The 57671-nt window shown below is 72.3% G+C and carries 48 protein-coding genes (1 of these 48 running past the window's edge); 19 read left to right on the top strand and 29 right to left on the bottom strand.

The window, feature by feature from the left end:
- From ACFY6U_RS16670 to ACFY6U_RS16630, 9 genes are all read right to left on the bottom strand, one after another.
- Positions 1-216 carry the beginning of a DUF2238 domain-containing protein gene (locus ACFY6U_RS16670; protein WP_390038759.1) on the bottom strand. The gene continues 453 nt to the left of window position 1, outside the view, so 216 of the gene's 669 nt are visible here — the first part of the coding sequence; the start codon lies at positions 214-216; the stop codon falls past the left edge of the window.
- Between the two features lie 68 nt (positions 217-284).
- Positions 285-710, bottom strand: a complete 426-nt coding sequence (locus ACFY6U_RS16665; protein WP_351501154.1) for an SsgA family sporulation/cell division regulator — start codon at positions 708-710, stop codon at positions 285-287.
- A 102-nt stretch (positions 711-812) separates the two neighbouring features.
- Positions 813-1868, bottom strand: coding sequence for a hypothetical protein (locus ACFY6U_RS16660; protein ID WP_390038758.1), 1056 nt, complete (start codon positions 1866-1868; stop codon positions 813-815).
- Positions 1869-1959: 91 nt separating this feature from the next.
- Positions 1960-2931: an LLM class F420-dependent oxidoreductase gene (locus tag ACFY6U_RS16655; RefSeq protein ID WP_390038756.1), complete on the bottom strand. Its 972-nt coding sequence runs from the start codon at positions 2929-2931 to the stop codon at positions 1960-1962.
- A 47-nt stretch (positions 2932-2978) separates the two neighbouring features.
- Complete coding sequence (locus ACFY6U_RS16650; protein ID WP_390038754.1) at positions 2979-4616, bottom strand: serine/threonine protein kinase; 1638 nt, start codon at positions 4614-4616, stop codon at positions 2979-2981.
- 200 nt (positions 4617-4816) lie between these two features.
- Complete coding sequence (locus tag ACFY6U_RS16645) at positions 4817-5779, bottom strand: threonine/serine dehydratase (protein WP_390039708.1); 963 nt, start codon at positions 5777-5779, stop codon at positions 4817-4819.
- Between the two features lie 132 nt (positions 5780-5911).
- Complete coding sequence (locus ACFY6U_RS16640) at positions 5912-6589, bottom strand: AIM24 family protein (protein ID WP_390038752.1); 678 nt, start codon at positions 6587-6589, stop codon at positions 5912-5914.
- Positions 6590-6645: 56 nt separating this feature from the next.
- Positions 6646-7989, bottom strand: a complete 1344-nt coding sequence (locus tag ACFY6U_RS16635) for a CAP domain-containing protein (RefSeq protein WP_390038750.1) — start codon at positions 7987-7989, stop codon at positions 6646-6648.
- 103 nt (positions 7990-8092) lie between these two features.
- Positions 8093-9304, bottom strand: coding sequence for a serine hydrolase domain-containing protein (locus tag ACFY6U_RS16630; protein ID WP_390039706.1), 1212 nt, complete (start codon positions 9302-9304; stop codon positions 8093-8095).
- Between the two features lie 323 nt (positions 9305-9627).
- On the opposite strand from ACFY6U_RS16630, the gene ACFY6U_RS16625 reads away from it, so the two are divergent.
- The 5 genes from ACFY6U_RS16625 (at position 9628) to ACFY6U_RS16605 (ending at position 18378) form a co-directional block, all read left to right on the top strand.
- A complete protein-coding gene (locus ACFY6U_RS16625; protein ID WP_390038748.1) occupies positions 9628-11412 on the top strand; it encodes a M4 family metallopeptidase in 1785 nt (594 codons plus the stop codon).
- Between the two features lie 193 nt (positions 11413-11605).
- The gene (locus tag ACFY6U_RS16620; protein WP_390038746.1) at positions 11606-12796 is read left to right on the top strand and encodes an ROK family protein; all 1191 of its coding nucleotides are present in this window, start codon (positions 11606-11608) and stop codon (positions 12794-12796) included.
- 31 nt (positions 12797-12827) lie between these two features.
- Positions 12828-14624, top strand: a complete 1797-nt coding sequence (locus ACFY6U_RS16615) for an alpha-galactosidase D (protein WP_390038744.1) — start codon at positions 12828-12830, stop codon at positions 14622-14624.
- A 110-nt stretch (positions 14625-14734) separates the two neighbouring features.
- Positions 14735-17080, top strand: a complete 2346-nt coding sequence (locus ACFY6U_RS16610) for a glycoside hydrolase N-terminal domain-containing protein (RefSeq protein WP_390038742.1) — start codon at positions 14735-14737, stop codon at positions 17078-17080.
- Positions 17077-18378 carry an SGNH/GDSL hydrolase family protein gene (locus ACFY6U_RS16605; protein WP_390038740.1) on the top strand — a complete coding sequence of 434 codons (1302 nt, stop codon included), beginning with the start codon at positions 17077-17079 and terminating at the stop codon, positions 18376-18378. Before ACFY6U_RS16610 ends, ACFY6U_RS16605 begins: the two co-directional genes overlap by 4 nt.
- A gap of 22 nt (positions 18379-18400) precedes the next feature.
- Here the strand turns inward: ACFY6U_RS16605 and ACFY6U_RS16600 are convergent, their stop codons facing one another.
- From ACFY6U_RS16600 to ACFY6U_RS16585, 4 genes are all read right to left on the bottom strand, one after another.
- The gene (locus ACFY6U_RS16600; RefSeq protein ID WP_390038738.1) at positions 18401-21277 is read right to left on the bottom strand and encodes an AAA family ATPase; all 2877 of its coding nucleotides are present in this window, start codon (positions 21275-21277) and stop codon (positions 18401-18403) included.
- A gap of 147 nt (positions 21278-21424) precedes the next feature.
- Positions 21425-21778, bottom strand: coding sequence for a UBP-type zinc finger domain-containing protein (locus ACFY6U_RS16595; protein WP_390038736.1), 354 nt, complete (start codon positions 21776-21778; stop codon positions 21425-21427).
- Positions 21775-23253, bottom strand: a complete 1479-nt coding sequence (locus tag ACFY6U_RS16590; RefSeq protein WP_390038734.1) for an ATP-binding protein — start codon at positions 23251-23253, stop codon at positions 21775-21777. The genes ACFY6U_RS16595 and ACFY6U_RS16590 overlap by 4 nt, the downstream gene beginning before the upstream one ends.
- Positions 23250-24926 carry an FAD-dependent oxidoreductase gene (locus ACFY6U_RS16585; RefSeq protein ID WP_390038732.1) on the bottom strand — a complete coding sequence of 559 codons (1677 nt, stop codon included), beginning with the start codon at positions 24924-24926 and terminating at the stop codon, positions 23250-23252. The genes ACFY6U_RS16590 and ACFY6U_RS16585 overlap by 4 nt, the downstream gene beginning before the upstream one ends.
- A 187-nt stretch (positions 24927-25113) precedes the next feature.
- On the opposite strand from ACFY6U_RS16585, the gene ACFY6U_RS16580 reads away from it, so the two are divergent.
- Positions 25114-25983: a universal stress protein gene (locus ACFY6U_RS16580; protein WP_390038730.1), complete on the top strand. Its 870-nt coding sequence runs from the start codon at positions 25114-25116 to the stop codon at positions 25981-25983.
- Positions 25984-26007: 24 nt separating this feature from the next.
- On the opposite strand, the gene ACFY6U_RS16575 is transcribed toward ACFY6U_RS16580, so the two are convergent.
- The 3 genes from ACFY6U_RS16575 to ACFY6U_RS16565 all read right to left on the bottom strand — a co-directional run bounded on the left by ACFY6U_RS16575 (position 26008) and on the right by ACFY6U_RS16565 (position 28725).
- Positions 26008-27243 carry a DUF4032 domain-containing protein gene (locus tag ACFY6U_RS16575; protein WP_390038728.1) on the bottom strand — a complete coding sequence of 412 codons (1236 nt, stop codon included), beginning with the start codon at positions 27241-27243 and terminating at the stop codon, positions 26008-26010.
- 24 nt (positions 27244-27267) lie between these two features.
- Entirely contained in the window at positions 27268-28017 is a 750-nt protein-coding gene (locus ACFY6U_RS16570; protein ID WP_390038726.1) for an MBL fold metallo-hydrolase, read from the bottom strand.
- 81 nt (positions 28018-28098) lie between these two features.
- Positions 28099-28725, bottom strand: a complete 627-nt coding sequence (locus ACFY6U_RS16565; RefSeq protein WP_390038724.1) for an alpha-ketoglutarate-dependent dioxygenase AlkB — start codon at positions 28723-28725, stop codon at positions 28099-28101.
- A 120-nt stretch (positions 28726-28845) separates the two neighbouring features.
- Here ACFY6U_RS16565 and ACFY6U_RS16560 point away from each other — a divergent pair, with 120 nt between their 5' ends.
- Together ACFY6U_RS16560 and ACFY6U_RS16555 are read left to right on the top strand one after the other, a co-directional pair.
- Positions 28846-29475 carry a TetR/AcrR family transcriptional regulator gene (locus ACFY6U_RS16560; protein ID WP_390038722.1) on the top strand — a complete coding sequence of 210 codons (630 nt, stop codon included), beginning with the start codon at positions 28846-28848 and terminating at the stop codon, positions 29473-29475.
- A gap of 13 nt (positions 29476-29488) precedes the next feature.
- Positions 29489-31162, top strand: a complete 1674-nt coding sequence (locus ACFY6U_RS16555) for an FAD-binding dehydrogenase (RefSeq protein ID WP_390038721.1) — start codon at positions 29489-29491, stop codon at positions 31160-31162.
- Positions 31163-31290: 128 nt separating this feature from the next.
- Here the strand turns inward: ACFY6U_RS16555 and ACFY6U_RS16550 are convergent, their stop codons facing one another.
- The gene (locus ACFY6U_RS16550) at positions 31291-31638 is read right to left on the bottom strand and encodes a DUF488 domain-containing protein (protein WP_390038719.1); all 348 of its coding nucleotides are present in this window, start codon (positions 31636-31638) and stop codon (positions 31291-31293) included.
- 167 nt (positions 31639-31805) lie between these two features.
- On the opposite strand from ACFY6U_RS16550, the gene ACFY6U_RS16545 reads away from it, so the two are divergent.
- The 4 genes from ACFY6U_RS16545 (at position 31806) to ACFY6U_RS16530 (ending at position 36648) form a co-directional block, all read left to right on the top strand.
- The gene (locus tag ACFY6U_RS16545; protein ID WP_390038717.1) at positions 31806-33209 is read left to right on the top strand and encodes a M1 family metallopeptidase; all 1404 of its coding nucleotides are present in this window, start codon (positions 31806-31808) and stop codon (positions 33207-33209) included.
- A 106-nt stretch (positions 33210-33315) separates the two neighbouring features.
- Positions 33316-34059 (top strand): hypothetical protein, encoded by a 744-nt coding sequence (locus tag ACFY6U_RS16540; protein ID WP_390038715.1) that lies wholly within the window; start codon positions 33316-33318, stop codon positions 34057-34059.
- A gap of 31 nt (positions 34060-34090) precedes the next feature.
- Entirely contained in the window at positions 34091-34792 is a 702-nt protein-coding gene (locus tag ACFY6U_RS16535) for a response regulator transcription factor (RefSeq protein ID WP_388917212.1), read from the top strand.
- Complete coding sequence (locus ACFY6U_RS16530) at positions 34789-36648, top strand: ATP-binding protein (RefSeq protein ID WP_390038713.1); 1860 nt, start codon at positions 34789-34791, stop codon at positions 36646-36648. Before ACFY6U_RS16535 ends, ACFY6U_RS16530 begins: the two co-directional genes overlap by 4 nt.
- On the opposite strand, the gene ACFY6U_RS16525 is transcribed toward ACFY6U_RS16530, so the two are convergent.
- Positions 36641-36895 carry a WhiB family transcriptional regulator gene (locus tag ACFY6U_RS16525; RefSeq protein WP_390038711.1) on the bottom strand — a complete coding sequence of 85 codons (255 nt, stop codon included), beginning with the start codon at positions 36893-36895 and terminating at the stop codon, positions 36641-36643. The two genes, ACFY6U_RS16530 and ACFY6U_RS16525, sit on opposite strands and share 8 nt — an antisense overlap.
- A 114-nt stretch (positions 36896-37009) precedes the next feature.
- A complete protein-coding gene (locus ACFY6U_RS16520) occupies positions 37010-38266 on the bottom strand; it encodes a saccharopine dehydrogenase C-terminal domain-containing protein (protein WP_390038709.1) in 1257 nt (418 codons plus the stop codon).
- Between the two features lie 134 nt (positions 38267-38400).
- On the opposite strand from ACFY6U_RS16520, the gene ACFY6U_RS16515 reads away from it, so the two are divergent.
- Positions 38401-39144 (top strand): TetR/AcrR family transcriptional regulator, encoded by a 744-nt coding sequence (locus ACFY6U_RS16515; protein WP_390038708.1) that lies wholly within the window; start codon positions 38401-38403, stop codon positions 39142-39144.
- 4 nt (positions 39145-39148) lie between these two features.
- Here the strand turns inward: ACFY6U_RS16515 and ACFY6U_RS16510 are convergent, their stop codons facing one another.
- Positions 39149-40033 (bottom strand): LysR family transcriptional regulator ArgP, encoded by an 885-nt coding sequence (locus ACFY6U_RS16510; RefSeq protein WP_390038706.1) that lies wholly within the window; start codon positions 40031-40033, stop codon positions 39149-39151.
- A gap of 101 nt (positions 40034-40134) precedes the next feature.
- Between ACFY6U_RS16510 and ACFY6U_RS16505 the strand changes: the two genes are divergently transcribed.
- Together ACFY6U_RS16505 and ACFY6U_RS16500 are read left to right on the top strand one after the other, a co-directional pair.
- Positions 40135-40752, top strand: a complete 618-nt coding sequence (locus ACFY6U_RS16505; protein WP_390038704.1) for a LysE/ArgO family amino acid transporter — start codon at positions 40135-40137, stop codon at positions 40750-40752.
- Positions 40753-40881: 129 nt separating this feature from the next.
- Positions 40882-42186: an MFS transporter gene (locus ACFY6U_RS16500; protein ID WP_390038702.1), complete on the top strand. Its 1305-nt coding sequence runs from the start codon at positions 40882-40884 to the stop codon at positions 42184-42186.
- Between the two features lie 5 nt (positions 42187-42191).
- On the opposite strand, the gene ACFY6U_RS16495 is transcribed toward ACFY6U_RS16500, so the two are convergent.
- Positions 42192-42641, bottom strand: a complete 450-nt coding sequence (locus tag ACFY6U_RS16495; RefSeq protein WP_351497895.1) for a cyclic nucleotide-binding domain-containing protein — start codon at positions 42639-42641, stop codon at positions 42192-42194.
- A gap of 397 nt (positions 42642-43038) precedes the next feature.
- Between ACFY6U_RS16495 and ACFY6U_RS16490 the strand changes: the two genes are divergently transcribed.
- The 3 genes from ACFY6U_RS16490 to ACFY6U_RS16480 all read left to right on the top strand — a co-directional run bounded on the left by ACFY6U_RS16490 (position 43039) and on the right by ACFY6U_RS16480 (position 44934).
- Positions 43039-43458 carry an ATP-binding protein gene (locus tag ACFY6U_RS16490; RefSeq protein ID WP_390038700.1) on the top strand — a complete coding sequence of 140 codons (420 nt, stop codon included), beginning with the start codon at positions 43039-43041 and terminating at the stop codon, positions 43456-43458.
- 236 nt (positions 43459-43694) lie between these two features.
- Positions 43695-44528, top strand: coding sequence for a SigB/SigF/SigG family RNA polymerase sigma factor (locus ACFY6U_RS16485; RefSeq protein WP_351497890.1), 834 nt, complete (start codon positions 43695-43697; stop codon positions 44526-44528).
- Between the two features lie 55 nt (positions 44529-44583).
- Complete coding sequence (locus ACFY6U_RS16480; RefSeq protein WP_390039704.1) at positions 44584-44934, top strand: DUF5133 domain-containing protein; 351 nt, start codon at positions 44584-44586, stop codon at positions 44932-44934.
- 7 nt (positions 44935-44941) lie between these two features.
- On the opposite strand, the gene ACFY6U_RS16475 is transcribed toward ACFY6U_RS16480, so the two are convergent.
- Both ACFY6U_RS16475 and ACFY6U_RS16470 read right to left on the bottom strand, forming a co-directional pair.
- Positions 44942-47176, bottom strand: a complete 2235-nt coding sequence (locus ACFY6U_RS16475) for an FUSC family protein (RefSeq protein ID WP_390038698.1) — start codon at positions 47174-47176, stop codon at positions 44942-44944.
- A gap of 37 nt (positions 47177-47213) precedes the next feature.
- The gene (locus ACFY6U_RS16470) at positions 47214-48590 is read right to left on the bottom strand and encodes an NAD(P)/FAD-dependent oxidoreductase (RefSeq protein WP_390038696.1); all 1377 of its coding nucleotides are present in this window, start codon (positions 48588-48590) and stop codon (positions 47214-47216) included.
- A 257-nt stretch (positions 48591-48847) separates the two neighbouring features.
- On the opposite strand from ACFY6U_RS16470, the gene ACFY6U_RS16465 reads away from it, so the two are divergent.
- Entirely contained in the window at positions 48848-49657 is an 810-nt protein-coding gene (locus ACFY6U_RS16465) for a methyltransferase domain-containing protein (protein ID WP_390038694.1), read from the top strand.
- Between the two features lie 51 nt (positions 49658-49708).
- Here ACFY6U_RS16465 and ACFY6U_RS16460 read toward each other — a convergent pair whose 3' ends face one another.
- The 6 genes from ACFY6U_RS16460 to ACFY6U_RS16435 all read right to left on the bottom strand — a co-directional run.
- Positions 49709-50143, bottom strand: coding sequence for an ATP-binding protein (locus ACFY6U_RS16460; RefSeq protein ID WP_390038693.1), 435 nt, complete (start codon positions 50141-50143; stop codon positions 49709-49711).
- 94 nt (positions 50144-50237) lie between these two features.
- Positions 50238-52142, bottom strand: coding sequence for an AMP-dependent synthetase/ligase (locus ACFY6U_RS16455; protein ID WP_390038691.1), 1905 nt, complete (start codon positions 52140-52142; stop codon positions 50238-50240).
- Between the two features lie 141 nt (positions 52143-52283).
- Positions 52284-53372, bottom strand: a complete 1089-nt coding sequence (locus ACFY6U_RS16450) for a glutamate--cysteine ligase (RefSeq protein WP_390039702.1) — start codon at positions 53370-53372, stop codon at positions 52284-52286.
- 106 nt (positions 53373-53478) lie between these two features.
- Positions 53479-55701 carry a 1,4-alpha-glucan branching enzyme gene (gene glgB / locus ACFY6U_RS16445; protein ID WP_390038689.1) on the bottom strand — a complete coding sequence of 741 codons (2223 nt, stop codon included), beginning with the start codon at positions 55699-55701 and terminating at the stop codon, positions 53479-53481.
- 4 nt (positions 55702-55705) lie between these two features.
- Positions 55706-57061, bottom strand: a complete 1356-nt coding sequence (locus ACFY6U_RS16440) for a maltokinase (RefSeq protein ID WP_390038688.1) — start codon at positions 57059-57061, stop codon at positions 55706-55708.
- 31 nt (positions 57062-57092) lie between these two features.
- Positions 57093-57671: alpha-glucosidase C-terminal domain-containing protein (locus ACFY6U_RS16435; RefSeq protein WP_390038686.1), on the bottom strand; the 579-nt coding region annotated here is incomplete at its 5' end.

Below are 57671 nucleotides of genomic sequence, written 5' to 3'. Positions count from 1 at the left end.
CAGCAGCCCGGTCAGCGGGAAGCGCCGCCAGGTCAGCACCACCAGCGGCAGCCCGACCAGCACCCACACCGTCTCCAGGAACCAGGTCGTACGGTCCCGTGCGCCCCACGCCGAAAGGGCCATGCCGGCCACCACCACCCCGGCGAGCAGCGCCGGCGGAACCCGGCGGGGCACGCGGTGCGGAACGGGGCGCGGGGCGGGGTGCACTGCGGTCATCGCGGACTCCTTCTCGTGGGAGCCCCATCGTGGCCGCGGCGTCCGGGCGCCTGCATGAGTACGGCTACTCAGCCGGTGGCGAGGATCTCCGCGAGTACGTCGTCCACCGGGACCTCTTCGCGGCCGGGCGGCACGGCCATGTAGGTGTCGCTCAGGAAGGAGGCCAGCGCGGGCGCCCACGCGAACACCACCGCGTGGTGGCGGCTGCCGCCGGGCAGCGGGTCGCCGAGGAAATCCATGCGCACTTCCCTCCAGCGCCCCTGCCGTACGGGACGCAGCCGGACGTCCCCGACCCCGACCGGTTCTCTCAGCCCGTCGTTCAGCATCTCGCGGTCCAGCCGCCACCGGGCGAGCACCCGGCCGTCCAGGGTGAACACCGCGGTGACGGCGAACGGGTCACCGGGGTCGTACGACAGATGGGCGAGGACGGGACAGCGGCCCGTCCCGTCCGTCCGGAGCTGTACGACCAGGGTCCTGTGCACGATGGGGTTCACGCGAGTGGCCTCCGAGAACGATCGGCTTGGTGCCTTCTAGTACCCCTCTCGCGGGAAAAACGCTCAATCCTGAGCGGAATTGCCCTGCGAGTCCTACGAGTCCTACGCGTCCGCGGTGTTCTCGTCGCTCTCGGTGCCCTTCGTGCCGCGCAGCGCGGCCAGGCAGGAGCCGATGGCCTGCTGGAGGTCCTCCAGGCGCTGGACCATGTCGTCCTCGTAGAAGTCCTGGGCGTCGTCGAAGGTCAGCTCCTCGAACGCCTTGGTCGCCTTCTGCAGGCTGTTGTAGAACTTGGTGCGCTTCTCCTGGACCCGCAGTTCGGGGTCGGCCTCCACCGCCTCCACGACCAGGTTCTTCATGGTGTCGTAGGCCTCGGTCGCCCACTCGCCGGTGTCCTCGTCCTCGTCCAGCTCGTCGAGGAGCGACAGATGGCGCTCGGCCTCCTGGCGCAGCTCCGACGGCGCGTCGACGGTCTGCCCGGCCGGGGTCTTGATCTGGCCGGACTCGGCGATCTGCCGGACGTAGCCGATCCGGTCGGCCGAGCGGCTCTCGGTGGCGACGGCCTTCTTCAGGTCGGCGGTGCGGACCACGTCCCGGGCCAGCACGGTCTGCAGGTCCGGGTCCTCCTTGATGCGGTCGAGAAGGGCCGAGCGGGCGGCGCGGGCGGTGGACGGGTCGGCGAGGATCGCGGCGCGCAGCGCGGTGGGGTTCTCGGCGACCTCGAGGGCCTTGGTGGGCCGGATGCCCTCGGCCTCGGCGGCCTCCGCGATGGCCGTGCCGCGCTCGGAGCCGGCACTGCTGCGGGAGACGTAGTAGTCCAGCCAGACGTCGGAGTCCGGGAGTTCCACCTCCTGGCCCGGGGCGAGGGCCTCGAAGTGCGGGACCAGACCGTCGTCGGCGGCCTTGTCCCAGGCCTTGTAGTAGCGCATGACACGCTCCGCGGAGCAGCCGGCCAGCTCGGCGAACTCCTTCGCCGACACCTTCGGCGTCTCGTCCGCCCCCTGACCTCCCGGCCGCACGCTGCGGGCCACCATCAGCCCGAACGTCCAGCCTCCGGTCCGCACATAGGCGCCGAACTCGCGGGCGTCCCGCGCCACCAGGTCGGAGAGGGGAGCCGGGGACGCGCTGGACGTCTCGGACGGGTCGATCGCTAGGGTCACGGAGGACACTCCTGAAGGCTGCCGAACTGCATACGTACCGACGGGCAGCCTATATCGACCCATTGGCCGGGGTTTGCCGGACCGGCGAAGATCAGCCGAGGGCGTCGCGCAGTGCCGGCAACAGCGTCTTGCGGGACCAGTCCAGGTACTCCGGCTGTGACTCGCCGCCGATCTGCACCAGGGCGATCTCCCCGAACCCGGCCTCGGCGTACGGCCGTACGGCCTCGACGAAGTCGTCCGGGTCGTCCCCGCACGGGATGGACGCGGCCACGTCGTCCTGGGTGACGAACTGGGTCGCGGCCTCGAAGGCGTCCGGGTGCGGAAGTTCGGAGTTGACCTTCCAGCCGCCGCCGAACCAGCGGAACTGGGCGTGCGCGCGCTTCACCGCCGTGTCCCGGTCGGGGTCCCAGCACACCGGCAGCTGCCCGACCCGGGGCTTGCCCGAACCGCCGTGCCGGTCGAAGGCGTCGAGGAGGGACGCCTTCGGCTCGGTGGCGATGACCAGGTCGGCGAGGTGCCCGGCGAGCGTGCAGGACTGTTCGCCGGAGACCGCGATGCCGATCGGCGGCGGGTCGTCCGGCAGGTCCCACAGGCGGGCGGACTCCACGTCGAAGTGGGTGCCCCGGTGGTTCACATGGCCGCCCGCGAACAGCGCCCTGATGATCTCCACCGCCTCTTCCAGCATCTCGTGCCGTACGTCCACCGACGGCCAGCCGCCGCCCACCACGTGCTCGTTGAGATTCTCTCCCGCGCCGAGGCCGAGCCGGAACCGGCCCCCGGACAGCACCTGCACGGTCGCCGCCTTCTGGGCCACCACCGCCGGGTGGTAACGGAACGTCGGGCAGGTCACGTAGGTCATCAGCGGGATCCGCTCGGTGGCCTGGGCGGCCGCACCGAGCACGCTCCACACGTACGGCGAGTGCCCCTGTGAACGCAACCACGGAAAGTAGTGGTCCGAGGCCACCGAGAAGTCGAAACCCGCTTCCTCGGCCCCCACCAGATGGTCCACGAGATCACGTGGACCGGCCTGCTCGGTCATCATCGTGTATCCGATTTGCACCATAGGCGCCGAGTCCCCCGGTCGGGCGGCCGGAAAACGGATCAGCTCGCTCAGGTGCGGAACGTCTCCAGGAAGGTCTTCATGGCGAGCTTGTCCGCGGCGTCGTCCCAGTCGGCGGCGGGTGCCGTGATGCGCAGCGAGAAGCTGCGGCCGCCGCCGAGCAGGAAGCCGCGGCCGAAGGTGTGCACCCGGTCGGCCCCCGTGCCGGACAGCCACTCCATGTCCGCGGCCTTGTGGCCCTGGTAGGTGGTCGCTGTGATCTCGCCGATCCGTTGGTAGCCGTCCAGTTTCTCCAGCCCCGGCTCCACGTCGTCCCGCCAGATCGCGACCGGGTCCGGGCCCGCCTGGGTGCTGTAGGTGACCGCCAGGGTGCGAAGGTCGTCGCCGCCCGGGCCGAAGGTGACACGGTAGGCGACGTCGTCCCGGGCGGTGTCGAGGCGCTTCCAGCCCTTCGGGAGCGCCACGGAGAACCCCTCCGGGGCTGTGTAACGGCGGAAACCGGCCGGCAGGGCACCCGCCGAGGCCGAGGCCGAGGCAGAGGCCGAAGCGGAGACGGAGGCGGAGACGGAGACGGAGGCGGAGGCCGACGGGGTGGGGGAGGAGGACGCCCTGTGCGACGGGGAGGGACTGGGGCCGTTGCCGTCCGTGCGGTTGCCCGCTGCGCCGGCCGTGGCCGAGGCGCTCGGCGCCGAGCCGGCCGTGGCGGCACCCGGCAGGCCCTGGGTCGCGGCCAGCACCGCGACGGACACGGTCACCACGGCCAGCGCGGTCCCGCCGATCATGGTGGTCCTGCTCCACCCGGAGGCCCGGGCGGCCACATAGGCGCCGCGCAGCCGGGAGACGGGGGCGGGCTGCTCGGCCGTCTCCGGGTCCTCCTCCAGGACACGTGTCAGTGCCTGACGCACCACGGCCCGGCCGAGCCGCTCCCGAGAGCTCTTCCGCAGCAGCCCCTGCATCACCTGGGTCAGCGGCCCGGCCCGCAGCGGGGTGCGCAGCGGCAGCCGGTCCACGCCCTTGAGGGTGGCGTCGGCCCTGCCCCGGTCCCGGAACGGCGGCCGTCCCTCGACCATCGTGTACAGGATCGCGCCGAGCGCCCACAGGTCGGCGGCGGGGCCGATCCGCTCGTCGCGGGCCTGCTCCGGCGAGGCGTACGACGGCGCGGTGACCCGGGGCGCCAGCGTCGCGCCGGCCAGACCGAACCCGGTGACGACCACCGGGCCCCGGTCGCGGACGAAGATCTGGCCGGGGCTCAGCTCGCCGTGCGTGTAGCCGTCGGCGTGCGCGGCCTCCAGCACGTCGAGCACTTCCAGACCGATGCGTGCGGCCTGTACATAGTTGAACGTGGACTGCTGGGCGAGCAGTTCACTGAGCGGCGTGCCGTCGATCAGCTCCGTCACCGTCCACAGCACGCCCGCCTCCTCGAAGGCGTCGATCACCATGGCGACCCGGCCCGGCCGCAGCGCGCTCATCACCTCCGAGGAACGCAGAATGCGGGCCGTGGCCCGGCGCACGGTGTCCTCGGTGGGCGACTCGGGAAACGCGATCTCGGTCACCAGACGCGGTCGCTCGGCCTGCACGTCCTCCGCGTACCAGCTGACGCGGTTCGGCTCGCGGTCGGCGACCTCGAGGAGCCGGTACCTTCCGGCGACCAACTCTTGTGCGGAGACATGCGCCTTGACCATCGTCATCCCTCGCTGAAACCCCTGCCTCGTCATTGACCAGAGGTACGCGGGACATACCTGGGTTTGTTCAAAGAATCTGCAACTCGGGGACCGTTCTTGCCTTTTATTCAAGTGGCCGCACCGGCCCGGCACTTGAGGAAAACAACCTATGGCCGGGCTTCGACCTGCGGGTAACCGACGGTAAAAGCCCGGCTGCGATCCGCTGGTCAGGCCGGCCCGAAGCGCGCGGTCCACTCCGAGATCTCCTGGTGTGTCACATTGCCTCCGCACACCACGAGCCCGATGCGGGCCCCGGTGCCGACCCGCTCGAGCACCTGCCGGGCCGCGGGCAGCAGACAGCCGGCGGCGGGCTCGGCCCACACCTTCGCGTGCTCGGCGAACTCCAGACTGCCCCGCACCGCCTCCCGGTCCGGCACCACCAGCACCTCCTCCACCAGCGCCGCCGCATGGTCGTACGTCAGCCGGGACACGGACGGCGCGCTGAGCGTCGTCACGATCGACGACACCGCGACCGGCAGCGGACCGCCCGCCGCGAGCGCCTCGGACATGGCCTGCGCGCCCGCCGTCTCCACGCCCCACACCCGCACCTCGGGGCGGCGGGCCCGCACTGCCGCCGCGACGCCCGCGATCAGGCCCCCGCCGCCGATGCTGACGATCACGTCGGTGACGTCGTCGTCCGCGTCCTCGGCGAGTTCCAGGCCCACCGTGCCCTGTCCGGCGATCACGACCGGGTCGTCGAAGGGGTGGACCAGGGTGAGCCCCTCGTCCCGCAGCCGCGGCACCAGCGCGAACGCCGAGTCCATGCCGTCGGTGAGCCGCACCGACGCCCCGGCCGCCTCGACCAGCGCGATCGACCGCGCGGGCGCCGTCCGCGGCATCACCACCGTCGCCTTCACATCGAGGGCCGCGGCCATCACCGCGAGGGCGATGCCGTGGTTGCCGCCGCTGACCGCCACCACGCCGGCGGCCCGCTCGGCCTCGCTCAGGGAGAGCAGCTTCGCCGTGGCACCGCGTGCCTTGAAGGAGCCGGTGCGCTGGAGGAGTTCGAGCTTGGCGGTGACCGGGACGCCGAGCAGCTCCGACAGGCCGGGACTGGGCACGGTGGGGGTGCGTACGACGTGTCCTTCGATCAGCCTGGCCGCGGCTTCGATGTCCGAGATGCCGATGATGCCGTTCAAGGCGGTTCACCCTTCCGGCGCGGGGCGACGGTCCGCGCCGCTCGCACCCTCACCCGGCCGGACCGCCCTGGTCAACCCGGACCGGCCGCGGCGGCCGGACCACGCGGACCAGGGCGCCGGGTGTCAGTGCTGCTGCGCCTTCTGCGGGGTCGCCTCGCTCGGCCGGACCACGACATGGCCCTCGCCCTGGAGCATCAGCTGGACCGTTTCGCCGGAACCGCCGCGCAGCATCGAGCCGATGGACTGCGAACGGTGCAGCGAGGTCTGCAGGTGCGCGGTCCAGCCCACCACCGCGTCCGTGTCGACGTACACCGGTGCCTGCGGCGAGACCGGGATCACCAGCGGGTTGCCGTCACAGATCAGGCCGAGCCTGCCGTATCCGGAGAACACGCTGTTGAACAGGCCGCCGCCCGCGATGCCGGACCCCTTCACCGTCCGGATCTCGTACGACAGCGTGGCGTCGAAGCACAGCACGTTGCGGCCGTTCACGGTGAACTGGTCGCCCGGCTCTATCTCCACGATGAAACAGTTCTGCGCCTCGTGCGCGAACCAGGCCTCGCCCTGGCCCTGCACGGACATCAACGGCAGCCCCTCGCCGGTCACCGCGCGCTTGAGCATCCCGCCCACGCCCTGGCCCTTGCGCTCGAACTTCAGACTGCCGCGGTGCGCGATCATCGCGCCCTGGCGGGCGTACATCTCGCCGCTGACCGCGTACCTGAGGCACTTCGCGTTCTCGACCGTCATGCCCGGCTCGACCGCCGGCGCCACCATGTGCTGACTTGAAAAGAGATCACCCTTCATGCCGGGCATGGTGTCCCGGACGGACCCGTTCCGCCAAGATCACGGACGGTACCGGCTCAGGCACCGAACAGCTGGGTCCAGTAGGTGCCGGCCCGCCCGCCCCCGGCGAAGCCGGTGCCTATGTGGGTGAAGTCCGGTTCGAGGATGTTGGCCCGGTGACCCGGGCTGTTCATCCAGCCCTCCACCACCTCGGCCGCGGAACGCTGGCCGCAGGCGATGTTCTCGCCGATGGTGCGCCGGCGGGAGCCCGCGGCGGCGGCCCGGTCCCAGGGCTGGGTGCCCTCGGGGGAGGTGTGCGAGTAGAAGTCGCGGGTCGCCATGTCCGTGCTGTAGGCCTGGGCGGCCGCCGCCAGCTGCGGATCCGCCGCGAGCGGCCGCAGGCCGGCCCGGGTGCGCTCCTGGTTGGTGAGGTCGACGACCTCGGCGCGGGTGCGGGTCAGTTCGGCCTGGGTGAGGGGTCTGGCCCACAGGGCGGTCCAGTAGGTGTCCCCGTCCCGCGGGCCGCGGGCGTGCGCCAGGCCGGCGTGGGTGAAGGCCGGGTCGAGCAGGGTGCGCCGGGCGTCCTCGGTGCGCAGGCAGTAGTCGACGAACTCGGCCGGGGTGCGCGGGCCCGAGACGAGGTGTTCGCCCACCGTGACATAGGCGAATCCGGTGGCGCTGATCCGCTGGTGGACGGAGACGCCGTCGCGGCTCTCGCCGGACAGCCGGCCGGCCTCGGCCATCGCGGTGGCGTGGGCGAGGGCGGCGGAGGTGAGCCGGGTGTCCGGGGCCACCGGCGGGCGGCCGGCCCCGGCGCGGGCGGAGTTGACCAGGCCCAGCAGCCCGTCCGGATCGGGGAGCGAGGCCACTGAGGGGCGGGCCGGCGAGGCCGCCGTGCGCTGGCTCGGGATCGTGGCGCGGAAACCGGGGGACGGCTGCCGGTCCTCGACCACGTCGACACCGAAGTCCCGGGCGAGGCCGGCCAGTCCGTCCGCGTACCCCTGGCCGATCGCGCGCAGCTTCCAGCCGGTGCCCCGGCGGTATATCTCGGAGAGCAGCAGCAGGGTCTCCGTCTGCGGGCGCGGCGGGGCGAAGCGGGCCACCGTACGGCCGAGGCGGTCGGCCACGTGCAGGGTGGCGGCGGGCAGCCGGCCGAGCGGGGTGCCGGGCTCGGCGGCGGTGACCGTGAGGGTGACGCGCTGGGCGCCGGTCCGCAGCAGGCCCGGCTCGACGGTCAGCGTGTCACCGCGCAGCCGGACGCCGGGTGCGTCCGGCTGGTTGTAGAAGACGAAGTCGGCGTCCCCGCCGACCTTGCCGCTCTCGTCGGTGATCAGCGCCGACACGTCGAAGGGGCCGGGCACCCGCAGCGTCAGCGCGCCGCCCGGAAGGGGCAGATTGCCCCCGGGGACCAGCTCGCTCATCTCGCCGCCTCTGCGAGGTCGGGGGCCGAAGGTCGCGCCCGGTGGGGGAGTCGCCGGTTGAACGTCCGGCCCGGGCGCGGGGTTCCCTCCGAGAACCGGGGCGCTACTGCTCCCGCGGCGCGGCCGGTGCCACGTCCTCGCGCTCCAGCGGCACGGCCGCGGTCCGCGGGGACTTCTGCTTGCCGCAGAACACCGGCTCCAGCGTGGCCGCCAGGGTGTTCAGCACGTCGGAGCTGTTGGAGGCGTTGGCGAGCGCGGTGAGGCTGCGCCTGCCGTCCTTGCTGGTGAAGGAGTACGTGTAGTAGCCCTGGACGGCGCCCGTGTGGCCGTAGACGGAGATCCCGCAGGACAGGTCGCGGCGGCGCAGCCCGAGGCCGTAGGAGGTGTTGGCGTTGACGCGGGTGAAGCGCTCCATCTCCGCGAGGCGCGCGGTCGACGTCAGCTTTCCGCGCACCAGCGCCGAGTAGAACGTGTCGAGGTCGCGTGCGCTGGAGATGATGGCGCCCGCGCTCTGTGCCCAGGAGACCGTCTGGTCCGTGGCGTCGACGGGCGCGGCGCCCGCCCGGTCCGCGGTGAGGTAGCCGTTGGCGTGCCGCCCCGGGATCTTCGTGTCGGGGTGGACGTAGAAGGTGTCGTCGAGCTTCAGCGGCTTGAAGATGCGGTTCTCGTACTCCGTGCGCACGCTGTGCCCGGTCAGCTTCTCGATCAGCATGCCGGCGACCACGAAGTTGGTGTTGGAGTACGAGTAGGCGGCGCCCGGCGCGTTGGTGCGCGCCTTCTTCAGGGACATGTCCACCAGCTGGCGGTAGGTGAAGACCTTGTTGCGCACGGCCTCGAAGCCGGTCACGCTGCTGGCGAACATGTCGTTGGTGTAGTCGTAGAGACCGCTGCGGTGGCTCAGCACGTGCCGCACGGTGATGCGGTCGTCCGGCAGCAGACCCGGCAGGTAGCGGTTGACGGGCGCGTCCAGGGCGAGTTTGTGCTCGTCCACCAGTTGCAGCAGGACCACCGCCGAGAACGTCTTGGTGACGCTGCCCACCCGGAAGCGGTCGGTGGTGGTGAGGGCCCGCCGGGTCGTCCGGTCGGCGACGCCCTGTGCGGACCGGTAGACCTGCGTGCCGTCGTCGATGCGGGCCATCGCGCCGGGCGCGCCCTTCGCCACGACCGAGCGCAGCACCGCGGCCAGTCCCGTGGTGTCGGGCGCCGGGAGGGCGGTGGCCGCCCGCGGCCCGGCCGCCGTCTTCAGGGGCGCCGCCTGGGCCGGGACCGCGAACAGTGACAGCGTCACCGCCCCGAGCACCGCGCTTCTGCACATCATTGCCGAGACCATTCGGACCTGTTCCTCTCCGTGCTGTCTTCGATGCGAGATGAGTCACATACGGCTCGGGGAACCCTCTCGCATCCCGTCACATCTCCACAGTCGACGCACAGTTGGTCACTCCTTGATCACTGTGCGGTGCGGGTTCGCCAAGTAATGCCACGAAAGGCAAGAAACGTAACGAATTGCGCTTTACATGTACATGATTCGTCCGGAAGGGTTGCGGCTCGGGGCCCGACCAGCCCTCTCGGCGCCCGACGGCGCCCTGCCGCAAGGCGGTTGGTGACCCCGGCCGTCTTCGAACGAAGGAACCCTGATCAGTGCGTAGCGCGCACATACGCAGCGTGGCGGTCGCCGTCGCCGTGACGACGGCCGCCACGGGCCTGGCCGGCACCGCCTTCGCCGGCCCCGCGACGGGGGAACGACAGCCGGCCGTGGCGGCCTCCGCCACGACGGCCGCGCAGGTGGTGGCGGCGGCCCGGACCGCGGCCTTCGCCCATGCCGCGGCGACCGGAGTCGGCGCGGGCGACGAGCTCCAGCCGCAGGACGTGATGATCGACCCCGAAGGGGCGCGCCATGTCCGCTTCGTCCGCACCCACCGGGGGATGCCGGTGCTCGGCGGCGACCTCGTCGTCCATCTTTCCCGCCGGTTGGCCTACAGCGGCGTCACCCGGGCGGCCGACCACACCGTCAGGCCCGCCGCCACCGAGGCGAAGCTGACCGTCCGGCAGGCCGAGGAGAAGGCCGCCGCGGCCGCCGACGGCGACGCCGGCACCGCCCGGCTCGTGGTGGACGCACGCGACGGCGCCGCCGCCCTCGCCTACCAGGTGGCGGTCGACGGTGCGGACGGCTCCAGCACGGTCGTCGTAGACGCCCTCACCGGGAAGGTGCGCAGCAACACGCCGGACAGCGACGAGTTCCTCTCGCCCAGGCTGCTGGACACCCTCCGCAGCCACGGCGAGACCCTCGACCCGGCCACCGGCACCGGCGCACAGGCCCAGGCCCTGGCCGGCGCGTCCGTCTCCGCCGCCGCCCACTACCCGGTGACCGCCCACGGCTCCGGCAGGTCCCTCTTCGTCGGCAAGGTCCCGCTCACCACCACGCAGACCGCCCGCAAGAGCTTCCTGCTCAAGGACCCCACCCGCTACGGCACCGAGACCCGGGACGCCAAGGGCAGGGAGACCGAGAGCTTCGGCCAGGGCACCAAGTTCACCAGCGCCACCGACAGCTGGGGCAACGGCACCACAACCAGCCGGGGCAGCGCGGCCGCCGACGCCCAGTACGGCATCACCGAGACCCTGGACTTCTACAAGAAGACCTTCGGCCGCAAGGGCATAGCCAACAACTCCAAGCCCGCCCGCGCCATGGTCCACTGGGGCGACAAGGTCGGCAACGCCTTCTGGGACTCCGCCTGCGGCTGCATGCTGTACGGCGACGGCGACGGCGACGAGATCAAGAAGCCGCTGGTCGTCCTCGACGTCACCGGCCACGAGCTGACCCACGGCGTGGTGGACGCCACCGCCAAGCTCGAACCGACGCGCGTCGACAACGACGGCAACCAGTTCGGCGAACCGGGCGCGCTGAACGAGTCGCTGGCCGACATCTTCGGCTCCGGCGTGGAGTTCTTCGCCAACAACCCGAAGAACCCGCCGAACTACCTGCTGGGCGAGAAGCTGGGCCTGCGCCAGAAGTTCCTGCGCCGCCTCGACCACCCCTCGCTCGACCGCCTCGAAGGGACGGTCGACTACTGGTCGCCCGAGGTGGCGGACGCCGAGGTGCACGCCGGCTCCGGCGTCTCGTCGCATGCCTTCTACCTGCTCGCCGAGGGCAGCGGCCGCAAGACGATCGGCGCCACCACCTACGACTCGCCCACCTACGACGGGTCCACGGTCACGGGTATCGGCCGCGCCAAGGCCACGGCGATCTTCTACCGTGCCCTGACCCGGTACATGGTCTCCTCGACCGACTTCCACGACGCGCGGATCGCGACGCTGAGGGCGGCCAAGGACCTCTACGGCGCGAACGGCGCCGAGTACCGCACGGTCGACCAGGCCTGGGCCGCGGTCAACGTCACCGAGGCCGACACGCCGGCCGCCCGCCGCTGACGGGCGCGCCCCACCGCTGATCCGGGTGCCCCGTCGGGGGGCTGGGCACCCGGATCGGTCGCGCTTGCGGAACGTGAGCCAACGCCCCCGCCCCACCCGTCATTTGAAGGCCACGGGAGCCTCACAGTCAACCATCAGGTGATTCCTGTTTCTTTTATTGACAGCGGAAAATAAGCCACCTAAGTTCCCGGCCATGCGCTCCACCTCCCGAGCCGAGACGTTCCCGGCCCACACGCCGGCCGTCTCGCAGATCTTCACCACGGTCCTGTGCCACGGCCCCCTCACCCGCCTGGAGGCGGCCCGCCGGGCCGGCCTGTCACCGGCGGCCGTGACCAAGGCCGTCCGGCCGCTCCTCGCGGCCGGGTACCTGGCGGAGGACGCCGACGGCGAGGCCCGGCCCGCCCTCGGGCGCCCCGCCAACCTGGTGCGGGTGGACGGCGGACGCGCTCTGTTCATCGGGGTCAAGGTGACCGGCGACGAGGTCATCGCGGTCCTCACCGACCTGTGCTGCCGGATCCTGCTGGCCCGCCGGCTGCCGGTCACGGACCGCGCGGCCAGGGCCGTCCTGACCTCCGTCGCCGAACTCACCCACGAACTGCGCACCGAGGCCGAGGACTTCGGCGCCCCCGTGCTCGGGCTCGGCATCGCCGTCTCCGGCGACGTGGACCGGGCCGAAGGGGCCGTGCGGTACTCACCCTTCCTCGACTGGCGGGACGTGCCCCTCGCCGAACTCGCCGCGATGACCACCGGACTGCCGGTCGTCGTCGACCACGACGTCCGCGCCCTGACCGTCGCCGAGCAGTGGTTCGGCGCCGGTGTCGGGCTCTCCGACTTCGCCGTCGTCACCGTCGGCGCCGGCATCGGCTGCGGACTGGTGGTCCACGGCCAGGTGGTGTCCGGTGCGCACGGCGTGGCGGGGGAGATCGGGCACGTGGCCATCGACCCGGCCGGGCCCCACTGCCACTGCGGCAACCGCGGCTGCGTGGAGGCGATCGCCGGGGACGCGGCGATCGTCGCCCGCATGCGGGAGGTGACCGGCCGTCAGGTCGCCGACTCCGCGGCGGCGGTGGCCCTCGCCCACGAAGGCGTGCCCGGAGCGCGCGAGGTGTACGCCCGCGCCGGTGAGGCCATCGGCCGGGGCATCGCCACGGTGGCCAACCTCTTCGGCCCCGAACGCGTGATCATCTCCGGCGAGGGACTCGCCGCCCACGACCTCTTCGCCGAGCAGATCCTCGACTCGTTCACCGCGGCCGCCTTCGGCTCCGCCGCGCGGTGCGACGTACAGACCCGCCCGCTCCCCTTCGAGGAGTGGGCACGCGGGGCCGCGGCCGCCGCGATCCAGTCCTTCATCACCTCTTCTCCCACACCGACGGGCAAGGGCTGAGCCGCCCAAGACCCCGAACCCTGGAGGGCCCATGCGGTCACCTTCGACATCCGCCCTGCCCGTACGCGGGCTGAGAACCGTCCTCGTGCTGGCACTCACGGCAGCCTTCGCGGCCACCGTGCCCGCCGCGCAGGCCGACACCCCCGCCCCGATCGCCGCCAAGCCCTACATGGGCTGGTCGAGCTGGAGCATGCAGTCGTCCAAGTACCCGGGCCTGAACGACAAGGGCGACTACAGCTACCTGACCGAGGCGAACGTCCTCAAGCAGACCGACGCCCTGGCGAGCAAACTGAAGAAGTACGGCTACGACTACGTCAACATCGACGCCGGCTGGTGGATGGACTGGAACTGGAAGCAGGGGTACGACCAGTACGGCCGTCAGAAGGCCGACCCCGCCCGCTTCCCCAGCGGCATGAAGGCCGTCGCCGACCACATCCACGCCAAGGGCCTCAAGGCCGGCATCTACCTCCCGGTGGGCCTGGAGAAGGGCGCGTACGGCGACGGCAAGACGCCGATCTGGAACGCCGAGGGCTGCACCACCGCTGACGTCGTCTACGACGACCTGCGCACCACCAACGGCTGGGACAGCTCGTACAAGCTCGACTTCGACAAGCCGTGCGCGCAGAAGTACATAGACTCGCAGGCCCAGTTGCTCGCCGGCTGGGGCTACGACTTCCTCAAGCTCGACGGCGTCGGCCCCGGCTCCGGCAAGAGCGGCGACCAGTACGACAACGTCGCCGACGTGGCCGCCTGGCACCGGGCGATCGCCGCCACCGGCCATGCGATCCACCTGGAAGCCTCCTGGTCCCTGGACTTCGGGCACGCCGCCGACTGGCAGAAGTACACCAATGGCTGGCGCATCGACACCGACGTCGAGTGCTACTGCAACACCCTCGTCAGCTGGGAGAACTCCGTCGACGACCGCTGGGACGACACCCCGGCCTGGACCGGCAAGGCGGGCCCCGGCGGCTGGAACGACCTCGACTCCCTCGACGTCGGCAACGGCGCGATGGACGGCCTCACCAAGGCCGAACGGCAGAGCTACGCCACGCTGTGGGCCATCGCCAAGTCGCCCCTGTTCACCGGTGACGACATCACCAAGCTGGACGACTACGGCGTCTCCCTGCTGACCAACCGCGACGTCATCGCGATCGACCAGAGCGACAACCCGCCGGCCCGGCCGATCACCCCGTCCGACCCGCAGCAGGTCTGGGCCGCGAAGAACGCCGACGGCACCTACACCGTCGCCCTGTTCAACCTCGCGGACTCGCCCTCGGCGGTCACCGCCGACTGGACGGCGCTGGGATTCACCGGCATGGCGTCGGTGCGGGACCTGTGGAACCACGAGAACCTGGGCAGCTTCCAGAACAAGATCACGGAAGCGCTGCCGGCCCACGGCTCACGCCTGTTCACCGTGACGCCGAAGGGCAGCGCGCTGGCCTCCACCGGGTACGAGGCCGAGGCGAGCGGCAACACGCTGAGCGGAAACGCCTCTGTCGCCGGGTGCGACGCGTGCTCCGGCCGGCAGAAGGTCGGAAACCTGTACCAGGGCGGCAAGCTGACCTTCAACGACGTGGTGGTCGACAAGGCCGGTACGTATCTGGTGAAGGTGGCCTACATCAGCGGTGACTCCCGGCCGGCCACCGTCGCGGCCAACTCCGGGGCAGGGACCGGCCACAAGTTCCCGTCCACCGGGGACTGGGGGACCGTGGCGACGGTGAGTGTGCCGGTGGTGCTGAAGGCCGGTGCGAACACGATCAGCTTCGACAGCGGGTCGGGGTACGCGCCGGACGTCGACCGGATCGACGTTCCCAAGTCGCCCCGTTAGTGGCCTCGGTAAGCGCGTAGTTCGGGAGCTGCCGGCCGGTGGGGGCCGGTCGCGCAGTTCCCCGCGCCCCCGAGGGGGCGCCCTTCTCACGGACGTCGGATTGGAACTCCATGGACAACCAACCCAGTAGACGCAGCTTCCTGGCCCTCGCGGCAGCCACCGGAGCCCTGGCCGGGCTGCCCTCCTTCACCGCATCCGCCGCGCCGGTGCGGTCCTCCGAACCGCTCGCCACCCCTCGCCATCAACTCTGGTGGCAGGCGCCTGCCGACGACGGGTCGATGATCACGCAGGGGCTGCCCGTCGGCAACGGCCGGCTCGGCGCCCTCGCCGGCAACGACTCCGGCCGTGAGCTCCTCCTGGTCACCGACGCCACCCTGTGGACCGGCGGTCTCAACGACACCCTCGACTCCGACGGCCAGTTCCCCTACGGCCGGGCGGACTTCGGCTCGCTCACCCTCCTCGCCCGGCTCACCGTCGAGATACCCGACCACGACCTGGGCGCCGTCTCCGACTACCGCCGCACCCTCGACCTCGACAACGGCGTGGTGACGGCGTCCTACGTCCGCTCCGGCGTGACGTACCGGCGGCAGGTGTTCGCCAGCCGTCCCGACGACGTGATCGTGCTGCACTTCGGCCAGGACGGCGGCGGGCGCTACACCGGCACCATCACCCTGGAGGGCACCCACGGGGAGACCGGCGGCACCGCCGAGTCGTTCGCCGGGTCCTTCGCCAACGGACTGAGGTACGGGGCCGCCGTCAAGGCGTACGGCAGCGGCGGCAGCGTGCGGGTGAGCGGGTCGCACATCAGCTTCGCCGACTGCCGCGAGCTCACCGTCGTACTCAGCGGCGGCACCGACTACGCACCGGACGCCGCCGCCGGCTACCGGGACACCTCCGTCGACCCGGTGGCGCTGGCCCGTACCAAGGTGAAGGCCGCCGCCCGGCACTCCGCGGACTCCCTGCTGCGCACCCACGCGGCGGACCACCGGGCGCTGTTCGGCCAGTTCGACCTCTCCCTCGGTACGTCGACGGCGGACCAGCGCGAACTGGACACCTGGGCGCGTCTCCAGGCCCGCGCCGACACCGGCGATCCCGATCCCGAACTCGAGGCCGCCTACGCCCAGTTCGGCCGCTACCTGATGATCGCCGGATCACGCGACAGCCTGCCGACGGGCCTCCAGGGCCTCTGGCTGGACGGCAACGACCCGGACTGGATGGGCGACTACCACACCGACATCAACATCCAGATGAACTACTGGATGTCCGACCGGCTGGGCCTGTCCCAGTGCTTCGACGCGTTCACCGACTACTGCCTCGCCCAGCTCCCGTCCTGGACGGACCTCACGCAGCGGCTCTTCCAGGACTCCCGCAACCGCTACCGCAACTCCAACGGCGAGGTCGCCGGCTGGACCGTCGCCATCTCCACCAACCCCTTCGGCGGAGGCGGCTGGTGGTGGCACCCGGCGGGCAACGCCTGGCTGTGCCAGAGCCTCTGGGAGCACTACGAGTTCACCCAATCCCGCGCCCACCTGGAGAAGATCTACCCTCTCCTCAAGGGCGCCTGCGAGTTCTGGGCGGCGCGGCTGCTCACCACCACCCTGGAGGACGGGAAGGAAGTGCTGATCGCGGACAGCGACTGGTCGCCGGAGCAGGGACCGCTGGACGCCAAGGGCATCACCTACGCGCAGGAACAGGTCTGGATCCTGTTCGGGAACTTCCGTACTGCAGCCGCCGAGCTGAAGAGAGATGCTGGATACGCCGCCACCATCGGCGGCCTGCGCGAACGCCTCTACCTGCCGGTGGTGAGCCCCAAGACCGGCTGGCTGGAGGAGTGGATGTCCCCGGACAACCTCGGCGAGACCACCCACCGCCACCTCTCGCCGCTGATCAACCTCTTCCCCGGCGACCGGATCCGCCCCGACGGCTCCACCCCCGCCGACATCGTCAAGGGCGCCACCGCCCTGCTCACCGCCCGCGGCATGGACAGCTTCGGCTGGGCCAACGCCTGGCGCTCGCTGTGCTGGGCCCGGCTCAAGGACGCCGACAAGGCCTACCAGCTCGTCGTGCGCAACCTCCGCCCCTCGAGCAACGGCAGCAACGGCACCTCGCCCAACCTCTTCGACATCTACGAGGTCGAGCAGGGCCGGGGCATCTTCCAGATCGACGCCAACTTCGGCACCCCGGCCGCCATCCTGGAGATGCTGCTGTACTCCCGCCCTGGCCACCTGGAACTCCTGCCCGCCCTCCCCGACGCCTGGGCCGCCTCCGGCAAGGTCACCGGAGCGGGCGCGCGCGGCGGCTTCGTCGTGGACCTGAGCTGGCGGGACGGCCGGCCGACGGAGGCCCGGATCCGCAGCGTGGGCGGCCGTACGACCACGGTCGCCTACGGCGGGAAGACCCGGACGATCACGCTGAAGCCCGGCACGTCCGTCACGCTGAAGGACCTGGCGCGGTGACCGGCCGGTTCGCGCGGCTCGTCGGCGTCGCCGCCGTCTTGCTGGCCACGGTCGCCTGCCAGACCGGGCCCGCCGGGGCGACACCCGTGCGGGAGTCCTCCGCGTCGCCGTCGGCACAGTCCCCGCAGTCCTCGCAGTCCCCCCAACCCGCCCGGCCCGCTCCGTCCTCCTCCCGGTCCGCCGCCTCAGCCCGGCACGACGTCGTCACCTGGGGGGCCGGCGCCGACCAGCTGGGACAGGGCACCGCCGACCGCGGCTACCGGCTGGTCGTGCACACCAGCACGGCCGGCAGCGACCTGCGGGTGCGGCTGTCCAACGCCTTCGGCGACCGGCCGCTGAACCTGGACAGCGTCTACGCCGGTCTGCAGAGCGCGGGCGCCGCCCTCAAGCCGGGCAGCAACAGGCGGCTGACCTTCGACGGCGCCCGCACGGTCGCCGTGCCGGCCGGCGCCACCGTGTGGAGCGACCCGCTGCCCGGCACCCTGCCCGCCGGCAGCAACCTGGTCGTCAGCCTGCACAGCCCGGACGCGGCCGGCCCCGCCACCGGCCACGGGATGGCCATGCAGACCTCCTACCTCACCCAGGGCGACCACACCGCCGAGGAGAGCGCCGCCAACTGGACCGGCACCACAGGATCCTGGTGGTACCTCGACTCGGTCTCCGTACGGCCGAAGGACCCGGACACCGGGGCGGTGGTGGCGCTCGGCGACTCCATCACCGACGGCTGGGCCTCCACCAGCGACCAGAACCGGCGCTGGCCCGACTACCTCGCCCGCCGGCTCCAGAAGGCCGGCACCGAGGTCAAGGGCGTGGCCGACGAGGGGATCTCCGGCAACAAGGTCCTCGCCGACGGCGCCGGGCAGGCGGCCCTCAACCGGCTGGACCGCGACGTCCTCAGCCAGCCGGGCGTCCGTACCGTCTTCCTCTTCGAGGGGGTCAACGACATCAAGGCCCACACCGGGGTCACCGCGGCCGACCTGATCGCCGGATACCAGCAGGTCGTCCGGCGGGCGCACGCGGCCGGGAAGTGCGTGGTCGCCTCGACCGTCGGGCCGTTCGAGGGCTGGCCGGAGTGGGACCAGGCGGGCGAGGCGGTACGCCGGCAGGTCAACCAGTACATCCGCACCAGCGGGGAGTTCGACGGGATCGCCGACTTCGACCGGATCCTGCGCAGCCCCTACGACCAGGCGCGGATGCTGCCGTTCCTGGACGGCGGCGACCACATCCACCCCAACGACAAGGGAATGCAGGCCATGGCCGACTCCGTCGACCTGGCGGGCCTCGACTGCGACCGCTGAACCACCTGGACCCCCGGTCCGATCACCCCTGGGCCGTCGGCTCGGGGGTGATCAGACGTTCCCGGTAGGCGATCGCCACCGCCTCCGTACGGCTCGCCGCGCCCAGCTTGGCGAGGATGTTGGAGACATGCACGCTCGCCGTCTTGCCGGTGATGAACAGCTCCTCGCCGATCTGCCGGTTGCTGCGGCCCAGCGCCAGCAGCCGCATCACGTCCTGCTCGCGTGCCGTCAGCGGCGGGACCGGGTTCTCCACCGGCGCCGACCGGCGCAGCAACGCGTCCGAGCGCGCCAGCAACGGCGCGGCCCCCAGCGCCACCGCGGTCTCCCGGACCGCCCGTGCCTGCTCCGCGGCCTCCGCAGGCCGCCCGTCGGCCGCCAGGGCCTCGGCGTAGCGCAGCCGCACCCGCGCCGCCTCGTACACATCGCCGTACGCGAACGCGGCCACCGCCTTCTCCCAGGCCGCCACCGCCGGCCCGGACACGGCCCGGGCCCACTCCGCCTCGGCCCGCGCCAGCCAGGCCTGCCCCTCCGGACCCTGCGGCCCGGCCGCCGATCGGGCCAGCTCCACCAGTTCACCGGCGGCGCCGGTCCAGTGGTCCTCGCTCCCGTCGCCGCGCCGTTGCGCCGCCGCCCGGTCCGGGACCGCCGCCAGCGCGAGCGCGGCGAGCCGGACCGTCACGTGCGGCGCCCGCCCCAACCCGTCGGAGAGCACCGCGACCGTCTCCCGCGCCCGGGCCACGGCCTCCTCCGGATCACCCCGCAGCGCGGCCGCGTCCGTCAGCACGATTCCCCCGACGAACGTGCCCATCCAGTCGAACGGCTCCCCGAGCAGCGCCCTTGCCCGCGCCACGACATCCGGCTCGCCCCGGGCCAGTGCTACGTACAGGACGGGCCCTTCGGCGAAACCGGGTGCCGGATCCTCGCGGGCCACCCGCACACACTCGTCCCACCGCCCCAGCGTGAAGAGCACCAGCAGCCGCAGGTACCGCATCTCCAGCGCGTACGGCGAGGACAGCAGCCCCGACCGCCGGGCCCGGTCGAGCCCCTCGGTGATCCACGGCAGGGACTCGCGCAGCTCACCCGACTCGAAGCAGCTGATGGCCAGGCTGAACAACGCCCGTATCTCCACCGGCGTGTCCCCGGCTTCCCGGGCCAGCTCCCGCGCCTCCCGGAGCCGCTCCCGGCCCTCCCCGGTGTGGCGCCCGCCGCCTTCCAGCCGGGCCAGGGAGATCAGCAGGTCGGCCCGGGCGGCGGTGGCACCGATCCGCTCGGCGACCTCCAGGGCCTGCCGCGCGACCCGCAGCGCGGTCGCGTCGTCACCGACCTGACGGGCCGCCATGACATGCGTGGCCGCCGCCCACACCCAGGTCCGGGACGGCGGCTCGGCGGGGATCATCGCCAGCGCCTCGCTGCTGTAGGCGAACGCGGCGGCGAGGTTGTCGACGGTGATCAGGTTCCCCGCGAGGGTGTAGCGCACCCGGGCGGCGAGTTCGGGATCCGCGTCCTGGCCGGCGCCCGCCAGCGCGGCCCGGGTCAGCGACACGGCCCGGTGCGCGTCCCCGGAGTGCGCGGCCGCCGCCGACGCCCGCAGCGTCAGACTCACCGGGTCCAGCCCCTCGCCGGCGGGCCGCGCCTCGCACGGCACGGCCGGCCACAGGTCCAGGGCCGTCTCCAGGTGCCGCAGCTCCTCCGCCGGGGCACCCATCCGCCGGGCGTGACCGGCGGCCTCCAGGGAGGCGGCCAGCGCCTCGGGCAGATCGTGACTCTCCCGGTAGTGGTGCGCCCGCTCGGCGGCCGTCGCCGCCCCGCTCCCGCGGGCGGCGAGCAGCCCGGCGTACGTGCCGTGCAGCCGCGCCCGCTGCCCGGGCAGCAGATCGCCGTACACCGCCTCGCGCGCGAGGGCGTGCCGGAAGGCGTACGTGTCCCCGTCCCCGGCGACGAGCAACTGCCGCCCCACCGCCTCCCGCAGGGCGGCCTCCAGCTCCTCGTCCGGAAGGCCGACCGCGTCCCGCAGCAGATCGTGCCCGACCCGGCGCCCGGCCACCGCGGCCGTCCGCAGCACCTGCTGGGCCGTCTCCGACAACTGCTCGACCCGGATCAGCAGCAGATCGGCGAGTCCGGTCGGCATGCCGTCCGCGCCGGCGGCGGCCACCAGCTCCTCGGTGTAGAAGGCGTTGCCCTCGGCCCGCTCGACGATGTCCCGTACGGTCGCCTCCGCCAGCGGCCGCTCCTCCAGCGCCCGCACCAGCCGCGCCACCTCGCCGTCGGCCAGCGGCCGCACGTCCAGCCGCTCCACCCCGGGCAGCCGCACCAGCTCGGCGAGCAACGGCCGCAGCGGATGCCGCCGGTGCAGGTCGTCGGCACGGTAGGAGGCCAGCACGGCGAGCCGCCGGGGCAGCACCCCGCGGCTGAGCAGGAACCGCAGCAGATCCCGGGACGACTGGTCGGCCCAGTGCAGATCCTCCAGGATCAGCAGCAGCGGAGCGCTCGCCGCGAGATCCGCGAACAACCCGGCCACACCCTCGAAGAGCCGCAGCCGTGCGTCGGCGTCGCGGGAGGAGTCCGAGGCGGCACCGAGCAGGCGCTCCACGACGGGATGCGCGGCAAGCACCCCACCGAACCGCTCATCACCCGCCAGCACCCCGAGAATCTCGGTGAACGGCAGATACGGCAGTCCCACATCCCCGAGATCGACACAGTGCCCGACGACGACGGTCGTTCCGTCCGCGGCCGCCCTGGCCGCCACCTCGTCCAGCAGCCGGGTCTTGCCGACCCCCGCGTCCCCGGCGACCAGCAGGGCCTGCCCACTGCCGTTCCGTGCCCGCTCCAGCACCGAGGCAAGGCGGCCCAGTTCGTTGTCCCGCCCGATCAGAGGGCTGCCAAAAGATCTCTGCGACACGCCCTCATCCTGACAAGGGACCACTCAAGAAGCCAGGGGCGCTGGGGGTACCCCCAGCCGAAGGCTGGGGGAGGAACTGCGCGACCAGCCACGACGCACCTGCAGCCGCCGTCACCACAGAACCCCCCACCCCCGTAGGCACGCGGCTCAGCCCCTCAGAACCCGCGCCCAGTCCGCCGGCACCCGCTCCGCAGGACCCGGCACCGACTGCTCCGCGGGATGACTCACCGGCGGCGCCAACTCCGGCCCGGCCTCGTAGAGTTCCTCCGTCTCGAAGTTCCAGAACCAGCCCTCGCCCGGCTCGTAGCTACGGATCACCGGATGCCCGGTGGAATGGAAGTGCGCCGTCGCGTGCTTCGCGGGCGAGTCGTCGCAGCACCCGATGTGCCCGCACTGCGCACACCGCCGCAGATGGAACCACCAGCCCCCCGCCGCGTCGCACTCCACACACCCGGCGCCGCTCGGCGGAACGTTCGGGTCTATCGCGGTGTCGCCGCTCATACTGCCTCCACAGGTGTCTCGGATTCCTCGGGCGCCTCGGCGGTCAGCGGGAGCAGCACCTGGAACCGGGTGTCCCCGGGCTCCGACTCCACCCGCATGGTGCCGTGATGCTTGTTCACCACGATCCGCCACGAGATGTCCAGACCGAGCCCCGTGCCCTGCCCCACGGGCTTGGTCGTGAAGAAGGGGTCGAAGATCCGGTCCTTGATCTCCGGCGCGATCCCGGTCCCGGTGTCCCGGAACTCGACCAGCAGCTGCTCGTGGTCGAGCGCGGTCCGCACGGTCAGCGTGCCGTGTCCGCCGCCCGCGCCGTCGCCGTCCTTCATCGCGCAGACCGCGTTGTCGATGAGGTTGGTCCACACCTGGTTCAGCTCGGCGGGGTAGGCGGGGACCGGCGGGACCGAACGGTCGTACTCCTTGACCACCCGGATGTCCTGCCCGATCTTCGCGGACAGCATCAGCAGGGTGCTGTCGAGGAGTTCGTGCACGTCCACCACCCGGTACGGCGCCCGGTCCAGCTGGCTGTACTGCTTGGCCGCGTCGACGAGGTTCGAGATGCGGGTGGTCGAGTCCTCGATCTCGTTCATCAACAGCTCTGTCTCGATGGTGTAGTTGAGCCAGCCGATCGAGTTCGGCAGGATCTCCTCGTCCACGGCCACCGCGACCTGGTCCAGCCAGTCGACGTCGAGACCGGCCTGTACGAAGGTCGGCGCGATCTGCCAGGCGTTGTCGCAGCCGTGGTCCTCCAGCCAGTCGGTGAGCGTGTCCTCGCGGTCGGCGGCCTCCAGCGGACTGAGCGCCGGCGCCTTGGCGACCAGCTCGGCGGTGCGCTCCTGGATCTCGATCAACCCTGCCAGCTGCTCCCGGGAGAAGGGACTCTCGGCGATGATCGCGAGCTTGTGCCGCATCTTCGCCACCCGCTCGCGCAGCGTGGACGTGGCCCGCACGGCCGCCGCGGCCGGGTTGTTGAGCTCGTGGGTGAGCCCGGCGGACAACGAGCCGAGCGCCAGCAGCCGTTCGCGCTGTCCGATCGCCGCCTGGGTGTTCTTCGAACCGAAGAACAGGCCCTCCAGCAGGTGCACGGCCATCGGGAACCAGTCCTGCATGATCTCCGCGAACGTGTCGGCCGGCAGCACGAAGAACCGGGTCGGCTCGGTCACCCGCATCGAGTTGTTGTACGCCTGCCGCACCCGGTCCCCGAGGTACGCCTGCATGGCGCCCGCGTACACGCCGGACTGCGAGGTCCGGGTGACCTCGACGTCGTCCCCGCCGACCTGCCGGGAGAGCACCACCGTGCCCTCGACCATCACGTAGAAGCAGGTGGCCGGTTCACCCTCGGTGTAGACCGGACCCGGCTGGAACAGCTCCACCCGGCCCGCCGCGCACAGCCGCCCGAGCTGCTCCGGCTCCAGCTTCTCGAACAGGAACAGCGCGCCGATCTCCTTCGGGCTGCACGGCATCGGCTGCCCGCTCATGACTGCTCCAGATACCGGTGGACGAGCATCACTGCCATGGCTCCTTCTCCGACGGCGGACGCGACACGCTTGGCGGACTCGGCGCGTGCGTCGCCCGCCACGAACACGCCGGGAATGCTGGTCTCCAGGTGGTACGGCGGCCGGTCCAGCTCCCAGCCCGCCGGCGGCCGTCCGTCGACGGTCAGGTCGGGCCCGGCCAGGATGAACCCGCGTCCGTCCCGCAGCACCGTGTCGCCGAGCCAGTCGGTGAGCGGTGCCGCCCCGATGAAGACAAACATCCACTGGGCGTCGACCTGTTCCCGGTCCCCGCTGCGGACATGGCGCAGGGTGAGCTGCTCCAGGCGCTCGACGCCGTGCGCGGCGTCCACCACGGTGTGGCTGCGCACGGAGATGTTGGGAGCTTCGTTGATCTGCTGGATCAGGTAGTACGACATCGACGCCGACAGGTCGGCGCCGCGGACGAGCAGGGTCACCGACTTGGCGAACCGGGACAGGTACATCGCCGCCTGGCCGGCCGAGTTGGCGCCGCCGACGATGTACACGTCCTGGCCCTGGCAGGAGGTCGCCTCGGTGAGCGCGGAGCCGTAGAACACCCCGCAGCCGGTCAGGTCGAGACAGCCCGCGGCCTCCAGCTGTCGGTACTGCACACCGGTCGCCAGGATCACGCTGTGCGCCGCGACCGCCGAACCGTCCGCGAACCGCACCACCCGTGCGGCCCCGTTGACCTCAAGGGCCGTGACCTCGCGCGCGGTCAGGATCTCCGCGCCGAACTTGGCGGCCTGCCGCCGGGCCCGGTCGGTGAGCTGGGCGCCCGAGACACCGTCCGGGAAGCCCAGGTAGTTCTCGATCCGGGAGCTCTGTCCGGCCTGGCCGCCGGTCGCCGACCGCTCCACGAGCACGGTCCGCAGCCCCTCCGACGCCCCGTACACGGCCGCGCCGAGCCCGGCCGGGCCGCCGCCGATCACCACCAGGTCGTAGAAGTCCGCCGTCGGGGTCGTCGCCAGGCCCACGTGCGCGGCCAGCTCCGGCGCCTCCGGCTCCACCAGGGGGGTGCCGTCCGGCGTGATCACCAGCGGCAGCCGGTCCCCGTCGGCCTCGGCCGCGGCCAGCAGCCGCCGGCCCTCCGGCTCCTCCACCGAGTACCAGCGGTACGGCACCTGGTTGCGGGCCAGGAACTCCCGCACGTCCGAGGAGCGCGCCGACCAGCGGTGCCCGACGACCTTGGTGGCCGGCACCGGCTTGTAGTCGCTGGCCCGCCAGGCGTCCAGCAGGTCGTCGAGGACCGGGTAGAGCTTCTCCTCCGGGGGATCCCAGGGCTTGAGCAGATAGTGGTCCAGATCGACCACGTTGATCGCGTCGATCGCCGCGTTGGTGTCCGCGTACGCGGTCAGCAGCACCCGCCGCGCGCCCGGGTACACGTCCAGGGCCTGTTCCAGGAACTCGATGCCGTTCATCTGCGGCATCCGGTAGTCGGCCAGGATCACGGCCACCAGGTCGCCGCGCAGCTTCAGCTCCCGCAGCGCGTCCAGCGCCGACTCCCCGGACTCCGCGCGCACGATCCGGTACGACGCGCCGTAGCGGCGCCGCAGGTCCCGGGCGACTGCACGGGAGACCCCCGGGTCGTCGTCCACGGTCATGATGACGGTCCGTGCTGCGTCGGCAGCCTGTGCCATACGTCTCCCACCCCGAGCCGTTGGTTCCACGGCACGGCAGCCCCTGGAGGGGCGCGGACACCGTACCGGTTCCCGCCCATCGTATGTTCGATCGCCCGCCTGCGCTCTGGTACGAGGGTGCACAGTGGGCACCCGTCAGTGCGGAAGACTGATCACGCAGACGCGGAACCGACGAGGAGGCCGGTGCATGACACGCCCGATCACGGCAGGGGTCGACGGTACGGAGGAGAGCCTCGCCGCTCTCGACTGGGCGGCCCGGGAAGCGGTGCGCCGGGGGCTGCCGCTGCGGGTGGTGCACGCCTGGCGGTACGAGCGGCACGAGGCGCTCGGCGGTGACCGGGAGGCCCAGCGCGGGTGGGTGTCCGACGGGGTGGCCGAGTCGGTGCGGACCGTCACCGGGCGGTATCCGGAGCTCGCGGTGAGCGTCGACGTGCGGGAGGGCGGCCCGGTCGAGGTGCTGGCCGACGCGGCGGCCGGGGCCGAGCTGCTGGCGCTGGGGTCGCGCGGGCACGGCCGGGTCGTCGGGTTCCTGCTGGGCTCCGTCGGACAGCAGGTGATCGCCGGGGCCGCACGTCCGGTGGTACTGGTGCGCGCCGGTGACCGGCCCACTGCGGAGGCCGCCGGACGGGAGGTGGTCGTGGGTCAGCAGGGCGGCCCGGAGGACAGCGCGGCAGCACTGGAGTTCGCGTTCGGCACGGCGGCTGCCCGGGGCGCGACGGTCCGGGTGGTGCGGGCCTGGACCCTGCCGCCGGTCTTCGCCTACAGCCCGGGCTCGCTCAAGCTCCTCGACGAGTCCGGAGGCATGGAGCCCTACGAGAAGAAGGCGCTCTCCGAGGCGGTACGGCCGCTGCGCGAGCGGTTCCCGGACGTGCCGGTCGCCGAGCACGTGGAGATGGGCAGCGCGGGGCAGGTGCTGCTCTCGGTGGCCGCGCGGGCGCAGCTGATGGTCGTCGGCCGGCGCGCCCACCGCACGGCGGTCGGCGCCCGCATCGGCTCGGTCGCGCACGGGGTGCTGCACCACGCCGACTGCCCTGTGGCCGTCGTCCCTCACGAGTGACTCGGCCCGGGGTCGCTCCGGGGCTCACTCGGGGGTGACCGGCTCCAGGGTCTCCCGCGCCTTGGGCAGCACGTTCTCGATGTAGTCCTCGACCGCGTTCTCCAGGCCTATGTCGTGCTGCGCCCGCTCGGAGAGGTACCAGCGGTGTTCGAGCAGCTCGTGGTAGATCTCGGCCGGGTCCATCGAGCCGCGCAGCTCCAGCGGCACGGCCCGCACGGTGGGGCGGAAGACGTCCCGCACCCACCGGTGGGCCAGTACCTCGGGGCGGGCGGCGAGAGGGTCGCCGGGGGCGTAGTCGTCCTGGGTGGCCATCCAGCTCTCCAGGTCGTTGAGCAGCCGGCGCGCCTGGTTCTCCTCGGCGTCCAGGCCGGTCAGCCGCAGCAGCTGGCGCTGGTGGTGGCCGGCGTCGACCACCTTCGGCACGAAGGTGACCGAGTCACCGTTGGAGGAGTGCTCGATCTGCATCTCGGCCACGTCGAAACCGAGGTCGTTGAGCCGCCGGATGCGGCGCTCGATGTACTGGTACTTGCCCGCCGGATACACCGAGGTCCGGGTCAGCTCCTTCCACAGCTCGCCGTACCGGGTGCAGATCTCGAACCCGAACTCGATCGGGTCCAGCGAGGGATGCAGCGCCCCCGAGGCCTCCAGGTCGAGCAGTTCCCCGCTGATGTTCACCCGGGCCAGGTCGAGGTCGTACTCCCGCTGCCCGTTGCTCAGCTGCGGGTGCAGGTCGCCGGTCTCGGCGTCCACCAGGTACGCCGCGTAGGCGCCCGCGTCCCGCCGGAACAGGGTGTTGGACAGCGAGCAGTCGCCCCACGCGAACCCGGCCAGGTGCAGGCGGACCAGCAGCACCGCCAGGGCGTCCATGAGGCGGTGCATGGTGGCCGGGCGCATGGTCGTCTCGAACATCGAGCGGTACGGCATGGAGCCGCCGAGGTGCCGGGTGACCAGCACCGACTCCAGCGGTTCGCCGTCCGCGTCGAGGCGGCCGGTGATCACGGCGAGCGGGTCGACGGCCGGGATGCCGAGCCGGTCCAGGTCGCGCAGCAGCTCGTACTCACGCAGCGCCGGGCGCTCCGCCAGCTCCTTCACCGCGATGACCTCGCTGCCGGCCCGGGCGTAGCGCACCACGTGCCGGGAGATGCCGCGGGGAAGCGGCACGAGGTACTCCTCGGGCCACTCCTCCAGCGGGACGTCCCAGGGGAGCTCGAGCAGGAGCGCGGGGTGCTCCGGGTTGGTGGCGTTGATCTGCAAGGCCATGGGAGGAACCTTAAGGCCGGTGGGTCACGAGACAAGCTCCCGGGCCCGCTCGGCGGCCGCCCGCACCGGACCGCGGTGCAGCGGGCCGTGTCCCGGCAGCAGGGCGTCGCCGTCGAGGGCGCCGATCAGGTCCAGCGAGGCGACGGCCCGGGCCCGCTCGTGGTGGAACATGTCGGGCAGCAGCTGCGGGCCCTGGATCCGCGAGGTGCGGTGGCCGCTGACCAGCGCGTCCCCGGAGATCACCAGCCCGGCCTCGGGCAGGTGGTAGACGGTGTGCCCGTCGGTGTGGCCGGGGGTGTGCACCGGGACCGGGCGGCCCGGCAGGTCGAGCGGGCCGTCGGCGACCGGGAACGCCTCGGGCGCCTTGACCGGGTGCTGCTCGGTGCCGCCGACGCGCAGCACGTGCACCAGCCAGGGCACGACCCCCGGCCGCCAGGCGTTCTTCACCACCTCGCCCACGGACACCTGCTGGAGGAACTCCCGCCGGGCGTGCGGTACTTCGGCCTCGTGGAGATAGACCGGCGTGCCGTGGGCGTCGCGCAGGTACTCGGCCGAGCCGAGGTGGTCGTTGTGCGCGTGCGTGATCAGCACGGCTGCGACCGCCTCCGGCGCGCTGCCCACCTCCGCTAGGGAGCCGAGCAGCCCCTGCCGGTCCCCGGGGTAGCCGGTGTCCACCAGCGTGACGGCGTCACCGTCCTTGAGGATCACCCAGTTGGTGTGCTGGCCGTGCACCAGATAGGCGCCCTTGCCGACTTCGTGTACCTCTGCCCGCATGATCACTCCGGCCCGTTCGTGCAGATCGAAACGGAGGACAGCCAACCACATGCCGTGTGCCGCCCGTTGCCGAGGCCCGGGTCAGCGCACCCCGTGCGGCCGGAACTGGATGCTGATCCGCGGCCCGGCGGCCCGGGCCGTCTTCGGCACGCAGTGCTCCCAGGTCCGCTGGCAGGAGCCGCCCATCACGATCAGGTCGCCGTGGCCGAGCGGGCGCCGGACCGAGGGGCCGCCGCGCAGCGGCCGCAGCAGCAGATCGCGGGGCGCGCCCACCGAGAGGATCGCGACCATGGTGTCCTCCCGCGCACCCCGGCCGATCCGGTCGCCGTGCCAGGCCACGCTGTCCCGGCCGTCGCGGTAGTAGCAGAGCCCGGCCGTGGCGAACGGCTCGCCCAGCTCCTCGGCGTAGTGCCGGGTGAGCGCCTCGCGGGCCTCGGTGAGGACGGGGTGGGGGAGCGGGTCGGCGGCGCCGTAGAAGGCGAGCAGGCGCGGTACGTCCACGACGTTGTCGTACATCTGCCGGCGCTCGGCGTGCCAGGGGACGTCCGCCGCCAGCTGTTCGAACAGCGCGTCGGCGCCGCTCAGCCAGCCGGGCAGCACGTCGATCCAGGCGCCGGAGCCCAGCGCCGTCCGGCCGATGCCGTCGAGGGTGCCGAGCCGCAGCTCGTCGGTCTGGTCGAACAGGGAGCCCTGGAGGTGCGTGGCCATGAGCCAAGCGTACTCCGTAATCGAAAATCTGTTCTCATTTGATCTCCGGCGGGTCCGTGGCGGCCTCTTTCGATACACCGATGTATTCGATACATTCGCGTATTGAACGGAGGTCGGCCCATGACGGTGGACGGCGGTGCGCAACGGCGCGTGACCCGGCGGCGGGTGCAGACCCGCGCCCGGCTGCTCGACGCCGCGTTCACCGTGTTCGCCGCCAAGGGCTTCGGGCGGGTCTCCATCGAGGAGGTCTGCGAGGCCGCCGGGTTCAGCCGGGGCGCCTTCTACTCCAACTTCGCCACCCTCGACGAGCTGTTCTTCGCCCTCTACCGGGAACGCGCCGACCTCATCGCCCGGCAGGTCGCCGACGCGCTCGCCGGCGACGGACCCGGCCTGGACGTACCGGCCTCCGTGGACCGGGTCACGGACGTACTGCTCCTCGACGTGGACTGGCTGCTGGTGAAGACCGACTTCCTGGTGCACGCCGCCCGGGACCCGGCCGTCGCCGGGCTCCTCCTCGACCACCGCACCCGGCTCCGCGAGGCCGTCGCCGACCGGCTCCTGCGGGCCCGCGGCCACACCCCGGTCCCCGCCGTGCTCGGCGACGTCGAGAGCGCGGCCCATGCGGTGGTCGCCGCCTACGACGGGGTCACCGTCCAGCTGCTGCTGGACAAGGACGTGGACCGGGCCCGTGCCTGGCTCAAACAACTGCTCACCGCGCTGCTGACCGACGGCAGCACCCGATTCGGATAAGAAAGGCGTCGCCATGGACGCGGACGTCATCGTCGTCGGAGCCGGCCTCGCCGGCCTGGTCGCGGCGCACGAACTCACCAGCAGGGGCAGGCGCGTCGCCCTGGTCGACCAGGAGAACGCCGCCAACCTCGGCGGCCAGGCGTTCTGGTCCTTCGGCGGGCTCTTCCTCGTCGACTCGCCCGAACAGCGCCGCCTCGGCATCAAGGACTCCCTCGACCTGGCGTGGAGCGACTGGCAGGGCAGCGCGCAGTTCGACCGCAAGGACGACGAGGACTCCTGGGCGGTGCGCTGGGCGCGCGCGTACGTCGAGTTCGCGGCCGGGGAGAAGCGGCCCTGGCTGCAGAGCCACGGCATCAGCCTGCTGCCGACCGTCGGCTGGGCCGAGCGCGGCGACCTGCGGGCCGACGGGCACGGCAACTCCGTCCCGCGCTTCCATGTCACCTGGGGCACCGGCACCGGCGTGGTCGAGCCCTTCGCCCGGTACGCCAAGCAGGCCGCCCGCGACGGACTGCTCACCTTCCACCACCGCCACCAGGTCGACGAACTCGTGATCGAGGACGGCGAGGCGCGCGGCGTCCGCGGCACGGTCCTCGCCCCCGACGACTCACCGCGCGGCGTCGCCTCCAACCGCGACCGCATCGGCGACTTCGAACTCACCGCCCAGGCCGTCGTGGTCACCACCGGCGGCATCGGCGCCAACCACGACATCGTCCGCCGCTACTGGCCCGCACGCCTCGGCACGCCCCCCGCGGAGATGGTCACCGGCGTCCCCGCCTACGTGGACGGCCGGATGCTCGACATCAGCGCCGAGGCGGGCGTCCGCCTGGTCAACCGCGACCGCATGTGGCACTACACCGAGGGCATCCAGAACTGGAACTCCGTCTGGCCCGGCCACGGCATCCGCATCCTGCCCGGCCCCTCCTCGATCTGGCTCGACGCCCTCGGCCGCCGCCTGCCCGACCCCTGCCTGCCGGGCTACGACACCCTCAGCACTCTCAGGCACCTGCGCACCACCGAGGACATCGCCGGGTACGACCACTCCTGGTTCGTCCTCACCCGCAAAATCGTCGAGAAGGAGTTCGCGCTCTCCGGCTCCGAGCAGAACCCCGACATCACCGCCAAGGACCGCAAGGCCGTGCTGCGCGACCGGCTCCTCGGCAAGGGCGCGCCCGGACCGGTGCAGGCCTTCCTCGACCACGGCGCGGACTTCGTGACCGCGACCTCCCTGGACCAGCTCGTCGAGAAGATGAACGGGCTCACGGACAAGGCGCTGCTCGACGCGGCCGAGGTGCGCCGCCAGATCGTCGCCCGCGACCTGCAGATCAACAACTCCTACAGCAAGGACTCCCAGGTCCAGGGCATCCACAACGCGCGCCGCTACATCGGCGACCGCCTGGGCCGGGTCGCCACCCCGCACCGCATCCTCGACCCGGCCGCCGGACCGCTGATCGGCGTCAAGCTGCACGTCCTCACCCGCAAGACCCTCGGCGGCATCCAGACCGACCTGGACTCCCGCGCCCTCGGTGCCGACGGGCAGCCGATCGGCGGGCTCTACGCGGCCGGCGAGGTGGCCGGCTTCGGCGGCGGCGGCGTGCACGGCTACAACGCGCTGGAGGGTACGTTCCTCGGCGGCTGCCTGTTCTCGGGCCGGGCCGCGGGACGCGCGGCGGCGAAGCAGACTGCGTGAGCGTCGCGCCGGGGGTGCCGCGAGGTGCGGTCGCCGTCTGCGGCGCCGTCGTGGCTGGTCGCGCAGTTCCTCCCCCAGCCTTCGGCCGGGGGGTACCCCCTGCGCCCCTTACGGGGCGCTCAGCTGACTCAGTCGGTCAGGAGCCGCGCCAGTACCGTGGCGTGGCTCTCGTCCGGGGTCTTGGACGAGGTGAGCAGGGTCACCGGCCCCTTCCGGGCCGACTCCCGCAGGCCGTCGAGGAGTTCGGCGGCCTCGGGAGCGGCCAGCTCCGCCTCGTAACGTCGGGTGAACTCCTCGTACGACCCGCCGTCGTGGAACCAGCGGCGCAGCTCGTTCGACGGCGTCAGCCCCTTCGGCCACTCGTCCACGTGCGCGTCCTCCTTGGACACCCCGCGCGGCCAGAGCCGGTCCACCAGGACGCGCACCCCGTCCTCCGGCTCGGGCGACTCGTAGATCCTGCGGACGCGCACGCTCACGGTCGATGCACCTCTCGGCTCGCTGACGGTGCCGCGAGCGTAAGCGGCGAACCCGCCCCACGGGCTGCCGACGCGGCGCAGCTTGACCAGAATGAGGGGGAAACGCGGAGACCCGCGCGCCTAGTCTGTGGGCCATTGATCATCGGCCACCCCCCAAGGGAGTTCATGTGCAGGGCGCAAGCAGACGTACCGCAGTCCTCCGCCGCGAGGCCGTCCTCGGCACCGTCCCGGTCGCCGTGGCGGCCCTGCTCGCCGCCGCCGGAACGGCCTCGGCGAGCACCATCGGCGCCGCGGGCGCGGGCGACCCCTACTTCCCGCTCAGCGGCAACGGCGGCTACCACGTCAGCCACTACGACCTGTCGCTCCGCTACGACACCTCCTCCCGGCACCTCGACGGCAAGGCGGTCCTCACCGCCCGTGCCACCGAGAAGCTGACCCGCTTCGACCTCGACCTCAGCGGACTGAAGGTCACCCGGGTGACCGTCGACGGCCGGACGGCCCGTTTCAGCCGCAGCGGACAGGAACTCGTCGTCACGCCGTCTCGGGCGCTGGCGAAGGGCCAAGACTTCCGGGTCACCGTGGCGTACAACGGCACACCCAAGCAGGTCACCGACCCCGACGGCTCGGCCGACGGCTGGATCCGCACCGACGACGGCGCGTTCGTCGCCGGGGAGCCGCAGGGTGCGATGACCTGGTTCCCGGCCGACAGCCATCCCAAGGACAAGTCGTCGTACGACTTCACGATCACCGTCCCCAAGGGCCGCACCGCCGTCGCCAACGGCGTCCTCCTCGGGCAGCACACCTCCGGCGGCCGTACGACCTTCCGGTGGCGGCAGACCGAGCCGATGGCCGCGTACCTCGCGACCGCCACGGTCGGCACGTTCAAGGTGCAGCAGTACACCACCCGGGACGGGATCGAGGTGTACAACGCGGTCGACCCGCGCGAGGCGAGCGGGTCGGCGGCCGTGCTGAAGAAGCTGCCGTCGGTGCTGGAGTGGGAGAGCAAGCTGTTCGGGCCGTACCCGTTCCGGTCCGCCGGGTCGATAGTCGACCACGCGCCGAGCGTCGGGTACGCGCTGGAGACGCAGGGCCGGCCGATCTACGACTCGGCGCCGGATCTGAGCACGCTGGTGCACGAGAACGCCCACCAGTGGTTCGGCGACTCCGTCTCCCTCACCGCCTGGAAGGACATCTGGCTCAACGAGGGCTTCGCCACGTATGCCGAGTGGCTGTACAGCGAGCAGCACGGCGGCGACAGCGCGCAGAAGAACTTCGACGCGCTGTACGCGAAGCCGGCGAGCGACGAGTTGTGGGCGTATCCGCCGGGGGATCCGGGGAGCGGGAAGAACATCTTCGGTGAACCGGTGTACGCGCGGGGCGCGATGGCCCTGCACGAACTGCGGAAGGCGGTCGGGGATCCGGTGTTCTTCCGGATTCTGCGGGCGTGGGCCTCGGAGCACCGGTACGGCCACGGGACTACGGCGGAGTTTGTGAAGCTGGCCGAGGGGGAGTCGGGGAAGGACCTCGGTTCCTTGTTCCAGACGTGGTTGTACAAGAAGGGCAAGCCGTAGCGGTTCGGATGCGGGCCGGTGGGGATTGCTCGCGCAGTTCCCCGTGCCCCTGAAGGGGCGCTGAAAGCTGACGACTTTCTTACATTCGTCGGCCAAGGTCGGTCTCATGATCCATCGCAGAGCTGCTGTCGCCCTCCTCTCCGCCTCCCCCCTCCTGCTGTCCGGGTGCGGGGGTGGCGCCGAGGCTGCGCCGAGCCGGTCGGGCGACGACCGGCCGGCGGAGGCGACGGCTTCCCCCACACCCGAGAGCAGCAGCCCGCAGCCGAGCGGCATACCCGGGCTCGGGCCCAGGACGACGGCCGCGATACCCGGGCGGGCGGAGCAGGTCGTCGTCGCCACCGGCCGGGGCAAGGACTCGCCGATCTCCACCGTCGTCCTCTACGAACGCGACGACGACGTCTGGCAGTCCGGCGCCAGTTGGCCCGCGCACAACGGCAGGGACGGCTGGAGCGAGCACCACATGGCCGGGGACCTGCGCTCGCCCGTCGGCGTGTACGGGCTGACCGACGCCGGCGGCCTGCTCGCCGACCCGGGGAGCAGGCTGCCGTACCACCAGTCCTACGGCTTCACCTCGCCCGGTACCGGGTTCGAGGGCGAGCCGCTGGAAGGTTCCTTCGACTACGTCGTCGCCATCAACTACAACCGCCAGACGGGCACTTCCCCGCTCGACTGGACCCGGCCGATGGGCGCGAACCGGGGCGGCGGCGTGTGGCTGCACGTCGACCACGGCGGGCCCACGCACGCCTGCGTCAGTGTCGCCAAGGCGCACATGAAGGAGTTGCTGCGCACCCTCGACCCGGACCGGCATCCGGTGATCGCCATGGGCTTCGCCGGCTGGCTCGCCCGCTAGGCCGCCGGAACTCCGCTTAGGATCCGAACCTGTGTGCGCACATGTGCTGGTGGCCGAGGACGACGAGATGCAGGCCGAGCTGATCCGGAGGTCGCTGCTCGCCGAGGGGCACAGCGCGACCGTGGTCCATGACGGGGCCGCCGCGCTGGACGCGGCCCGGCGGCTCGGTCCCGACCTGGTCGTCCTCGACCTGATGCTGCCGGTGATCGACGGCTTCGGCGTCTGCCGGGTGCTGCGCGGCGGCGACCCGGAGATCCCGGTGCTGATGCTCACGGCCCGCTCCGACGAGGACGACGTGCTGCTCGGCCTTGAGCTGGGCGCCGACGACTACATGACCAAGCCGTACAGCCCGCGCGAGCTGATGGCCCGGATCCGGACGATCCTGCGGCGCAGCGGGCGGGCCGCGCCCGTCCGGGAGGAGGAACCCGCCGTGACCGCCGCCGGGATCAGCGTCGATCCCGTGCGGCACCAGGTGCGCTGCGACGGGGAGCCGGTGGAGGTGACCCCGGCCGAGTTCCAGATCCTGCTCGCCATGGCCGGGGAGCCCGACCGGGTCTTCACCCGGCGGCAGTTGCTGCAGTGCACACGGGGCTTCGACCGTTCCTCCACCGAACGGGCCGTCGACGTCCATGTGATGAACCTGCGCCGGAAGATCGAGGCCGATCCCCGGCGGCCGGTGCGGCTGGTGACCGTGTTCGGTGTCGGCTACAAGCTGAGCGGCGGCCGGCCGTGAAGCCCCGGATACCCTGGCGCAAGCGGCTGCTGGTCCGGCTGCTGTTCACCTCGGTACTGATCGCCGTCTGCTCGGTGGCCGCCACCGCCTGGCTCGCCGTGACGACCACCACCAGCGCGCTGGAGGAGGAACAGGGGCAGGACCTGGCCGCCGACAACAAGATCCTCGCCGAGCTCAGCGGGTACGCGGCGGACCACCCCGACTGGAGCGAGGTCCAGCACACCCTCCGGGCCCTGGCGGCCAAGACCGGCCGCAGGATCGCGCTGACCACCGCCGACCGCACGCTGATCGCCGACTCGGCAGCCCACGACACCCCGCTGCCACCGCGCCCGGCGGCCGCCGTGGACCCCCTGCACACCGACACCTACACGGAGTCCGGCGCGCAGCTCAGCGGCATCGATCCGCGCGCGGTCGGTCCGTTCCGGCTCACCGCGCCGGAGCGCGGGAAACTGGACGCGGTCGCCGAGAAGCAGCAGGAGTGCTTCGACCGCTTCGGCGTCCGGACCAGCGTCCAGCACATCCCGAGCGGACGGCCGCACGTCGTCTTCGACGACGCCAGAGACGCTCCTCTGCAACTCAAGGTCGGGTGCGGCAACGTCCTCGGCGAGTCGACCGGCGGGATCAACGACGCGCTCGACTTCCCGACCGCCACCGAGACCAAGGCCCTCGACGCGCTGACGGACCTGGCCCGTCCCTGCCTCAAGGCCCAGGACAGGGACATCGGCGGCTCGCTGTACCTGACCTACGACACGACAGGGCGCGACCCCGTCTCGGGCGGGTTCCTCGTCACCAAGAAGGGGATCGAGCGGAAGACGGACCGGCCGGCGAAGAACTGCATCGCCAACGCCCGGCGCACCCAGCTCGAACCGTACGTCGCCCCGGCCGCCGAGCTCTTCCTCGGCATCGGCGACCAGACCGCACCCCGCTTCGACATGTCCCGGGCCAACAAGACGAAGATCGTCGGCGCGGCCGGCCTGGTCCTCGCCGTCACGGTCGCCGTCACCGCCGTCGTCGCCATGCGTCTGGTGCGGCCGCTGCGTGCCCTCACGGCCGCTGCGCAGCAGCCGCCCGAGCTGCACGTCCGGGCACGCGTGCGCACCCGGGACGAGACCGGGCTGCTGGCCGAGGCGTTCAACGACCTCACCGAGCGCCGGGAACGCCTCGAAGAGCAGCGCAAGGCGATGGTCAGCGACATCGCCCACGAACTGCGCAGCCCCCTCACCAACATCCGCGGCTGGCTGGAGGTCACCCGGGACGGTCTGGTCGACCCCGACCCGGCCCTGCTGGGCTCCCTGCACGAGGAGGCGCTGGTCCTGCAGCGGATCATCGACGACCTCCAGGACCTGGCCGCCGCCGATGCCGGCACCCTGCGCGTGCACCGCGAACCGGTGCGCGCCGCCGACCTGACCGACCAGGTCGCCGCCGCCCACCGCGTCGCCGCCGACGCGGCCGGGGTCACCCTGCTGACCGACACCGACGGCACCGCCTGGCTCGACGCCGACCCGGTCCGGATGCGGCAGGCCCTCGGCAACCTGGTCTCCAACGCCCTCCGGCACACCCCCGCCGACGGCACGGTCACCCTGTCCGCCCGCCGTGTCGGTGACGACGTCGTCCTCACCGTCACCGACACCGGTCCGGGCATCGCCGCCGACGATCTCCCGCACGTCTTCGAGCGGTTCTGGCGCGCGGAGAAGTCCCGCAGCCGCCGTACCGGAGGCAGCGGCCTCGGCCTGCCGATCGTGCGCCATCTGCTCGCCGCCCACGACGGCACCGCCGAGGCGCGCAGCGAACCCGGCAAGGGCGCCGAGTTCATCCTGCGGCTGCCGGCCGCACCGGCCCCGGCCGACGTCAGCTGAGCCGGCGCTCCGCCCGCTGCCGGCGCCGGGCCAGCAGCCGGCGCTCCGCCTCGGTCGTACCGCCCCAGACGCCGACGGTCTGCCCGGTCGCCATCGCCCAGCGCAGGCAGGGGTCCTGCACCGGACACCGCTCGCACACGGCCTTCGCGCGCCGCGTCTGATGCAGCGACGGGCCGGTGGTCCCGATCGGGAAGAAGAGGTCGGGGTCCTCGTAGCGGCACTCGGCGTGGTCTCGCCAGTCGTCCATCGAAGTCACCTGCGATCCAAGTCGATTCAGCCGTTTCCTGTGCGCGTTGCTCGGCTCCGGGTCACCGGTCCGGGCGCGGCTGAAACGGCCAAGTCCCGCGGGATTCGCGGGCGGTCACTGCTCGCGCAGACCCCAGGGGGAGCCGTATTCGGTCAGCAGGTCGAGGAACGGGCGGGCCGGGAACGCCTCCGGGCCGAGGACGCCCGAGCCCGACCACGCGCCGGTGGCCAGGAGTTCGAGGGCGACGACCGGATTGAGGGCCGTCTGCCACACCACGGCCTGACAACCGTACTCCGCCATGGACCACTGGTTGTCGACAACGTGGTAGAGATACACCTCCCGCGGCTGTCCGTCCTTCACCCCGCGCACCCAGGTGCCCGCGCAGGTCTTGCCGCGCATGCGCTCGCCCAGTGTCGCCGGGTCGGGCAGCGACGCGGCGACCACGTCCCGGGGCGAGACCGCGACCGGGCCGTCGGCGCCGGGCACCGTCACCGGGGCGGTGCGGTCCAGGCCCAGCAGGTGCAGCGTCTTCAGCGTCTCGATGAACTCGCGCCCGAGCCCGTACTTGAAGGTGACCCGCCGCGCGTCCACCCAGCGCGGCACGAGCAGCACCTCCTCGTGCTCGACGTTCACGCACTCGACCGGACCGATCCCGTCCGGGAAGTCGAACACCTCGGGCTCGCTGAACGGCGCGGTGGTGAACCACCCGCGCCGCCGTTCGTACACGACGGGCGGGTTGAGGCACTCCTCGATGGTGGTCCAGATGCTGAAGGAGGGCGCGAAGTCGTAGCCGTCCACGGTCAGGTTCGCACCGTCGCGGATGCCGATCTCCTCGATCTCGTCGAAGAGCTCGTCGGCCGCGTACCGGGCGAACACGTCCGACAACCCGGGCTCCACCCCGATCCCGACCAGCGCCAGCGCACCCGCCCGCTCCCACTCCCCGGCCAGCGCGAACTGTTCGTCGCCCAGCTTCACCCCGCACTCCTCGTACGGCCGCTCGGGATGCGGGCGGGACAGCGACATCGCCATGTCGAGGTAGTCGGCGCCGGCCTTGCGGGCGGCCCGGAACAGAGGCATGACGAAGCGCGGGTCGGTGGCGTTGAGCAGCACGTCGCAACCGTGGCGGGCCAGCAGCGCGGCCACGGCCGCCTCGTCGCCGGCGTCGACGCGCTCGGCGCGGAACCGGTCGTCGCCGACGGCCGCCACCGCCGCCTCGGCGCGGAACCGGTCGTCGCCGACGGCCGCCACCGCCGCCTCGGCGCGGGCCAGGTCGTAGTCGGCGACCACCAACAGGTCGAAGAACGGCCGCCGGGCCGCGATCCGGGTGACGGCGGTGCCCACACCACCGGCTCCCACGAGCAGTACACGCATGCGGGAATCTCCTTCTGGGACAGAGAGCGAGGTCGGAAACGGGGGCGCCCTGGCCGGAATGAAACGCCCGGCCGTCGCGTAAGGTCAATGGCGTTGGCATAAGGGCGGGGCACAGCAACGGCAGGGAGTACGCGATGCCCAAGACGGTCGTACCGGAGGAGAAGCGCCGCAGGCGCCGCCCCACCCGCAGCGGCACGGTGCTCTCCGAGCGGCTGATCGTGGAGACCGCGCTGCGCCTGCTGCGCGAGCACGGCAGCGCCGGCCTGACCGCCCGCCGACTGGGTCTCGCCCTCGACTGCGACCCCAGCACCCTGTACCGCTACTTCCGGGGCATGGACGACCTCACCCTGGCGATCGGTGACGCCCTCATCGGCCAGGCGCTGGCCGGCTGGAGCCCGACGGGGGAGTGGCGGACGGACCTGCGGACCATCGGCCTGCGCATCCACGCGCAGTACGTCGCCCACCCGCAGGCGGCCCTGCTGACGACGAACCGCGTGACCGGCCGGGCACACGAACTGGCCGCCGACGAAGCGGTCCTGGACGTCCTGCGCACGGCAGGCTTCTCACTCCCGGAGACCGTCCGCGTCTACCACGCCTTCATCGACCAGACCCTCGCCTTCGCCGCCCTGGACGCAGCCTCCCTCACCCTCCCGAAGGACTCCCGGCGAGCCGACGAGGACAAGTGGCACTCGACCTACGCCCGCCTCCCGCACACCACCCACCCACGTATCGCGGAGGCGGCTCCGCTCCTGGCGAAACGCATGGTGACCAGCGCCTATCCGACGGCACTTGAAATGCTCCTGGACAGTGCGGCGCCCCGTCAGGGGCGCGGGGAACTGCGCGACCAGCCCCCACCCACCCGCACCCGTACGAATTGACTCCCTACGGCCGGCGCAACGCACCCTCGGCCGTACTCGCCACCGCCTCCGCCACCGCCCCCAACGCCGGCGAATCCAACTTCCACTGCTGCCAGTACAACGGCACGTCGACCCACCACTCCCGTCCCCCGATCCGCACCAACCGCCCGTCCCGCAGCCGCGGTACCGCCTGCGGCTCCGGCACCATCCCCCACCCCAGCCCCGCCGTCACCGCGTCCACGAACCCCTCCGACGTCGGCACGTAGTGCCGCAGCGCACTCGCCCCCGCCCCGCCCAGCCGCCGTACGAACCCGTCCTGGAAATCGTCGACCCGGTCGAACACGATCACCGGCGCCTCGGCGAGCGCATCCGGCAGCGCCCCCGAAAGACGCGCCGCCGCGAACTCCGGCGCCGCCACCGGCAGGTACCGCATCCGCCCCAGCGCCCGCACCGAACACCCCGGCACCGCCTCCGGCGACGACGTCACCGCCGCCATCACCAGCCCCTCCCGCAGCAGCGCGGCCGTGTGGTCCTCGTCCTCCCGCCGCAGTTCGACATAGACGTGCGGCAGCCCGGTCAGCGCCCGCAGGAACCACGTCGCCAGCGAGTCCGCGTTGACCGCGACCGACACCCGGGTCGGCTCCCCGGCGCCGCTCATGCCCAGCTCACCGCGCGCGTCCCGCTCCAGCCGCGCCAGCTGCCGGGCGAACCGGACCAGTACCTCGCCCGACTCCGTCGGCCGCACCGGCTTGGTGCGTTGGAGCAGCACCCGGCCCGTGCGCTGCTCCAACGCCTTGACCCGCTGGCTGACCGCCGACGGCGTCACGTGCAGGGCCGCGGCCGCCGCGTCGAACGTGCCCTCGTCCACCACCGCCAGCAGCGTCCGCACCTGGTCGAGCGGAAGTTCCACCGTCGCACTCCTGTCTGTCTCCTGTCTGTCTTCAGCTGCGCTAAGGGTACGTAAAAATCTTTAGCTGTACGCAGAGTGATCGCTTCCGTAGCGTCGAGGGCATGTCCAGCTCTCTCGCCGCCGCTGCCGCAGGATTCGGCACCGGCCTCTCGCTCATCGTCGCCATCGGTGCCCAGAACGCCTTCGTGCTCCGCCAGGGCATCCGCCGCGACGCGGTCCTCGTGGTCGTCGGCATCTGCGCGCTCTCCGACGCCGTCCTCATCTCGCTCGGCGTCGGCGGGGTGGGCGCCATCGTGGTGGCCTGGCCGGGCGCGGTGCGGGCGGTCGGGCTGATCGGCGGCGCCTTCCTGCTCTGCTACGGCGCCCTCGCCGCCCGGCGGGTCCTGCGGCCCGGCACCGGCGGTCTGCGCACCGAGGGCGAGACGGCAGGGTCCCGGCGGCGGGCGGTCCTCACCTGCCTGGCCATGACCTGGCTGAACCCGCACGTGTACCTGGACACCGTGTTCCTGCTCGGCTCCCTCGCCGCCCACCGGGGCGACCTGCGCTGGACCTTCGGACTCGGCGCCGCCCTGGCCAGCCTCTGCTGGTTCACCGCCCTCGGCTTCGGCGCCCGGCTGCTCGGCCGGTACCTCGCCGGGCCGGCCGCCTGGCGGGTGATGGACGGGCTGGTGGCACTGACCATGATCGGGCTCGGCCTGATGCTCGTGGCGGGATCCTGAGCCGCCCGGATCCTCGAACGGCCGCATCCTGAGACAAGCGGTTCGGCAGCGACGGAAGTTGCTGCGATAGTGAACCTGCAACCGAAAAGATGTAGCGGGCATCGAGAAGAGCGGGACACCAGGAACTCCGTGGACACCAGCGAGAGCGGCACCCAGTCCGACATACAGACCCCCGACGACGCCACGGCCGCCCCGCCCCGGAGCGGCTGGCGGCGCTGGGCGATGGACACCCGCCCGCTGCGCATCCCGGCCTACCGCAGGCTGTGGACGTCGACCATCGTCACCTCGGTCGGCAGCCAGCTGACCGCCGTCGCCGTGCCCAAGCAGATCTTCGACATCACGGGGTCGTCCGCCTGGGTCGGCGCGGCGAGTCTCGCCGGACTGCTGCCGCTGATCGTGTTCGCGCTGTGGGGCGGCGCGGTGGCCGACACCATGGACCGCCGCAAGCTGCTGCTGATCACCAACATCGGTATCGGCGTGACCTCACTGCTCTTCTTCGTCCAGGCGGCCACCGGGATGAGATCGGTGGCCGCGCTGATGGTGCTGCTCGCGATGCAGCAGGCGTTCTGGGGGCTGAACGCGCCGGCCCGTACCGCCTCCATCGCCCGGCTGGTCCCGGAGGCGCAACTGCCCGCCGCCAACGCGCTCGGGTCGACGGTCATGCAGACCGGGCAGGTGGTCGGCCCGCTGCTCGCCGGTGCCCTGATCCCCGTCATCGGGCTGCCCGAGCTGTACCTGATCGACGCGCTGGCGCTGTGCGTGACGGTGTGGGCGGTCTACCGGCTGCCCGCGCTGCCGCCCCTGGCGGGTGCGACGGCGCGGCGGGCCGGGGTGCGCGAGATCGTGGCGGGCTTCCGGTACATCTCCATGCACAAGGTGCTGCTGCTGTCGTTCCTCGCGGACATCATCGCGATGGTCTTCGGCATGCCCCGTGCCCTGTTCCCGCAGCTGGCCGCGCAGACCTACGCCTCCTACGGCGAGGGGCTCGCGCTCGGCCTGCTGTTCGCGGCGATCCCGGTCGGCGCGGTTCTCGGCGGGCTCTTCTCCGGCACCTTCTCGCGGGCCCGCCGCCACGGCCTGATGGTGATCGGCGCCGTGGTCGGCTGGGGTGCTGCCGTCGCCGGGTTCGGGCTGAGCCGCAACCTCTGGGTCGCCGTGGCCTTCCTGGCCGCCGCCGGGGTCGCCGACATGGTCTCGATGGTCTTCCGCGGCGCGATCCTGCTGTCCGCGGCGACCGACGAGATGCGGGGCCGGATGCAGGGGGTGTTCACCGTGGTGGTCGCGGGCGGGCCGCGGCTGGCCGACGTGCTGCACGGCACCGCGGGCTCGGTCTTCGGGCCGCGGGCGGCGGTCGCGGGCGGCGGGCTGCTGGTGGTCGCGGTGATGCTGGTTCTCGCCGCCGCCGTTCCGGCCCTGCGCCGCTACCGCGTCTGAGCGGCCTACACGGGCCGACGTCCGACGTAGGCGTCGAGGAGTTTGCCGCGGGTGACCTCCAGGCGGCTGGCGAGGATCTCGGCGACCGTCCGTACCAGGGACAGACCGAGCAGCGGATCCTCCACGCACAGCGCGAGCACGGCCGAGGCGTCGTACTCGTAGGCCCGCACCTGGCTGAAGGCCACCGCCCCGAAGTCCCAGGTGTACGGCGGGAACAGCCAGGACCAGCCGAGCAGGTCGCCGGCGCCCAGAGTGGCGACGGTGACCCGCTTGTGGGTCGTCACCTCCTGGTCCAGGTTGACCGCTCCCGAGCGGATCACCCAGAAGCGGTCGGCGGTGCCGCCGGCCTCGAAGATCCTGGAGTCCTCGGGGAAGGACACCTCGTGAGCCAGTTCCATGAGGCGCTCGCGCTGGGCCTGGGGCAGGGCGGTGAGCAGTTTGATGGCTTTGGTCATGGCACGGGGCTCCTCGCCGGCGAGGGTACGGGGTGCTTTCCCTACGCCCATTTCAGCCGCTGCCGCCCCGCCGGGCACCTCGAAGAAGGTGAGAATCGCCGTCGGAAACCGGTCCGGGCGTGAAAAAGCCCTGGCTGGACGGGGGAGGCCAGCCAGGGCCGTCAGAAGTGGTTCGGGAGGACCTGTTGTCAACTCCTCGACCACTTATGGGTGAACGGTAAACCATCCAGAGCAATTTCGCGTAGTCGTGAACAGGGTACGTGACCTGTTTCACTTTGGGGAGCCCCCGGTCGCCCGCGAAGGGTTTGGCCGCGCCCCGACCGGTGAGCCGAAGAGCAGAGCCCCGTACGGACGGGACTGAGCCGACCAACCGGTCCACCACCCAGGGAGCGAAAGGATGTACGAAAAGTACCGGACCGAGTCAACCATGGCACCACCTGAGTCCCGTCGGCCGCCGCTGCGGCCGGCCGACGCCCGCAGAGCGGTACGAGGCGCCGTCGCCCGACGCGCCGTACCGTGCCCCGCCGAAGCCCTCGACGACGCCCTGCTCGTCACCTCCGAACTGACCACCAACGCGATTCTGCACGGCGGCGGGATCACCGGCTTCGCCGTCGACGTCGAGGGGTGCGCGGTACGGGTGTCCGTCAGCGACCGCAGCGACGAGATACCGGTGGCCGAACGGGCCGTCGACGAGGACCGCCGGTGGCGGCCGCACGGCCGGGGCTGGCCCATCGTCTGCCGGCTGGCCCGGGACGTGGAGGTCGCCGGACTGCCCTGCGGCGGCAAGCGGATCACCGCGGTCGTGCCCCTGCGCTGAGCCCGCGGAGGGGCTGGTGCCGGGAACGGTGTTTGGGCCCGGATCGAAGGGGCAGGCGGAGTGTCGTGCTTCGGACCGGAGGCGCGCGCCAGTGGGAGCAGTCGTTCGACAGCCCCCGGGCCCGTAGAGCGGTCCGGGTGGTGCTTCCGCGGCGACCCTGACATCGCAGTTCGGGTCGAGTCCCGGAACCACGTTCCGGTGACGCCCTGAAACCCACAGTTCAGGAGCGAATCCGCATGCCCACCGACTTGTCGACCAGCCGTTCCCGCACATCCGACCGCACCACCCGCACGACGCCCCGCCGCACCCACGACGACGCCCCGGACACGGTGGCCCTCTTCACCCGGCTCGCCACGCTCGACGACGGGCCCGAGCGGGAGGCCCTGCGCGACGAACTGGTCGCCGCCTGGCTGCCCATGGCCCACCGCATCGCCGGCCGGTTCCGCGACCGCGGCGAGTCCGTCGAGGACCTGCGCCAGGTGGCCGCCCTCGGGCTGGTCAAGGCCGTGGACCGCTTCGACCCCTCGCGCGGCGCCTTCGAGAGCTACGCGGTGCCCACCATCACCGGCGAGGTCAAGCGGCACTTCCGGGACCGGATGTGGGCGCTGCGCGTACCGCGCCGGGTACAGGAACTGCGCAACCGGGTGCGGGTGGCCCGCCGCGAACTCACCCAGAACCCCGGCTCCGCCGAGCCCACCACCGCGGCCCTCGCCGCCCACACCGGGCTCACCGAGGACGAGGTCAACGCCGGCCTCGAGGCCCTGGAGAGCTTCAGCACCCTGTCCCTGGACGCCGAGCTCTCCGCGGGCGAGGACGGCTACAGCCTCGCCGACACCCTCGGCGAGGCCGACGGCTCCTACGACGTCGTCGTCGACCGGGAAGCGGCCAAGGAGGGGCTGCGCCGGCTGCCCGAACGGGAGCGGGCCATCCTCTACATGCGCTTCTTCGAGGACATGACCCAGAGCCGGATCGCCGACAAGCTGGGCATCTCCCAGATGCACGTCTCCCGCCTCATCAGCCGCAGCTGCGCCCGCGTCCGCGCCGAGGCGCTGGGCCGGACCGCCGAATGATCCCCACGACCGCCGTGGAACCGCTTCCGACCGACCGAGGAGTGACGCCGTGCTGATGCCCCACCCCGCCACGCTGCGCCGGCTCGTGGACGAGTACGAGAGTCTCCGCACCGCGGAGACGGCACCGGACCCGAAGGCTGGCGACCTGGCCTACACGCTCTGCGTGATCACCGGAACCCGCGACATCGCCGCGGCCCTGGCGAAGTCCCGCCACCTCCTGGCCGCCGCCGCGACAGCCGGCCTCCCGCCCGTCACCATCCCCGCCACGCCCTCACCTCCGGCACCGGACACGACGGTTGCGCCGACGGCGGCCACCGCGGCCCTGCCCGGGGTGCCGCCGGTCCCGACGACGGCGTTCGGGGACGCGCGAGACCGTGCCTCGGCCCGCCTCGCGGTGACGGAGTGACCCGGCGTCAGGGGGCGGGCACGGGCTGCCGGACGGGGACCTGCAGCGGACGGGCCAGGCCCGCCACCGACTCGTCCAGGCGCTGGAGATGGCGCAGCACCCGGTCGGTCACCCTGCCGTAGCGCGGGGCGCGCAACGTACCCGGCTCCAGCATCGACACGATGCTGGGGCCGGTCTCGATCCGGGCGTCCGACCCGTCCTGCCCGACATGGGCGGCGATCGCCTCGATGTTGTGCACGATCCGCCGTCCCGCCCCGCGCAGCCGGGGATCCGCCGCGATGGCCGGATGGGTGGGCAGCAGCTCCGCCGTGGCCGCCAGCGACCGCGCGTGGTAGGCACAGGTCTCGAGCAGCGCCACCACATAGCGGGCGGTGTCCCGGCGGGAGCGCAGCGGGGTGATCGGATGGGTCAGCGGCTGGACGGCCGCGGCCAGATCGGCCAGCGCCTGGTCCAGGTCCCGGGCCTTCTCCACCAGGTCGACCGGCGGCGCCCCGCCCAACTGGTCGGCGGCGGCCCGGGTCACGTCGGCCAGCCGGTCCAGCGTCGTCACGAGCAGCTCGTCGGTACGGCGGTCGGTGTGCACCGGCAGCACTACCGCGGCCGCGATCACCCCGCACACCGCACCGAGCGCGGTCTCCGCCACCCGCAGCACCAGGACGTCCAGGCTGTAGGTGTTGAGGAGCGTGTACAGCAGGCCCAGCATCGCCGTCACGAAGAACGACATCAGGGTGTACGACAGCGGTGCCGAGTAGAACATCGCGAAGATGAAGAGCAGCACCAGCCCGAACGCCGTCCAGGTGTGGTGCCCGACCAGTCCCGCGAGCCCGATGCCGGCCACCACGCCGAGGACCGTGCCCAGCAGCCGCCGGTAGCCCTTGACCAGGATCTCGCCGGTGGACGAGGTGTTGATGAACACGATCCAGCAGGTCAGCACCGCCCAGTACCAGCGCTGGGCGGACAGGAACTCGCCGCCGACGATGGCCAGCGACGAGCCGACCGCCACCTGCACCGCCGCCCGCGTGGTGGGCCGGCGCAGCCCGGTCGCCTCCCCGGCCTGCCGTTCGCCCTCCTCGGCGCCCTCGATGGCCGCGTCCTCGGCGTCCAGTTCCTCCCGCGACCGGGAGGTGGCCGGGGTGTCGTCGGACTCGTCCTGCGGCCCGTCCAGGGCGATCCGCAGCCCCAGCACCGCACGCCCGGCCTCGCCGATGCCCCGGAAGACGTCCTGGACGGCGGGCGAGGCGGCCGGCAGGTTCTCCCCCTCCCGGTAGCCGAGGAGCCGGTTGCGCAGCCGGGCCAGCGCGGTCCCCTTCCCGGGGCCGCCGGGCCGCAGCACCAGCAGCCGCAGCGCCTCCAGATCGAGCCGCAGCCGCTCCAGCGCCTCGTCCCGCACCGGCTCCCCGACGGCCGACGGCAGCGGGGCACCCGGCAGATGGAGGGTGAGCGTGTCCGCCCGCCCGGTGCTGCGGGCGGTGAGCAGCAGCAGCCCGAGCCGCTCGGCGGCGATCTCCGCGTCCGCGATCCGGCGCTGCACCAGCCTCGCCACCGTCTCGTCGGAGGTGCCGTCCGTCAGCCGCCCCTGGATCAGCAGCGCCGTCTCGTGCAGCCGGGCGGTCCTGACCCGGACCTCCTCCACCGCCCGGTCCAGCTCGTCCGGCCCGGCGTCGAGCAACTCGGCCTGCGCGGAGACCAGTTGGGCAAGCCGGACGCGGAAGGCCCGCCGCAGCCGGGCCAGGATGCCCGCGGGGGTCTGCCGGACCAGCACGAACCGTGCCAGGGCCGCGCAGCCGAACGCCACCGTGATCGTGAGGTACAGGCCCGGCAGCGCGGCCACGGTCGCGTGCACGAACAGCGACGCGAAGTAGATCTGGAAGCCGATCAGCCCGAGCGCCGTGCCCCGGTCGCCGAAGCGGCGGCCGTAGACCGCGCAGAAGATGAGCGCCACGAAGAACAGGTCGCCCATCACCACCCGCGCGTTGAGCAGCGCGCCGAGCGACATCGAGGCGAGTGCCACCGGCAGGCCGAGGGCGAGCGTGACGGCCTGCTGCGCCCGCCCCTTCTCCCGGATCGCGAAGGTGGCCACCATCGCTGTGATGGCCCCGGCCACCAGATGGGACACGTCGGCCCGCAGCGCCGCCAGCACGGCGAGCGTGAGCGCGATCGACGTGACCGTGCGCAGACCGGCGGTGAACCGGAGCAGCCCGGGGTCGGCCGCCGCGAGCCGCCCCCAAAGCTCCGCCCGCACCGCCCGCCCCGCCGCTCTCACCGGGCTGCGCCCTGCGTCACGCCGGCGAGCCGCCGGGGTCCTCGGGGCCCTCGGCGCGCGCCCGGACCTGTTCCGGCGTCAGATACGTGTTCGTGTACTCGAAGTCCTTGAGCCGGGCGGGCTTGCGGGCCTGGAAGCCCGTGCGCACGAAGTCGTCGCCGGCCAGCGCGTTCAGCAGCCAGTTGGTCGCGACCCGGGTCTTGGCCACGTTGGTGCGCAGCGCCGACCAGTGGTAGCCGCGGGCCACCGCCTGGGCGGGCAGACCGCGCAGCTCGATGCCGAGCGGCTTGGAGACCGCGTCCTTGCCGCCGAGGTCCACCACCAGCCCGAGGTCCTTGTGCACGTACGGGTGGAGCGCCTGGCCCCGCAGGGTCGCGATCACGTTGTCGGCGACCGCCCTGCCCTGCCGCATGGCGTGCTGCGCGGTCGGCGGGCAGACCGCGCCCGGCTCGTCCTTCGCCTTGTCCGGTACGGCCGCCGCGTCGCCGAGCGCGAACACCCCGTCGTGGCCGGGCAGCGTCATCTCGGCGTCGACCGCGAGCCGTCCGCGGACCGTCTCCGCGCCCAGGGTGGCGATCAGCGGGCTGGCGACCACCCCGGCCGTCCAGATCAGCGTGTGAGTGGGCACCACCCGGCCGTCGGTGAAGGTGACCTCCTGATGGCCCGCCTTCTCGATCGACACCCCGAGGGAGACGTCCACACCGCGGCGGCGCAGCACCTCCTGGGCGCTGCGGCCGAGCTTGTCGCCGAGCTCCGGCATCAGCTTCGGCGCGATGTCGATCAGGTGCCACTTGATCAGCTTCGGATCCAGGTTCGGGTAGCGGTGCAGCGCCGCGTGCGTGAGCTTCTGCAGACAGGCCGCGGTCTCGGTGCCCGCGTAGCCGCCGCCGACCACCACGAACTGCAGCCGCGCGGCGCGTTCGGCCGGGTCGTCGCTGGCGTCGGCGAGATCGAGCTGGGCGATGACGTGGTCGCGGATGTAGGCGGCCTCGGCGAGGGTCTTCATGCCGAACGCGTGCTCCGTCAGGCCGGGAATGTCGAAGGTGCGGGTGACACTGCCCGGAGCCAGCACGATGTAGTCGTACCGCTCGTTGACGAGCTGGTCGGTTATGGTGCGGACGACGCACACCTTGGACTTCAGATCCACGCCGATCGCGCCGCCCGGGATGATCCGGGTGCGGTACCGCTTGCTGCGGCGCAGCGACACGGCGATCGACTGGGGCGTCAGCACACCCGAGGCGACCTGTGGCAACAGAGGCAGATAGAGCTGGTAGGAGGTCGGCGAGACCAGGGTGACGTCGGCCTCGTCGGGGGAGAGCTTCCGCTCCAGGCGGCGCACGCATCCCACTCCGGCGAAGCCTGCGCCCACCACCAGGATCCTGGGTCGTGTCACGGTGTATCCCTTTCCGCTGCTCCGGGCCGTTCGGCTCGAGGCCGTCCGCGTGCCCAGGAACGCTTGCTTCGCACCACATCGATCCCACCGTGCCCGACGCCGTTCCGCCAGCCGGGCGGAGCAGGCAGACGAACGCGTGGGCTCCAGCATGCCCCTGGATCGCCGGGAGAAACCGGCTGTCGCACAGATATGCGGCGGACTTCCGTCCGGTCAAAGGCCGTCCCGCGGCGATCACATACGCCAGTAGAGTGCCCGCCATGGCGCAGACCCAGCCCGGAACGGGCTTCCAGAAGCGGCACATCGACCCCGACCGCGTGACCCCGCTGGTGGCCGCCCTGGACTCCCAGGACGCCAACCCCGGCGTACGGCGGCTGCGCGCCTGGGCCGAGCAGGCGCTGGCGGTGCGGCCCGGCGAGCGGCTCCTCGACGTCGGCTCCGGCACCGGCTCGCAGACCCGGGCACTGGCCGCCGCCCTCGGCCCGGACGGTGTCGCCATCGGCGTCGAGGTCAACCCGAGTCTGCGCGCGGTCGCCGAGGAGCGGTCCGCCGACAGCAGGGCCCGCTTCCTGCAGGGCGAGGCGGAGGCGCTGCCGGTACCGGACGGCTCGATGGACGTCGTGTGGTGCGAGCGGGTCCTCCAGCACCTCCACGACCCCGACCGGGCGATCGCCGAGATGGCCAGGGTGCTGCGCCCCGGCGGCCGGGTGGCGGTGCTCGACACCGACTGGGGGACCACCCTCCTGCACCCCGGCGACCCGGTGGTGGTGCGCGCCCTGACCGCCGCCGCCCTCAACGGCGCCAACCCCTACTCCGGGCGCCGCCTGGTCGGCCAGCTGAGCGCGGCCGGGTTCGTGGTCGACGACCGCGGCTCGCAGGCCCTGCTCCAGGACCACGACTCGGTCGCCTGGCCGCTGATCCGCATGCTCGGCGAGGCCGCCGTGCGCACCGGCGCCGTCACCGAGGAACAGCGGGACACCCTGTATGCCGATCTCGCCGAGGCCGCCGAGCAGGGCGCGGTGCACATGTCGGTGACGATGTTCGGAGTGGTCGCGCACCGGGCCGAGTGACCGCACCCGGCCCCACGAGGGCACCCCCGCCGGGGCACCCCTGGGCATCCCTCACCAGGGCAGAAAGGCGTGGATGTCCTTGCCGTCCGCGGTGACGACCACGCTCACCTGGTCGCACAGGGTGTGCAGCAGGTGCCAGCCGATGCCGCCCCCGCCCCCGTCCGGGTGGAAGGGCCGCGGCTCGGGCCGGACCTGGCTGGAGTCGTGCATGGTGACGTGGATCCCGTCGTACGTGCGGCGCATCCGCAGTTCGAAGGGGCCCGGCGCGTACTGGACCACGTTGGCGGCCAGCTCCGTCACGACCAGCAGGATGTCGTTCCAGCAGTCGGGACCCGAGGGCGGCGAGGTGCGCGCGAGACCGACGAGGTAGCCGTCGGCTGCGATCCGGGCACCCGTCACATCACGGAGCCGCCCCGGGAAGGGGACCGCGCATGCGTCGGTCTCCTCCGCGGATCCTCTGTCGTCCCGCCGTGGTCCGGTCCCCATCTCGTCTCTTTCAGTCCCGGAAGGGTGCCCCCGTCGCGCTGGTCTCTTCTCCTTCGCTGCGAGTTCCCACCATGTCACCGGATACGCGTCACCCTCACCGGAAGACGTTGTCCGAGTCGTCCCAGTCGGCCGGGTCGGGCCGGCCCGGGCGGCGCACCGCCTGCGAGCGGGCCTGGTACATGGCGTCGATCTCGGCCGCGTAGTGGCGCGCTATGGCGTCCCGGCGCAGCTTCATCGACGGGGTGAGCATGCCGTTGCCCGGGGCGAACGGTTCCTGGAGCACCCGGTAGACGCGGATCGACTCGGCGCGGGACACCACGCTGTTGGCGGACGCGATGGCGCGGGCGATCTCCTCGCGCAGCGCGTTCTCCTCGCGCGCCTCGCGCCCGGGCGAGTCGCCCGGCACCGTCAGCGCCCCCCGCCAGTGCGCGAGGAAGTCCGGGTCCAGGGTGATCAGCGCACCCACACAGGGCCGGTCGTCCCCGACGACCACCGCCTGGTGCACCAGCGGGTGCATCCGCAGCCGCTGCTCCAGCGGGGCCGGGGCCACGCTCTTGCCGCTGCTCGTGATGAGGATGTCCTTCTTGCGGCCCGTGATGGTCAGATAGCCCTCGAGGTCCAGCCGTCCGATGTCCCCGGTGGTCAGCCAGCCGCCGCGCAGCGCGGCCCGGGTCGCGTAGTCGTCGCCGACGTACCCCTGGAACACCGACGGACCGCGCACCAGGATCTCGCCGTCCTCGGCCACCTGGATCTGGGTGCCCGGCAGGGCCTGGCCCACCGTGCCCGACTTCTCCCGGCCCAGCGGCTGCATGGTGATCCCGCCGCTGGACTCGGTGAGGCCGTAGCCGTCATGGACGTACAAACCGATGCCCTCGTAGAACAGGGTGAGTTCACGGCTGAGCGAGGAACCGCCGGACGTGGCGCGCAGCACCCGTCCGCCGAGTGCCCCCCGCAGCTTGCGGTACACCGTCCGCTCGTACAGGGCGTGTTGCAGCCGCAGGTCGAAGCCCGGGCCCGCCCCGGTGCCCAGCCGCTGCCGCTCCGTGGCCGCGGCGAAGTCCCGCGCGGTCTCCGCGGCCCGCTCGAAGAGGGCACCCCGGCCGTGCTGCTGGGAGGTGCGCAGGAACGTCTTGTACAGCTTCTCCAGCACCGACGGCACGGCGTACAGATAGGTCGGCCGGAACGTGCCCAGCGCCGAGGCCAGCGCGGCCTCGGTCATCTCCGGCTCGTGGCCCATCAGGATCCCGCCGCGCAGACAGATCACCATGATCATCAGGCCGTACACGTGCGAGAACGGCAGGAAGGCCAGGACGGAGGCCTGTTCGCCGGGGCGTGCCGCGGTGTGCCCCCAGCCCGCCAGCAGGGTGTCGCACGGGTACGCGAGCCCGCGGTGGCTCAGCGCGCAGCCCAGCGGGCGGCCCGAGGTGCCGGAGGTGTAGGTGATGGCCGCGGTCGAGTCGGGCATCACGATCCGGCGCAGCGACTCCACCGTGGTCAGCGGGACGTACGTGCCCTTCTGCACCAGCTCGGGCAGCGCCCCCGCGTCCAGCTGCCACACGTGCTTGAGCCCGGGCAGCCCCTCGCACACGGTGCCGACGGTCATCACCGCCTGCTCGTCCTCGACCACCACGGCCACGCAGCGGGCGTCCCGCAGGATCCATTCGACCTGGTCCCGGGAGGACGTCGGGTGGATCGGGACGACCTCCGCCCCCACCGACCACAGCGCGAGGCCGAACACCGTCCACTCGTAGCGCGTCCGCGCCATCACGGCCACCCGCTGCCCGGGCGAGATCCCCGACGCGATCAGCCCCTTGGCCAGGTCGACTACCTCGTCCCGCAGTTCGACCGCGGTGACCTCCTCCCAGCCCACGGCGGCGCCCTCGGGCCGGCGCGCCAGCACCGGCAGGGTGGGGTTCCGGTCCGCCGTCTCGAAGATGCTGTCGGCGAGCCCGCCGGTCAGGGTCGAAGCGGTCGTCGGAGCGAGGGCGTAGTCGCGCATGCGCTGCTCCTGGATGTACGGAGGGTTACCCTCCCGATCGGTACTGTTGTCGACGCGGGTCGAATCTAGCCCAGGGGAGTGCGGCTCGTGTCGGGAACGGTCAACTCGTTTCCACCTGATGACAAAGCTCAGCCCCGGAATTCAGCCCTGGGTGCGGCGCATGCACTCCACGACCACGTCCCGCAGGCTCCCGGTGCGCTCCAGGAACGACCGCTGCTCGCGGGCGCCGGTACCCCTGTGCAGCAACTGTGCGACGGCTTCCTCGGCGCCGACCGTGTCACCGCTGTCGGCGAGCGCCTGCGCGGTGTGCGCGAGGAGGGCGCGCACCACCTCGACGGCGGGCCGGGGCCGCATGGTCACGGGGTCGAGGAGGTCCTGCTCCAGGCCGACGCGGGCGGCCTGCCAGGAGGCCAGCCGGAGCATGCTCACACTGTGGTCGAGCGGCGGCCGTCCGGCCCGCCAGTCACGCGCGGCCGTCTCCACCAGGGCGCGGATCAGCGTGGCGACCAGGACGGTGGTGTCCGCCCGCAGGCACACGTCGGCCACCCGGATCTCCACCGTCGGGTAGCGCGTGGACAGGCGGGCGTCGAAGTACACCATCCCCGTGTCGAGGATGACCTCGCTGGCCACCATGTCCGCGACCCGCCGCCGGTACCGCTCGGGCGAGCCGAACAGCTCGGTCGGCCCCGCCGACGGGCCGCGCGCCCACAGCCGGCTGCGGAAACTGGCGTAACCGGAGTCCCGGCCCTGCCAGAACGGGGAGTTGACGCTGAGCGCGCGCAGCACCGGGAGCCAGGGCCGGATCCGGTCGAGGACGGCGACGCCCTCCTCGTCGGACTCCACCGACACGTGCACATGGCAGCCGCAGACGAACCAGTCCACCATCGCGGCACCGTACCGCCCGGCCATCCAGTGGTAGCGCTCGTGCCTGGTGAGCGCCGGGTCGACCGGCAGGGGGTAGGTGGCGAGTGCCGCGACCGCGCAACCGATCTCGCCGGCCAGTCGGCCGGCCTCCTTGCGGCACCGCACGATCTCGGCGCCGAGCTCCGCCATGTCCCGCTGCGGACTGGTCGCCAGCTCCAGCATCTGACCGAACAGCTCCATCTGGAACATGGCCTGCCCGGGGTCGTCCTGGGCGGCCCGGTCGAGCACGGCGGCCGACCAGGGCATGGGCTCCCCGCTGTCCGGGTGGACCAGCAGAAGTTCTTCCTCCACTCCGACGGTACGCAGCACGGGCAACCGCCCTCCGGCCGGGCCGCGACCGGGCGCGGCGAGGTCTTTCATCCCGGACTGCCCGGCCCCGGCCGCGGAAACACGTACCGCGGCCCTCGGCGGGCTACGGGGCGACTGGCTCCAGCCACACCGTGCCGAGCGGGGGCAGCGTGAGCCGCAGAGCCCCGTCGTCGGCCAGCAGCGGCCCCCGGCTGACGACGTCCCCGCCGCCGTACCGGGCACTGTCGGTGTTGAGGATCTCCTGCCAGACGGGGACCCCCTTGGGCACGCTCAGCCGGTAGCCGGGACGGACCACGGGGGAGAGGTTGGAGACCGCCAGCAGCGGCCGGGCCTCGGCATCGAACCTCAGGAAGGCGAAGACGTTGTCCTCGGCCGCGTCACCCACGACCCACTGGAAACCCGCCGGATCGGTGTCCCGCTGCCACAGCGCGGGGTGCGCGCGGTACCCGGAGTTGAGATCGCGGACCAGATCCCGGACACCCCGGTGATCGGCCTCGGCCCCGTACCCGGCGTCGAGCAGCCACCAGTCGGGGCCGTCGGCGTGGGACCACTCGCCGCCCTGGGCGAACTCCTGCCCCATGAAGAGCAGTTGCTTGCCCGGATGGGCCCACATGAAGGCCAGATACGCGCGGTGGCCGGCGCGCTGCTGCCACCAGTCGCCGGGCATCTTGGAGACGAGCGAGCGCTTTCCGTGCACGACCTCGTCGTGGGAGATGGGCAGGACGTAGTTCTCGCTGTACGCGTACACCATCGAGAAGGTCATCTCGTTGTGGTGGTACTTGCGGTGGACGGGCTCGTGGGACATGTACTCCAGCGAGTCGTGCATCCAGCCCATGTTCCACTTCAGCCCGAAGCCCAGGCCGCCGCTGTCGGTCGGCCGGGTCACCCCGCCCCACGCCGTGGACTCCTCGGCGATGGTCACCACCCCGGGCGCCCGCCGGTACACGGTGGCGTTCATCTCCTGGAGGAACGCCACCGCGTCCAGGTCCTCGCGCCCGCCGAACACGTTCGGCGTCCACTGCCCGGAGTCCCGCGAGTAGTCGAGGTAGAGCATCGAGGCGACCGCGTCCACCCGCAGCCCGTCGACGTGGAACTCCTCGCACCAGTACACGGCGTTGGCGACCAGGAAGTTGCGCACCTCCACCCGCCCGAGATCGAACTCGTAGGTCCCCCAGTCCGGATGCTCGGCCCGCCGCTCGTCCCCGGGCTCGTACAGCGGGTCCCCGTCGAAGCGGGCCAGCGCCCAGTCGTCCTTGGGGAAGTGCGCAGGCACCCAGTCCATGATCACGCCGATGCCGGCCCGGTGCAGGGCGTCGACCAGGTACCTGAAGTCGTCGGGGGTGCCGAGCCGGGAGGTCGGCGCGTAGAAGCCGGTGACCTGGTAGCCCCAGGAGCCGCCGAAGGGGTGCTCGGCGACCGGCATGAACTCGACGTGCGTGAAGCCCAGGTCGCCGACGTAGGCGGGCAGTTCCTCGGCCAGCTGCCGGTAGTCCAGGCCGGGGCGCCAGGACGGCAGGTGCACCTCGTACACCGAGAACGGCGCCTCGTGCACGGGGATGTCACCGCGGTGTGCCATCCACTCCGCGTCACCCCACTCGTACCGGGACGCCGTCACGATCGACGCGGTCGCGGGCGGCACCTCCGTCCGCCTGGCCATCGGGTCCGCCTTGAGGAACCGGCCGCCGTGCCGGGAGGTGATCTCGAACTTGTACCGGGCACCCTCGCCCACCCCCGGCAGGAACAGCTCCCACACCCCGGCCGCGCCCAGCGAACGCATCGGGAACTGCGTGCCGTCCCAGCACGTGAAGTCCCCGGCCACCCTTACGCCCTGGGCGTTGGGCGCCCACACCGTGAACCGGGTGCCGGCCACGCCGTCATGGGTCATCGGCTCGGCACCGAGCGCCTTCCACAGCTGCTCGTGCCGCCCCTCCCGGATCAGATGCAGGTCGAACTCACCGAGCGCGGGCAGGAAGCGGTACGGGTCGTGGACCTCGTGCTCGCCGCCCTCCCCGTCCTCTCCGCCCTCGTACTCGACGAGGAGGGTGTACGAAGGGACCTCGGCGTACGGCAGCACCGCCGCGAAGAGCCCGTCGTCCTCCGGTGCCAGGGGGCTGCGCACCCCGTCGACGAGCACGCTCACGGCGCGGGCGTGCGGGCGCAGCGCCCGGAAGAGGGTGCCGCCGTCCACCGGGCGGGCGCCGAGCAGGGCGTGCGGATCGTGATGGGTGCCCGCGAGCAGGCGCCCGCGGTCGGCGGCGTCCAGGGGCGGGGCCGTGGGACGGGAGGGGCCGGAGGGCTCCGGGAGCGAGGAGTCGCGCAGTGCCATGACGTCAGCCTCTCCAGCGGGCGAGCCGCTCGATCGCGGCCATCGGAACCGGAAGCCAGGCCGGCCGGTGCCGGGCTTCGTACACCACCTCGTACACCGCGCGGTCCGTCTCGTGGGCGCGCAGCAGTGCGTGCTTCCGGCGCGGGTCCCAGCCGGCCCGCGCAGCGTAACCCGCGCAGTAGGCCTCCCGGCAGCGGCGGGCCCACTCCGGGCGCCAGGGGCGGCGCTGGCGGGCCGCGTAGTCGAAGGAGCGCAGCATCCCGGCGACGTCCCGTACCGGCGACTGGGTGCTGCGCCGCTCGGCGAGCGGCCGGGACGGCTCGCCCTCGAAGTCGATGACGAACCACTCGTGGTCCGCCCGCAGCACCTGACCGAGATGGAGATCGCCGTGGATCCGCTGGGCGAGCGGCCCCGCGTCGCAGCTGGCGAGCGCCTCGAAGGCGCCGCGCAGCCCGGGGACGAACGGCCGCAGTACCGGCACCGCGTCCGCGGCCGCGTCCAGCCGCGCCGACATCGCCCCGGCCGTGCGGCTGTGTTCGTCGTGGACGGCGGATGGGAAGGCGGCGGCGAGCGCGAGATGCACGTCCGCGGTGGCGCGCCCCAGCTCGTGCGCCTCGGTGGTGAAGTCCTCCCCGGCCGCGAGCGCGCGCAGCGCCAGGGTCCAGCCGTCGGCCGCGTCCGGCAGGAAGGGCTGCAGCACCCCGAGGGTCGCCGGGCTCGGCTCGGTGGTGCGGAACCAGGCCACCGGCGCCGGCACCCGTGCGCAGCCCTGCGCGGCCAGCGCGCCGGGCACCTCCAGGTCCGGGTTGACGCCTGGCTGTATCCGCCTGAACACCTTCAGGATGTAGGAGTCGCCGTACACCAGGGAGGAGTTGGACTGCTCGGCGTCCAGCAGCCGCGGCGCGAGTCCGCCGGGTATCCGGGCCTGCGGGGCGGTCTCGAAGCGCAGTGGGCCGGCCGTGCCGGGTATGCGCAGCCGTTCCAGGAGGAGTTCGGCGGCGCGCGGGTCGTTCAGGGCGTCGTAGAGGGCGAGTCCGGCCAGGGGGCCCTCCTCGGCCCGGCCTATGTAGGCCCGCTCCAGCCGGGGCGCGCGGTGTTCGCGGACGCCGAGCAGGAGCTGATAGCAGTCACCGGACGGGGTGGTGCCGCCGTGCGGGGAGTGGTCGGCGTGGACCAGCAGGTGGAGGCAGCCGGGGAAGAGTTCGGTCACGGACAGCACGGACAGCTCGGAGACGGGCCGGTCCTTGCCCGCGAACCAGCGCTGCCGGGGCAGCCAGTCGCGCAGCAGCCCGCCCAGCGAGACCAGCGACCGGTCGAGTCCGGCCGTCGTGCTCCGGGGCAGGTCAGCGGTCTTCGTCATGGTGACGCGTCCTTTCCTCGGCTCCGCACGCTCAGCGCCGACGGCCGATGCGGGAGGCGACTCGGGAGAGCCGGAACCAGTAGAAGCCGTGCCCCGCGAGGGTGAGCAGATACGGCAGTTCACCGATGGCGGGGAAGCGCACCCCGCCGATCAGCTCGACCGGGTGCCGGCCGTCGAAGGCCCGCAGGTCGAGCTCGGTGGGCTGGGCGAAGCGGGAGAAGTTGTGCACGCAGAGGACCAGGTCGTCCTCGTACTCGCGCAGGAACGCGATCACCGCCGGGTTGGAGGACTGCAGTTCGGTGTAGGACCCCAGTCCGAAGGCAGGATTCTGCTTGCGGATCTCGATCATGCGCCGGGTCCAGTGCAGCAGGGACGACGGCGAGGACATCGACGCCTCGACGTTGGTGACCTGGTAGCCGTAGACCGGGTCCATGATCGTGGGCAGGTAGAGGCGTCCGGGGTCGCAGGAGGAGAAGCCGGCGTTGCGGTCCGGGGTCCACTGCATGGGGGTGCGTACCGCGTCGCGGTCGCCGAGCCAGATGTTGTCGCCCATGCCGATCTCGTCGCCGTAGTAGAGGATCGGTGAGCCGGGCAGGGACAGCAGCAGGGC

This window comes from Streptomyces sp. NPDC013157, assembly GCF_042899865.1.
Lineage (GTDB): Bacteria > Actinomycetota > Actinomycetes > Streptomycetales > Streptomycetaceae > Streptomyces.
The sequence above is the reverse complement of the archived record's forward strand: the minus strand, read 5'-3'. Positions and strand labels throughout refer to the sequence as shown.

Excerpts from the sequence above, each read along its gene's own strand:
- ACFY6U_RS16525 (WP_390038711.1), bottom strand. The coding sequence starts at position 36,895 with ATGGACGACTGGCGAGACCACGCCGAGTGCCGCTACGAGGACCCCGAC.
- ACFY6U_RS16575 (WP_390038728.1), bottom strand. The coding sequence starts at position 27,243 with ATGGCCTTGCAGATCAACGCCACCAACCCGGAGCACCCCGCGCTCCTG.
- ACFY6U_RS16620 (WP_390038746.1), top strand. The coding sequence starts at position 11,606 with ATGCGCTCCACCTCCCGAGCCGAGACGTTCCCGGCCCACACGCCGGCC.
- ACFY6U_RS16515 (WP_390038708.1), top strand. The coding sequence starts at position 38,401 with ATGCCCAAGACGGTCGTACCGGAGGAGAAGCGCCGCAGGCGCCGCCCC.
- ACFY6U_RS16590 (WP_390038734.1), bottom strand. The coding sequence starts at position 23,253 with ATGAGCGGGCAGCCGATGCCGTGCAGCCCGAAGGAGATCGGCGCGCTG.
- ACFY6U_RS16505 (WP_390038704.1), top strand. The coding sequence starts at position 40,135 with ATGTCCAGCTCTCTCGCCGCCGCTGCCGCAGGATTCGGCACCGGCCTC.
- ACFY6U_RS16485 (WP_351497890.1), top strand. The coding sequence starts at position 43,695 with ATGCCCACCGACTTGTCGACCAGCCGTTCCCGCACATCCGACCGCACC.
- ACFY6U_RS16615 (WP_390038744.1), top strand. The coding sequence starts at position 12,828 with ATGCGGTCACCTTCGACATCCGCCCTGCCCGTACGCGGGCTGAGAACC.
- glgB (WP_390038689.1), bottom strand. The coding sequence starts at position 55,701 with ATGGCACTGCGCGACTCCTCGCTCCCGGAGCCCTCCGGCCCCTCCCGT.
- ACFY6U_RS16635 (WP_390038750.1), bottom strand. The coding sequence starts at position 7,989 with ATGAGCGAGCTGGTCCCCGGGGGCAATCTGCCCCTTCCGGGCGGCGCG.
- ACFY6U_RS16490 (WP_390038700.1), top strand. The coding sequence starts at position 43,039 with ATGTACGAAAAGTACCGGACCGAGTCAACCATGGCACCACCTGAGTCC.
- ACFY6U_RS16560 (WP_390038722.1), top strand. The coding sequence starts at position 28,846 with ATGACGGTGGACGGCGGTGCGCAACGGCGCGTGACCCGGCGGCGGGTG.
- ACFY6U_RS16495 (WP_351497895.1), bottom strand. The coding sequence starts at position 42,641 with ATGACCAAAGCCATCAAACTGCTCACCGCCCTGCCCCAGGCCCAGCGC.
- ACFY6U_RS16480 (WP_390039704.1), top strand. The coding sequence starts at position 44,584 with ATGCCCCACCCCGCCACGCTGCGCCGGCTCGTGGACGAGTACGAGAGT.
- ACFY6U_RS16630 (WP_390039706.1), bottom strand. The coding sequence starts at position 9,304 with ATGTGCAGAAGCGCGGTGCTCGGGGCGGTGACGCTGTCACTGTTCGCG.
- ACFY6U_RS16640 (WP_390038752.1), bottom strand. The coding sequence starts at position 6,589 with ATGAAGGGTGATCTCTTTTCAAGTCAGCACATGGTGGCGCCGGCGGTC.
- ACFY6U_RS16520 (WP_390038709.1), bottom strand. The coding sequence starts at position 38,266 with ATGCGTGTACTGCTCGTGGGAGCCGGTGGTGTGGGCACCGCCGTCACC.
- ACFY6U_RS16465 (WP_390038694.1), top strand. The coding sequence starts at position 48,848 with ATGGCGCAGACCCAGCCCGGAACGGGCTTCCAGAAGCGGCACATCGAC.
- ACFY6U_RS16460 (WP_390038693.1), bottom strand. The coding sequence starts at position 50,143 with ATGGGGACCGGACCACGGCGGGACGACAGAGGATCCGCGGAGGAGACC.
- ACFY6U_RS16555 (WP_390038721.1), top strand. The coding sequence starts at position 29,489 with ATGGACGCGGACGTCATCGTCGTCGGAGCCGGCCTCGCCGGCCTGGTC.
- ACFY6U_RS16580 (WP_390038730.1), top strand. The coding sequence starts at position 25,114 with ATGACACGCCCGATCACGGCAGGGGTCGACGGTACGGAGGAGAGCCTC.
- ACFY6U_RS16565 (WP_390038724.1), bottom strand. The coding sequence starts at position 28,725 with ATGGCCACGCACCTCCAGGGCTCCCTGTTCGACCAGACCGACGAGCTG.
- ACFY6U_RS16455 (WP_390038691.1), bottom strand. The coding sequence starts at position 52,142 with ATGCGCGACTACGCCCTCGCTCCGACGACCGCTTCGACCCTGACCGGC.
- ACFY6U_RS16585 (WP_390038732.1), bottom strand. The coding sequence starts at position 24,926 with ATGGCACAGGCTGCCGACGCAGCACGGACCGTCATCATGACCGTGGAC.
- ACFY6U_RS16610 (WP_390038742.1), top strand. The coding sequence starts at position 14,735 with ATGGACAACCAACCCAGTAGACGCAGCTTCCTGGCCCTCGCGGCAGCC.
- ACFY6U_RS16570 (WP_390038726.1), bottom strand. The coding sequence starts at position 28,017 with ATGCGGGCAGAGGTACACGAAGTCGGCAAGGGCGCCTATCTGGTGCAC.
- ACFY6U_RS16655 (WP_390038756.1), bottom strand. The coding sequence starts at position 2,931 with ATGGTGCAAATCGGATACACGATGATGACCGAGCAGGCCGGTCCACGT.
- ACFY6U_RS16540 (WP_390038715.1), top strand. The coding sequence starts at position 33,316 with ATGATCCATCGCAGAGCTGCTGTCGCCCTCCTCTCCGCCTCCCCCCTC.
- ACFY6U_RS16440 (WP_390038688.1), bottom strand. The coding sequence starts at position 57,061 with ATGACGAAGACCGCTGACCTGCCCCGGAGCACGACGGCCGGACTCGAC.
- ACFY6U_RS16595 (WP_390038736.1), bottom strand. The coding sequence starts at position 21,778 with ATGAGCGGCGACACCGCGATAGACCCGAACGTTCCGCCGAGCGGCGCC.
- ACFY6U_RS16650 (WP_390038754.1), bottom strand. The coding sequence starts at position 4,616 with ATGACGATGGTCAAGGCGCATGTCTCCGCACAAGAGTTGGTCGCCGGA.